At 62.5% G+C, this 56,734-nt stretch carries 52 protein-coding genes (2 of these 52 running past the window's edge); 16 read left to right on the top strand and 36 right to left on the bottom strand.

The annotated features are described in order from the left end of the window. The 4 genes in view from rmuC to B5F27_RS01805 are tightly spaced (at most 48 nt apart) and all read right to left on the bottom strand, a layout consistent with a single transcriptional unit that may run on beyond the window. Positions 1 to 588, bottom strand: the beginning of a protein-coding gene (gene rmuC, locus B5F27_RS01790) for a DNA recombination protein RmuC (RefSeq protein ID WP_087247230.1). The gene continues 783 nt to the left of window position 1, outside the view; the window shows 588 of its 1,371 coding nt (coding positions 1-588); the start codon lies at positions 586 to 588; its stop codon lies off the left edge, out of view. A 9-nt stretch (positions 589 to 597) separates the two neighbouring features. Continuing rightward, entirely contained in the window at positions 598 to 2,052 is a 1,455-nt protein-coding gene (locus B5F27_RS01795; RefSeq protein WP_087364255.1) for a transglutaminase-like domain-containing protein, read from the bottom strand. 19 nt (positions 2,053 to 2,071) lie between these two features. After that, positions 2,072 to 3,181: an alpha/beta hydrolase gene (locus B5F27_RS01800; protein WP_087364257.1), complete on the bottom strand. Its 1,110-nt coding sequence runs from the start codon at positions 3,179 to 3,181 to the stop codon at positions 2,072 to 2,074. Between the two features lie 48 nt (positions 3,182 to 3,229). Beyond that, entirely contained in the window at positions 3,230 to 4,336 is a 1,107-nt protein-coding gene (locus B5F27_RS01805; protein WP_144066468.1) for an alpha/beta hydrolase, read from the bottom strand. A 207-nt stretch (positions 4,337 to 4,543) separates the two neighbouring features. Between B5F27_RS01805 and B5F27_RS01810 the strand changes: the two genes are divergently transcribed. Next, the gene (locus tag B5F27_RS01810) at positions 4,544 to 5,308 is read left to right on the top strand and encodes a DUF975 family protein (protein WP_087364261.1); all 765 of its coding nucleotides are present in this window, start codon (positions 4,544 to 4,546) and stop codon (positions 5,306 to 5,308) included. Between the two features lie 26 nt (positions 5,309 to 5,334). Further along, a complete protein-coding gene (locus B5F27_RS01815) occupies positions 5,335 to 5,859 on the top strand; it encodes a GNAT family N-acetyltransferase (RefSeq protein ID WP_087364263.1) in 525 nt (174 codons plus the stop codon). Between the two features lie 71 nt (positions 5,860 to 5,930). Here B5F27_RS01815 and B5F27_RS01820 read toward each other — a convergent pair whose 3' ends face one another. The 3 genes from B5F27_RS01820 to B5F27_RS01830 form a co-directional block, all read right to left on the bottom strand. Beyond that, positions 5,931 to 6,437: an HD domain-containing protein gene (locus B5F27_RS01820; RefSeq protein ID WP_087364265.1), complete on the bottom strand. Its 507-nt coding sequence runs from the start codon at positions 6,435 to 6,437 to the stop codon at positions 5,931 to 5,933. 45 nt (positions 6,438 to 6,482) lie between these two features. Beyond that, complete coding sequence (locus B5F27_RS01825; RefSeq protein ID WP_087364267.1) at positions 6,483 to 6,923, bottom strand: hypothetical protein; 441 nt, start codon at positions 6,921 to 6,923, stop codon at positions 6,483 to 6,485. Positions 6,924 to 7,039: 116 nt separating this feature from the next. Beyond that, the gene (locus B5F27_RS01830; protein WP_087364269.1) at positions 7,040 to 7,816 is read right to left on the bottom strand and encodes an alpha/beta hydrolase; all 777 of its coding nucleotides are present in this window, start codon (positions 7,814 to 7,816) and stop codon (positions 7,040 to 7,042) included. 222 nt (positions 7,817 to 8,038) lie between these two features. Here B5F27_RS01830 and htpG point away from each other — a divergent pair, with 222 nt between their 5' ends. The 4 genes from htpG (at position 8,039) to B5F27_RS01850 (ending at position 12,354) form a co-directional block, all read left to right on the top strand. Further along, positions 8,039 to 9,967 carry a molecular chaperone HtpG gene (gene htpG, locus B5F27_RS01835; RefSeq protein WP_087364271.1) on the top strand — a complete coding sequence of 643 codons (1,929 nt, stop codon included), beginning with the start codon at positions 8,039 to 8,041 and terminating at the stop codon, positions 9,965 to 9,967. A gap of 107 nt (positions 9,968 to 10,074) precedes the next feature. Next, on the top strand, positions 10,075 to 11,241 hold the full coding sequence (locus B5F27_RS01840) for a 5-bromo-4-chloroindolyl phosphate hydrolysis family protein (RefSeq protein WP_087364273.1): 1,167 nt from the start codon (positions 10,075 to 10,077) through the stop codon (positions 11,239 to 11,241). Between the two features lie 31 nt (positions 11,242 to 11,272). After that, positions 11,273 to 12,103 carry an RNA methyltransferase gene (locus B5F27_RS01845; RefSeq protein ID WP_087364276.1) on the top strand — a complete coding sequence of 277 codons (831 nt, stop codon included), beginning with the start codon at positions 11,273 to 11,275 and terminating at the stop codon, positions 12,101 to 12,103. Between the two features lie 17 nt (positions 12,104 to 12,120). Further along, a complete protein-coding gene (locus tag B5F27_RS01850; protein WP_087245528.1) occupies positions 12,121 to 12,354 on the top strand; it encodes a PF20097 family protein in 234 nt (77 codons plus the stop codon). A 69-nt stretch (positions 12,355 to 12,423) separates the two neighbouring features. On the opposite strand, the gene B5F27_RS01855 is transcribed toward B5F27_RS01850, so the two are convergent. The 11 genes from B5F27_RS01855 to B5F27_RS01905 form a co-directional block, all read right to left on the bottom strand. Next, entirely contained in the window at positions 12,424 to 13,269 is an 846-nt protein-coding gene (locus tag B5F27_RS01855) for a Cof-type HAD-IIB family hydrolase (protein ID WP_087364278.1), read from the bottom strand. Positions 13,270 to 13,290: 21 nt separating this feature from the next. Continuing rightward, positions 13,291 to 14,208 carry a hypothetical protein gene (locus B5F27_RS01860; protein WP_087364280.1) on the bottom strand — a complete coding sequence of 306 codons (918 nt, stop codon included), beginning with the start codon at positions 14,206 to 14,208 and terminating at the stop codon, positions 13,291 to 13,293. A gap of 64 nt (positions 14,209 to 14,272) precedes the next feature. After that, positions 14,273 to 15,358, bottom strand: coding sequence for a hypothetical protein (locus tag B5F27_RS01865; RefSeq protein ID WP_087364282.1), 1,086 nt, complete (start codon positions 15,356 to 15,358; stop codon positions 14,273 to 14,275). 36 nt (positions 15,359 to 15,394) lie between these two features. Continuing rightward, on the bottom strand, positions 15,395 to 17,509 hold the full coding sequence (gene ftsH, locus B5F27_RS01870) for an ATP-dependent zinc metalloprotease FtsH (protein WP_164488768.1): 2,115 nt from the start codon (positions 17,507 to 17,509) through the stop codon (positions 15,395 to 15,397). Between the two features lie 118 nt (positions 17,510 to 17,627). Continuing rightward, positions 17,628 to 18,179 (bottom strand): hypoxanthine phosphoribosyltransferase, encoded by a 552-nt coding sequence (hpt, locus tag B5F27_RS01875; protein ID WP_087245518.1) that lies wholly within the window; start codon positions 18,177 to 18,179, stop codon positions 17,628 to 17,630. 3 nt (positions 18,180 to 18,182) lie between these two features. After that, positions 18,183 to 19,655 carry a tRNA lysidine(34) synthetase TilS gene (gene tilS, locus B5F27_RS01880; RefSeq protein WP_087364286.1) on the bottom strand — a complete coding sequence of 491 codons (1,473 nt, stop codon included), beginning with the start codon at positions 19,653 to 19,655 and terminating at the stop codon, positions 18,183 to 18,185. Between the two features lies 1 nt (position 19,656). After that, the gene (gene dnaB, locus B5F27_RS01885) at positions 19,657 to 21,066 is read right to left on the bottom strand and encodes a replicative DNA helicase (protein WP_087245514.1); all 1,410 of its coding nucleotides are present in this window, start codon (positions 21,064 to 21,066) and stop codon (positions 19,657 to 19,659) included. Between the two features lie 127 nt (positions 21,067 to 21,193). Further along, positions 21,194 to 21,649, bottom strand: coding sequence for a 50S ribosomal protein L9 (gene rplI, locus B5F27_RS01890; RefSeq protein ID WP_087245512.1), 456 nt, complete (start codon positions 21,647 to 21,649; stop codon positions 21,194 to 21,196). Positions 21,650 to 21,794: 145 nt separating this feature from the next. Then, positions 21,795 to 22,898 carry a UDP-galactopyranose mutase gene (gene glf, locus B5F27_RS01895; protein ID WP_087364288.1) on the bottom strand — a complete coding sequence of 368 codons (1,104 nt, stop codon included), beginning with the start codon at positions 22,896 to 22,898 and terminating at the stop codon, positions 21,795 to 21,797. 113 nt (positions 22,899 to 23,011) lie between these two features. Then, positions 23,012 to 24,991, bottom strand: a complete 1,980-nt coding sequence (locus B5F27_RS01900) for a DHH family phosphoesterase (protein WP_242956738.1) — start codon at positions 24,989 to 24,991, stop codon at positions 23,012 to 23,014. Positions 24,992 to 25,049: 58 nt separating this feature from the next. Then, complete coding sequence (locus B5F27_RS01905) at positions 25,050 to 26,855, bottom strand: ribonuclease J (RefSeq protein WP_087364290.1); 1,806 nt, start codon at positions 26,853 to 26,855, stop codon at positions 25,050 to 25,052. Positions 26,856 to 27,401: 546 nt separating this feature from the next. On the opposite strand from B5F27_RS01905, the gene rnhA reads away from it, so the two are divergent. Together rnhA and mnmA are read left to right on the top strand one after the other, a co-directional pair. Then, positions 27,402 to 27,863, top strand: a complete 462-nt coding sequence (rnhA, locus tag B5F27_RS01910; RefSeq protein ID WP_087245506.1) for a ribonuclease HI — start codon at positions 27,402 to 27,404, stop codon at positions 27,861 to 27,863. A gap of 1 nt (position 27,864) precedes the next feature. After that, positions 27,865 to 28,932, top strand: a complete 1,068-nt coding sequence (gene mnmA, locus B5F27_RS01915) for a tRNA 2-thiouridine(34) synthase MnmA (protein WP_087245504.1) — start codon at positions 27,865 to 27,867, stop codon at positions 28,930 to 28,932. Between the two features lie 94 nt (positions 28,933 to 29,026). Here mnmA and mgsA read toward each other — a convergent pair whose 3' ends face one another. The 9 genes from mgsA to B5F27_RS01960 all read right to left on the bottom strand — a co-directional run bounded on the left by mgsA (position 29,027) and on the right by B5F27_RS01960 (position 38,165). Beyond that, positions 29,027 to 29,434, bottom strand: coding sequence for a methylglyoxal synthase (gene mgsA, locus B5F27_RS01920; protein ID WP_087245502.1), 408 nt, complete (start codon positions 29,432 to 29,434; stop codon positions 29,027 to 29,029). Positions 29,435 to 29,616: 182 nt separating this feature from the next. Beyond that, positions 29,617 to 31,677 carry a penicillin-binding transpeptidase domain-containing protein gene (locus tag B5F27_RS01925; protein WP_087364292.1) on the bottom strand — a complete coding sequence of 687 codons (2,061 nt, stop codon included), beginning with the start codon at positions 31,675 to 31,677 and terminating at the stop codon, positions 29,617 to 29,619. Between the two features lie 46 nt (positions 31,678 to 31,723). Beyond that, positions 31,724 to 32,257: a rod shape-determining protein MreD gene (gene mreD, locus B5F27_RS01930; RefSeq protein ID WP_087245497.1), complete on the bottom strand. Its 534-nt coding sequence runs from the start codon at positions 32,255 to 32,257 to the stop codon at positions 31,724 to 31,726. Between the two features lie 43 nt (positions 32,258 to 32,300). Beyond that, positions 32,301 to 33,131 carry a rod shape-determining protein MreC gene (gene mreC / locus B5F27_RS01935; protein ID WP_242956736.1) on the bottom strand — a complete coding sequence of 277 codons (831 nt, stop codon included), beginning with the start codon at positions 33,129 to 33,131 and terminating at the stop codon, positions 32,301 to 32,303. Between the two features lie 133 nt (positions 33,132 to 33,264). Continuing rightward, positions 33,265 to 34,287 (bottom strand): rod shape-determining protein, encoded by a 1,023-nt coding sequence (locus B5F27_RS01940; protein WP_087245495.1) that lies wholly within the window; start codon positions 34,285 to 34,287, stop codon positions 33,265 to 33,267. Positions 34,288 to 34,524: 237 nt separating this feature from the next. Beyond that, positions 34,525 to 35,106 (bottom strand): Maf family protein, encoded by a 582-nt coding sequence (locus tag B5F27_RS01945; protein ID WP_087364294.1) that lies wholly within the window; start codon positions 35,104 to 35,106, stop codon positions 34,525 to 34,527. A gap of 9 nt (positions 35,107 to 35,115) precedes the next feature. Continuing rightward, complete coding sequence (gene dut, locus B5F27_RS01950) at positions 35,116 to 35,562, bottom strand: dUTP diphosphatase (protein WP_087245491.1); 447 nt, start codon at positions 35,560 to 35,562, stop codon at positions 35,116 to 35,118. A gap of 84 nt (positions 35,563 to 35,646) precedes the next feature. Further along, positions 35,647 to 37,722, bottom strand: a complete 2,076-nt coding sequence (locus B5F27_RS01955) for a U32 family peptidase (protein WP_087364296.1) — start codon at positions 37,720 to 37,722, stop codon at positions 35,647 to 35,649. A 50-nt stretch (positions 37,723 to 37,772) separates the two neighbouring features. Next, positions 37,773 to 38,165 carry a cell division protein ZapA gene (locus tag B5F27_RS01960; RefSeq protein WP_087245486.1) on the bottom strand — a complete coding sequence of 131 codons (393 nt, stop codon included), beginning with the start codon at positions 38,163 to 38,165 and terminating at the stop codon, positions 37,773 to 37,775. Positions 38,166 to 38,855: 690 nt separating this feature from the next. On the opposite strand from B5F27_RS01960, the gene B5F27_RS01965 reads away from it, so the two are divergent. From B5F27_RS01965 to B5F27_RS01980, 4 genes are all read left to right on the top strand, one after another. Further along, positions 38,856 to 41,252, top strand: coding sequence for a glycogen/starch/alpha-glucan phosphorylase (locus B5F27_RS01965; protein WP_087245484.1), 2,397 nt, complete (start codon positions 38,856 to 38,858; stop codon positions 41,250 to 41,252). Between the two features lie 127 nt (positions 41,253 to 41,379). After that, positions 41,380 to 43,236: a glycoside hydrolase family 13 protein gene (locus B5F27_RS01970; protein WP_087364298.1), complete on the top strand. Its 1,857-nt coding sequence runs from the start codon at positions 41,380 to 41,382 to the stop codon at positions 43,234 to 43,236. A 257-nt stretch (positions 43,237 to 43,493) separates the two neighbouring features. Further along, positions 43,494 to 43,937 carry an NfeD family protein gene (locus B5F27_RS01975; protein WP_087364300.1) on the top strand — a complete coding sequence of 148 codons (444 nt, stop codon included), beginning with the start codon at positions 43,494 to 43,496 and terminating at the stop codon, positions 43,935 to 43,937. Between the two features lie 19 nt (positions 43,938 to 43,956). Continuing rightward, a complete protein-coding gene (locus B5F27_RS01980; protein ID WP_206422981.1) occupies positions 43,957 to 44,856 on the top strand; it encodes an SPFH domain-containing protein in 900 nt (299 codons plus the stop codon). A 138-nt stretch (positions 44,857 to 44,994) separates the two neighbouring features. On the opposite strand, the gene B5F27_RS01985 is transcribed toward B5F27_RS01980, so the two are convergent. The 4 genes from B5F27_RS01985 to dapF form a co-directional block, all read right to left on the bottom strand. Beyond that, complete coding sequence (locus B5F27_RS01985) at positions 44,995 to 45,516, bottom strand: GNAT family N-acetyltransferase (protein ID WP_087364302.1); 522 nt, start codon at positions 45,514 to 45,516, stop codon at positions 44,995 to 44,997. A 100-nt stretch (positions 45,517 to 45,616) separates the two neighbouring features. Beyond that, the gene (locus tag B5F27_RS01990; protein WP_087364304.1) at positions 45,617 to 46,087 is read right to left on the bottom strand and encodes a YhcH/YjgK/YiaL family protein; all 471 of its coding nucleotides are present in this window, start codon (positions 46,085 to 46,087) and stop codon (positions 45,617 to 45,619) included. 212 nt (positions 46,088 to 46,299) lie between these two features. Further along, a complete protein-coding gene (locus B5F27_RS01995; RefSeq protein WP_087245474.1) occupies positions 46,300 to 47,493 on the bottom strand; it encodes an LL-diaminopimelate aminotransferase in 1,194 nt (397 codons plus the stop codon). Positions 47,494 to 47,517: 24 nt separating this feature from the next. Next, on the bottom strand, positions 47,518 to 48,366 hold the full coding sequence (gene dapF, locus B5F27_RS02000; RefSeq protein ID WP_087245472.1) for a diaminopimelate epimerase: 849 nt from the start codon (positions 48,364 to 48,366) through the stop codon (positions 47,518 to 47,520). A 223-nt stretch (positions 48,367 to 48,589) separates the two neighbouring features. On the opposite strand from dapF, the gene acpP reads away from it, so the two are divergent. Then, positions 48,590 to 48,826, top strand: a complete 237-nt coding sequence (gene acpP, locus B5F27_RS02005; RefSeq protein ID WP_087245470.1) for an acyl carrier protein — start codon at positions 48,590 to 48,592, stop codon at positions 48,824 to 48,826. A 121-nt stretch (positions 48,827 to 48,947) separates the two neighbouring features. Continuing rightward, on the top strand, positions 48,948 to 50,387 hold the full coding sequence (gene proS, locus B5F27_RS02010; RefSeq protein ID WP_087245468.1) for a proline--tRNA ligase: 1,440 nt from the start codon (positions 48,948 to 48,950) through the stop codon (positions 50,385 to 50,387). A 79-nt stretch (positions 50,388 to 50,466) separates the two neighbouring features. On the opposite strand, the gene B5F27_RS02015 is transcribed toward proS, so the two are convergent. Continuing rightward, positions 50,467 to 51,603, bottom strand: coding sequence for a DUF3810 domain-containing protein (locus B5F27_RS02015; protein WP_144066469.1), 1,137 nt, complete (start codon positions 51,601 to 51,603; stop codon positions 50,467 to 50,469). Next, on the bottom strand, positions 51,567 to 52,454 hold the full coding sequence (locus B5F27_RS02020; RefSeq protein ID WP_087245464.1) for an aldose 1-epimerase family protein: 888 nt from the start codon (positions 52,452 to 52,454) through the stop codon (positions 51,567 to 51,569). Before B5F27_RS02020 ends, B5F27_RS02015 begins: the two co-directional genes overlap by 37 nt. Before the next feature lie 216 nt (positions 52,455 to 52,670). On the opposite strand from B5F27_RS02020, the gene B5F27_RS02025 reads away from it, so the two are divergent. After that, entirely contained in the window at positions 52,671 to 53,780 is a 1,110-nt protein-coding gene (locus tag B5F27_RS02025) for an aldo/keto reductase (protein ID WP_087364308.1), read from the top strand. Positions 53,781 to 53,916: 136 nt separating this feature from the next. Beyond that, positions 53,917 to 54,534, top strand: coding sequence for a hypothetical protein (locus B5F27_RS02030; RefSeq protein WP_206422982.1), 618 nt, complete (start codon positions 53,917 to 53,919; stop codon positions 54,532 to 54,534). Here the strand turns inward: B5F27_RS02030 and B5F27_RS02035 are convergent. The 3 genes from B5F27_RS02035 to B5F27_RS02040 all read right to left on the bottom strand — a co-directional run. After that, positions 54,512 to 56,080 (bottom strand): recombinase family protein, encoded by a 1,569-nt coding sequence (locus B5F27_RS02035; protein ID WP_087364310.1) that lies wholly within the window; start codon positions 56,078 to 56,080, stop codon positions 54,512 to 54,514. The genes B5F27_RS02030 and B5F27_RS02035 overlap by 23 nt on opposite strands. A 78-nt stretch (positions 56,081 to 56,158) precedes the next feature. After that, on the bottom strand, positions 56,159 to 56,299 hold the full coding sequence (locus B5F27_RS16745) for a hypothetical protein (protein ID WP_158098178.1): 141 nt from the start codon (positions 56,297 to 56,299) through the stop codon (positions 56,159 to 56,161). 208 nt (positions 56,300 to 56,507) lie between these two features. Then, a protein-coding gene (locus B5F27_RS02040) for a DUF6551 family protein (protein ID WP_087364313.1) crosses the window boundary here: on the bottom strand, positions 56,508 to 56,734 show its 3' portion. The gene runs 559 nt beyond the window's last position; 227 of the gene's 786 nt are visible here — the last part of the coding sequence; its start codon lies off the right edge, out of view; its stop codon occupies positions 56,508 to 56,510.

The raw sequence follows: 56,734 nt of genomic DNA on the forward strand, positions 1-56,734 counted from the left end.
CAGGCCGCCCACGTCGGCGGCCAGGGTCTGCATCTCGCCCAGGCCTTTGTACACCTGTTCCAGCTGGTCGCTCACCGTCTTGAAGCTCTCGCTCACCCGCTTCTGCAGGGTATCCTGAAGCTGTTCGTCCACCGTGTGGCGGATTTCATCCAGCTTTTTGGCGTTCTCGGCCCGGACGGCGTCCATTCCCTCGGTGAGGGTGCGGCGCATGTCCCCCAGCTTCTGCTCGTTGGACAGTTCCAGGGTCCGCAGGCGGCTCTCCAGAGTCCGCTCCATAGTCTGGAACCGGCCCTCCAGGTTTTTCTGCTGGACGGCCTGGCTGTTGGTCAGCTGGGCCCCCATCCCCTCCACGGCGTTCTGGACGCCCCGGATGGCGGCATAGTTCTGGTCAGCCAGGGCGGCCTGGCTGTCCCGCAGGCGCTTGTTGAAGGCATCCTCCTGAGCGGCCAGCCGCTGTTCCAGCCAGTCCTCCAGCTCCTGGATCTGGTCCTGGTCATCGGGGCGGCGGCTGCGCATCAGCAGCACCACCAGCAAAACATCCCCCGCCAGCAACAGCAGCAGGCAGAGTGCAGCAACAATTACTTCCATGGTTTCTCCTTATTTTTCCTCGTAGCGGAGGGTTTCTTTGGCGGTGACCACGTCGTCCCCATATAGTCCCACGCCGTCGGCCTCGATTTCGCCGCACTGGTTGTCGTAGGGGTCGGCCCGGAAGCCGGTCATGGGCGGATCAAAGGGCGCTTCAAAGGCCCGGTTGGCCACCATTCGGCCGGGGTCCAGATTGCCAAAGTAATGCCGGCGCAGTTCCTCTTCCCCGGCCCGGGCCATCGATCCGCCATAAGAGCAGTCGGCGTACATCCAGCCCTTGGGGGCAATGTAGAACATGGCCCAGTCGTGGCAGCCGCACTTGTCCGGCCCCACCGCCAGGCCGCTCTGCCACCGGGCAGGAATCCCGGCAATGCGGCAGAGGGTGATGAAGGTCAGGGCCATGATGCCGCAGTCTCCCCGCCGGTCGGCGGCGCAGCGGGTGGGGATATCCTCCAGCACAAAGTAGGCCGGCTGGTAGTGATAGCGGACGTTCAGGGTGATGTAATCGTAAAAGCGCCGGGCCTTTTCCGCCGGGCTGGTAACCCCCTCGGTCAGCTGGGCCGCCAGGGCCCGCAGATAGGGGGTAAAGACAATGTGGGGCGCCTCCTCGCCGGTATCAAAATCGGGCTGAACCGGGTCGGGTTCAAAGCTCAGCGGGTCGGCATAGCGGGCGGTCTGGGTGTAGCTGTACCGCAGGGTGAAGGAGCGGTTTTGGGTCAGGTCGGCCTCCCAGAATACGGTGCGCTGGGGCGCATCTGCAGGGGCCACATGGGCCGGCTGCTCCGAGGCGAAGTCGATGGAAAGATCGCTCTGGGCGTCACAGGCGGCTGCCACCGGCAGCCAGGCCCGGACATGGACGCTGTCCCGTCCCTGGGCTTTGGCCCGGGCCAGAGCGGCGTCAAAGGCTGCATCGCTCATGCCGATGCTGGATTCCACCGTAATCCGGGCCGAGGCACTGCCGGTGCGGACCATCTGTTCATGGACGGCGCGGCGGCGGGCACGGGCCTCGCTGCCGTCGGGGCCGGGGTCCAGCCGCCGGGCCCCATAGGCGGGGTCGGTGTCCAGCAGGGTCTCGGCAAAGCGCTTCTGATAGTGCTTTACCCCCTCCACAAACCGCCAGTCCACCCGGCCGGCCCGGTCCAGCGCCCGGAACTCCTCCAAAGTGAAGTCCCGCACCAGAGACTGCATCCGGGCCACGGCCTGGGCCTCGGTGTAGGGATATTCCCGGGGCAGACGGCACATCATCTCCCGCTGGGCCAGCAGGGCCATCCGCTGGGCGTCCACCCCCTGCGGGGTGGGGTTGGCGGCCCGGTTGGGGCCGTTCTGGGTGGAGGTCCAGTCCTCCGCCAGGCGGGCGTCAATCCGGGCGATGGCCTCGTCGTAATATCCCGCCGCCTTGAGCCGGGCCACATCGTCCGGCAGGCCGGTATTCAGGCTGCGAAAGGTTTCGTTGCAATCCAAAGGCATAGGTTTTCTCTCCCCTCTCTTATTCCGCTTGTGCGGCCACGGCTTCCTCCCAGAAGTCCGCCGCATCATACAGCCAGCCTTCGGCGTCGGTGCCGGTGCCCACTCCGACGCCATGGGGCGCATTGTCGTAGACCACCATCTGGTGCATCACGCCGTTGCGCTCCAGAGCCCGGTCCAGGGCCGGACTTTGCAGGGGCTGGAAGATCAGACCCAATGTTTTATCGTTCCGCCCGTACCAGTGATAAGTGGGCGGGAAATTGGCCGTCACCTCGGCGGCCAGCTCAATATTGTAATAGTAATCCCCCGGCGCCAGGTAGTTGCCCGGCTCGGCGCCGTCGTACGCATAGAAAAAGCAGGGTTTGCTGTACATATAATTGACGATGGGGTAAGCCAGCAGCAGGGCGCCCGGCTTGGGCAGGCCGTAATTGCTGTAGCCCATCCGGTCGGTGCCAAAGATGCCGCACAGCTGGCCGCCGGCGGAATGTCCCACCAGGGCGTAGTCCTCGGCCTGAACCCCCAGTTCGCCGGCGTGGTCGGTGATGAACTGAACCGCCCGGACCAGGTCCTCATAGTTGGCGTTGTCCTTCAGGTCATGGCCGGTGCGGTAGCGCAGGATAAAGGCTGCATACCCCATATCATGGAGCTGGCTCACCGCGCCGCAGCACTCCTTCACCCGGCCTGTCCGTTCCAGCATATTTCCCGACAGGACCAGGGCGTACTTGGTCCCCGGCTCCTCGGCGGGAAAATAATACAGCTGCGCTTCCGCCCGGGAGGGTTCCTGGGCGATCTCCTCCTCGCTGTAGAGCTGATAGGTCACCTGAACCCCCTGATTGTAGTTGTCCACCACCAGGTTCAGCCCGGCCACCGCATCCGCAGCGGTGTCGCCGGTATACTGCCGCAAGGTCCAGTTGGCGTATTCCCAGGGCTGCTCGGGCAGCAGCCCTCCGCGGTCCCATGTATCGAAGCCGGCCCCCACGATTCCCGGGTTGAAGTGCAGCTCGGCCACGGTGGAGTCCGGGGTAAGATAGGGCGCCAGGACGGCCTGGGCGGGGACGGCCATCCATTCGGACAGCAGCACCACCGCTGCGGTACTATAGACGATGGATCGGATTTTTTCGAGCATTCGCATCTGTTGTTCACCTGAGCTTTCCTGTTTTGTTGGGGGAAGCGGAGCCGGTCAGGCCGCAGGATGGGCCTCCACCGCCGCCTCCCAGAAGGATGCCGCATCGTATAACCAGCCGGCGGCGTCGGTACCGGCGCCGTTGCCGCTGCCATGGGGTGCATGGTCATAGATCACCAGCTGGTGCATAACACCCGATTCCTCCAAAGCTTCCTCCAGAGCCAAACTCTGCAGGGACGGGAACATCCCTTTCAGGCTGCTGTCATCCCGGCCGAACCAATGGAACGTGGGGGGATAATTGGCCGTCACCTCGGCGGGCACTTCGATATTATAGAAGTAGTCCCCCGGGGCCAGATGGTCCCCCGGCCGGCCGCCGTCGTACATATAGAACAGCAGCGGCTTGCCATAGACATAGTTCAGGATGGGATAGGCCAGCAGCAGCGCGCCCGGCTTGGGCAGGCCGTAATTGCTGTAGCCCATCCGGTCGGTGCCGAAGATACCGCACAGTTGTCCGCCCGACGAAAAGCCCACCAGGGCATAGTCCTCCGCCTGGACCCCCAGTTCCCCGGCGTGTTCCGTAATGAACTGAACCGCCCGGACCAGGTCGTTGTAGTTGGCGTTGTCGGTCAGGTTATGGCCCATCCGGTACTTCAGGATGAAGGCCGCATACCCCATCTCGTGAAGCTGACTCACCGCGCCGCAGCACTCATCCACCTGGGCGCTGCGCTCCATCATATTCCCCGACAGCAGCAGGGCATATTTCGCCCCCGGCTCCTCGGCGGGAAAATAGTAGATTTCCGCGTCGGCCCGGGAGGGTTCCTGGGCGATCTCCTCCTGGGTGTAGAGGGGGTAGGTCACCTGAATGCCCTTGTTGTAGTTGTCGATGATGAGGTTCAGCCCCGCCACCGCGTCCGCAGCGGTGTCGCCGGTATACTGCCGCAAGGTCCAGTTGGCGTATTCCCAGGGCTGTTCCGGCCAAAGGCTGCCCCGGTCCCAGCTGTCAAAGCCCGAGCCCACAATGCCTTCGTTGGCGTGGAGCTCGGCCACCGTGGATTCTGTGGTCAGGTAGGGTGCCTGGGCCCGGGCGGGCGCGGCCAGCAGCGCGCCCAGCATCAGCCCCGCCGCGCCGATGCACAGTTTTTTCTTGGCTGTGAACATATTCATGATTCCTTTCCGTCCTGCCGGCCCCGCCTTGTCTGCCGGTGCAGGGGGCGGGCGGCCGGCGTACCCAACCCTATTGTAACCGTCCGGGGCCGTCTTGTCAAAACCTTTGCGCAGGGCGCAGCATTGTGCTTTGGGTCAAAATCTGCTATACTGTGAATACCTCTTGCCAAAACGATTTGTTTTCTTTCGATAAGGAGGTCCTTATTTATGTGGACACGCGCCCTTTTAAAAGCCAATGCAAAAACGGTGCTGCGGCGCAGCTACTGGAATATCTTTTTGATGTGCCTGATCGCCTCGATCCTCACCGGCAGCGTGGATCTCAACATCAACTTCAGCGGAAACAGCGGGGGCAGCTCCTCCGGCGCTGTGGAACAGGCTTCCCGCCTGCTGGGCGGCAATCCCATCACCGCCATCCTCAGCACGGCCTTTCTGATGCTGGGCATCCTGGCCCTGGTTCTGGCTCTGGTGGTCGTCCTGTGCTGGGGCATCCTGTTCACCCCCATCATCCGGGTGGGACAGTGCCGCTACATGATGGAAAACCGCTCCCGGGAGACTAGCCTCAAGGTCCTGTTCTCGGGCTTCACCACCAACTACTGGGGCCTGGTCAGCGGGATGTTCTACGTCAATCTGCGGATTTTCCTCTACACCCTGCTGCTGGTGATCCCGGGCGTCATCAAGAGCTATCAGTACACCTTTGTGCCCTATCTGCTGGCCGAAAACCCCAATCTGGAGGCCGCCCGCGCCGCTGAGATCAGCACCATCATGACCGACGGGGAAAAGTGGAACATCTTTGTGCTGGACCTGTCCTTCTTTGGATGGAACATTCTGGGCTATCTGCTGTTCGGCCTGGGCATTCTGTTTGTCAACCCCTATTATGAGGCAACCAAGGCCGAGCTGTATGCGGCCATGCGGGCCAAGGTAGTGGCCTCCGGATATGTATCCGAGGCGGAGCTGTCTGGCCAGATATTCTGATACGAAAGAACGGACGAACAATTTACATGGATGAATCAATGTTGATCCGGCCCATGCGGCCCGACGACTGGCCTGCGGTCGCCGCAATCTACCAGGAGGGAATCGCCACCGAGCACGCCACCTTTCAAACCGCCTGCCCGCCTTACAGTGCCTGGGACGCCTCCCACATCAAGGAATGCAGGCTGGTGATTCTGGCGCCGGATGGCCAGATTGCGGGTTGGGCTGTGCTCTCCCGGGTAAATATGCGCTGGTGTTACCGGGGCGTCGCCGAGGTGAGCATCTATGTGGGGGAGCGGTACCGGGGCCGGGGCTACGGCTATCACCTGCTGATCGCCCTGTGCCGGGAGGCCGAGCAGGCCGGATACTGGACGTTGCAGTCCACCGTCCTGCAGGACAACGAGGCCAGCCACCGCCTCCACACCAAATGCGGTTTCCGGGAGGTGGGCCGCCGGGAGCGGATTGCCCGGGACTGCCATGGCCGCTGGCTGGACACCTGGCTGATGGAGCGCCGCTGCCCTGCCGACGAGCCCCCCGGCTACAAAAAACTGTAAACCAAACAAAAAATCCCGCTGTCATCGGACAGCGGGATTTTCTTGTGTTTTGGATGTATTCTCCGGGGAGATCAGACGCAGATGGCCTTCTGGCGGTTGCGGTACATGGCCTCAATCACAGCACAGTACTTGTCGGCAATGCAGACAATCACGGCCTCGCGGCAGGACGGCGCATGGAACAGCGTCAGGGGCCACATATGGCTGCGAATGATGTTCTTCTCCTTGGCGGTCAGGCCAAAGCAGCGGTCTGCATTGTCCCGGGCCAGCAGCGGATGGATGAAGCCGTGCATCTTAAAGATGGTGCGCAGGCCGCTGCAATTCTGGAAGCGGCCCTCCACGTGCCAGTCGTACAGGTAGAAGTCGTGGAGCAGGGCGCCCACGGCCAGCGCGGTTTCGTCCGCGCCCAGATGAAAACGTCGGTTGATCCAGAAGCTCACCCGGGCCACATTCCGGCAGTGTTCAAAGGTGGTCACGCAGCCGTGCTGGATGTACTGATCCATTTCCTGCACCCGCGGGTCCTCCTCATATTTCTGCAGGATGCCCTGGAGATGTACGCGTTCTGTTTCAGACAGACCCATAGAGTTCCTCCTTGTATCATCGCCTGCCCCGGCTGCCTCCTGCTCTCAGGAGCGCAGCTGCACCGGGGATGAATCCCCAAAATTTTCGGCATCCGAGGGATTGGCGCGCCGCAGGGTCAGGTCCACAATGTACTGGACCCCGTCCCCCAGAGCTTCCAGGTCGGCCAGCTTGGCCTTGGCTGCGGCCTCGTCCGGGTACCACTGGAGGAGGAAGAAGTTCTCCGCCTCCACGCCGTAGTAAAGCCAGACGCCGTCGGCCCGCAGCAGATCATCCAGATGATCCACTTCGTCGCCGTCCAGCAGGCCCAGGCCCTCCTCGGCATAAATGCTCTCGGGCTCCACCTGCATGGTCTCGATCACACGGATCGAGCTGTCGACGTATTCGTCCTGGGAAATGCTCTTGTCGGACCGCTCCCACCCGGTCAGAAATGCCTGCATCAGCAGGCCCTTCACCGAAATTCTGGGCTGGTTGTCATGGAATGGCATACAGATCGCTCTCCTTTTTCCGGAGCGGATGCCCTCCGCTCCATAGTATACAAAATCGGTTTGTCTATGTCAACCGTTTTCCACAATTTTTTCTTCGTATTTACGCAAAACACGCATCACACATGGTAGCCGAACTGTTCCCCCAGCCACTCGGCCGCCAGCTGGAACCACCGGCCGGGATGGGGCATCTCGTTGCCCACCTCGGCGGTGCAGACGCTCAGGCCATGTTTGCCGCGGGGGAACAGGTGGGCCTCACAGGGCACGCCGGCCCGGTGCAGGGCCGACACCAGCATCAGGGTGTTTTCCACCGGGACGGTGGCGTCCTCCATGGTGTGCCAGACAAAGACCGGCGGCACCGCCGGGGTGATTTTGTCCTCCAGGCCAAAGGCGCGGTGGGCCTCCAGATCCCCGGTGCCGGACAGGCGGACAAAGCTGCCCCGATGGGCATAGGGACCCGCCGTCACCACCGGATAGCTGAGGATCAAAGCGTCGGGCCGCTGCTGGTCCGCCGGACGGCCGGGCAGGTCCAGCACCGCCGAGGACAAGGCCAGATGCCCTCCCGCCGAGAATCCGCACACCGCAATCTGATGGGGCCGGATGCCCCATTCCTCTGCCCGGGCCCGCAGCAGGGCCAGGGATTCGCTCAGCTCCGAAAGAGGCCGGTAGTCCCGGGCCCCATCCTCCACGCTGTACCGCAGCACGGCGGCATGATATCCCGCCGCCAGAAACCGCAGGGCCACCGGGTCGCTCTCCCGCTGGCTGACGTGTTCATAGCCGCCCCCCGGCACCACCAGCACCAGAGGCCGGGTGGCGGTCAGGGGCATCACGGCCGCCGGTTCCCACAGGTACACCGTCAGCTCGGCGGCGCCTGCTTTCAGCTTTTCAACTCTCATTGCGTTCTCCTCCCGGGCGGCGGCTTTCCCTTTGCCGGGCGCGGCCGCCCGACTCCTATTGTACCGCAGAGGGCCCCGGCTGGAAAGAGGATTTTTAAACTTTTTATGAAGGAACCCCCGCAGGGCTTGATTTTCGGGCTGAAACGGTGTATATTAGCACTCAGAACATTTGAGTGCTAAGTTATACTGGCACTGGTTGAGAGAAGAAAAGAGGTTTTTGCTATGGCAATGCAGCCGTTCCAGGCCGAAAGCAAAAAGCTGATGGACCTGATGATCAATTCGATCTATACCAATAAAGAAATCTTCCTGCGGGAGCTGATCTCCAACGCCTCCGACGCCATCGACAAGCTCTATTTCAAGAGCCTGACCGACACCTCGGTGGGGATGAACCGGGAAGATTTCCGCATCCTGCTCACCCTGGACAAGGAAAACCGGATGCTGACCGTCTCGGACAACGGCATCGGCATGACCCGGGAGGAGCTGGAGCAGAACCTGGGCACCATCGCCCACTCGGGCAGCCAGGACTTCAAGACCGAAAACACCGATGAAAACATCGACATCATCGGCCAGTTCGGCGTGGGCTTCTACTCTGCCTTTATGGTGGCAGACCATGTCACCGTCATCACCCGGGCCCACGGCAGCGACCAGGCCTGGCAGTGGGAGTCCAGCGGCGTGGAGGGCTATGAAATCACCCCCGCCGAGAAGGAAACCGCCGGCACCGACATCATCCTGCACATCAAGGACAACACCGACACTGAAAACTACGACAACTACGTCTCGGAGTACGGCGTGTCGGCCATCGTGAAGAAGTACAGCGACTACATCCGCTACCCCATCCAGATGGAGCGGACCAAGAGCCGCCAGAAGCCCGAACCCGATCCCAAGCCCGAGAACTACACCCCTGAGTGGGAGGAGTACACCGAGCTGGAGACCCTGAACAGCATGGTGCCCATCTGGAAAAAGCAGAAGAGCGAGGTCACCGACGAGGAGTACAACACCTTCTACAAGAACCACTTCGGCGACTACGCTGATCCCGCCCGGGTGATTGTCAGCCGGACCGAGGGCACTGCCAACTACAACGCCCTGCTGTTCGTCCCCTCTCACCGCCCCTACGACTACTACACCAAGGAGTACGAGAAGGGCCTGGCCCTGTACGCCTCGGGCGTCCTCATCATGGACAAGTGCGCCGACCTGCTGCCCGATTACTTCAGCTTTGTGAAGGGCATCGTGGACAGCCAGGATCTGAGCCTGAACATCAGCCGTGAGACCCTCCAGAAGGACAGCCAGCTCAAGCTGATCCACAACGCCCTGGAGAAGAAGATCAAGAACGAGCTGAACGCCATGCTGGTCAACGACCGGGAGAAGTATGAGGCCTTCTGGAAGGAGTTCGGCCGTCAGATCAAGTTCGGCGCCTACTCTGACTACGGCATGCATGCCGAACTGCTGCGGGGCCTGCTGCTGTTCTACTCCGCCAAGGAGCAGAAGATGGTGACTCTGGAGGAGTACGTGGAGAAGATGCCCGCCGAGCAGAAGTACATCTACTTCGCCGCCGGCGACTCCGCCGACCGTCTGGCCAAGCTGCCCACCGCATCCCTGGTGCTGGACAAGGGCTATGACCTGCTGCTCCTGACCGAGGACGTGGATGAGTTCTGCTTCCAGATCATGCACAGCTTCCCCCGCAAGGACGCCGAGGGCAAGGACGGCACCGTTGAGTTCAAGAACATCAACAGCAACGACCTGGGCCTGGAGTCCGAGGAGGAGAAGAAGGCCGCCGAGGAGGCCACCGCTGAGAACAAGTCCCTGTTCGACGCCATGAAGACCGCCCTGGAAGGCAAGATCAAGGAAGTGCGGGTTTCCACCCGTCTGAAGGATCACCCCGTCTGCCTGTCGGCCGACGGCCCCCTGTCCATCGAGATGGAGAAAGTGCTGTCCCGCCAGCCCGGCAGCGAGGACGTCAAGAGCGACAAGGTGCTGGAAATCAACGCCTCTCACCCGGTCTTTGCGGTCCTGAAGGCTGCTCAGGAGGCCGGCGACACCGACAAGGTGGCCCAGTACAGCCAGATCCTCTACGCACAGGCCCAGCTGATTGAGGGCCTGCCGGTAGACGATCCCGTCGCCTACGCCGACGCCGTCTGCGCCCTGATGAAGTAAGGGCCGCTCCCCCTCTCAAAAATCAATCTTAACAAACGAGCCGTGTTCCATTATAATAGAAGGAGCACGGCTCGTTTTGTCGTCTTAGCTTGGGAGGTCATCATCTTATGCAACCGCAACGCAGACACTATTTCGCGCATATTCCCACCATTGCCCTGCTGATTCTGCTGGGCCTGGCGCCCTGGCTGTCGGTGATTCTGTTCATCGTCCGGGCCATCGACCGGGACAGCGAAAAGAAAGAGCTCCGGGCCGCCCGGGAGCGTCAGGAATACGCTGCCGACTTCCGTCCACAGGACACCCGCCAGGCCAACTCCCAAAACGAGCCCTACAACTACAGCGCCCACTACACAGCCAATCACGACCACCCCACCCTGGAACAGCAGCGCTCCAAGCGTCATCAGCAGAAAATCACCCAGCTGTGCACCATAGCGGGAGCCATCCTGCTGTTCATCGGCGCAGTCAGCCTGCCCGACGCTGTATCCCATCTCATTTTTACCCGGTCCATCTACGACCGGCTGTTCCTCAACGACTGGAAGGATTTCTTCATGGCGGTGGCCCAGATTGTGGGCGGCGGCGGAGCCCTGGCCTTCAGTCTGATGCTCAAGCGGGTCAGCAAACTGGAGCGCCAGCTGGACAAGGTGGTGGGCGACCAGGACAACATCCCCCTGCAGGAACTGTTTGCAGCCGCCGGCATCCCCGCCGACAAGGGCCGCAAAATCCTGGAAAGCGCCATTGACCACGGCTATTTCGGCCCCGATGCCTACATCGACAACCGCACCGACTTTCTGGTGGTGCGGGGCGCTGCCCCCATCCCTGCCTCGCCGGCCCCCGAACCGGACCCCACCGACGAGACCCAGTACGAGAAATTGCTGCGGCAGCTCCATCAGGCAAGCAGTGCCCTGTCCGACCCCGTCATGCAGGAAAAGGCCGCCCGGCTGGAACAGATTTCCGCCCGGATTTTCGCCCTGGCGGAGAAAGACCCCTCCAAACAGGAGCAGCTGCGGAAATTCATCAGCTATTACCTGCCCACCTCCCTCAAGCTGCTGAACACCTATGCCCAGCTGGACAGCCAGGGGGTGGCTGGCGAAAACATCACCCGCACCAAGCAGAGCATCCAGCGGTCTCTGGACCTGCTGGTCACCGCCTTTGAAAACCAGCTGGACAAGCTGTTCCAGTCCGACGCGCTGGACGTGTCGGCGGACATTGCCGCCCTGGAAGGGATGCTGAATCTGGACGGCCTGTCGGGGGACAGCGGATTCTCGGTCCAGCCGTGACACGCCATCATCCTGTCATCAAGGAGAAACCATGCCGAATATCATTGAAATCACCGATCTGAACAACCCTGCCCTGGACGTGTTCGCCCGGCTGACCGAAAATCAGCTGCGAAACCGTCTGGAGCCCGAGAAAGGGGTTTTCATTGCCGAGAGCCCCAAGGTCATCGCCCGGGCCCTGGACGCAGGGTATCAGCCCCTGTCCTTTTTGATGGAGCGCCGGAAAATCGACGGTCCCGCCCATGAGGTGCTGGCCCGGTGCGGCGACGTCCCCGTCTACACTGCCGACCGGGAAATCCTCACCGCCCTCACCGGCTACCAGCTGACCCGGGGTGTGCTGGCCGCCTTTCACCGGCCGGCCCTGCCCCCGGTGGAAGCCCTCTGCCAGGGAGCCCGCCGGGTAGCGGTACTGGAAAACATTGTGGACTCCACCAACGTGGGAGCTATTTTCCGCTCGGCGGCGGCCCTTCACATTGACGCCGTCCTGGTGACCCCCTCCTGCTGCGATCCCCTCTGCCGCCGGGCGGTGCGGGTCAGCATGGGAACGGTGTTCCAGGTGCTCTGGACCCAGATTGGCGCTTTGCCCGCCGACTGGCCGGGGGCAGGTCTGGCCCAGCTTCACGAGCTGGGGTTCAAGACCGCCGCCCTGGCCCTCAGCGACCGGTCGGTGTCCATCGACGACCCGGCCCTGATGGCCGAGGACCGTCTGGCCCTGATTCTGGGCACCGAGGGGGACGGACTCTCTGCCGAGACCATCGCCCAGTGCGACTACACCGTCAAGATCCCCATGTCCCACGGGGTGGACTCTCTCAACGTGGCCGCGGCCAGCGCGGTGGCCTTCTGGCAGCTGCGGGCCCGGGACTGATCCGGAGGTAAGGCAATATGGACTGTCCTTTCTGCCACACTCCCATGCACGAAGGTTATCTGACCATCGGCGGGCCGGCTCTGTGGACCGCCCAGAGCCATCCCCTCACCCTTTTACCCTATCCCGATGAAACCTACGCGCTGCAGCTGGGGCAATGCTGGTTCGGCCCCCACCGGATCGCGAGTTTCTGCTGCCCCCAGTGCAAGCGGATCATTCTGGATGCCAGCTCCTACCCCAACAAAAACCTGTAACAAAACACCGCGCGCCTCCGACCCACAAAGAGCCAAAGACACGCGGTGTTTTTATGTACGCGGTTTAGTTTAAATCAGGCCCAGCTCCGCGAAGGCGCGGGCGATGCCGTCCTCCTTCACCGAGGGGCAGACCCGGTCACAGCGGGCTTTCAGCGCCTCAGCACCGTTGGCCATGCAATAGCTGATGCCGGCCACATCGGTCATTTCCAGGTCGTTTTCGCTGTCGCCAAAGGCGATCACCGACGCAGTTGGGACGTCCAGGTATTCACAGATGCGGCGGATGCCCTCTCCCTTGTTGAACTTGCGGTTGATGAGCTCGCCATTGATGCAGCCGGGACCGTGGTTGAAGGTGGTCTGTTCGCAGAACACAAACTGATCCCCAAAGGCCGCCTTGGCCGGGGCCAGCGCCTCGGCCCGGTCGGCGATGTAGCAGATTTTATAGACGGGCTCCCCCTGATACTCGGTCAGGGGCCGGATCAGCATTCCATCGGCAAAGGCCTGCCGCCAACGCTCCAGCTCACTGTTCAGGGAACCGGGGCGGGACTTCTGGTAGGAGGACAGACGTTCCATCATCTGGGTCCCGCCAAAGGTGGCGTCCCGGGCCTCCAGGGTGCACTCCACCCCGTTGGCTTCCAGAATGGCCCGCAGGCCGTCGCTCTGGGCCTTGTCCATGGGGCAGTCAAAGAGGACCTTGTCCCCGCAGACCACATACCCGCCGGCGCTGGACACATAGCCGTCAAAGCCATAGTGGAGCACCGGAGAGGTCATTTTATAGTTGCGGCCGGTGCACAGGAATACCTTGTGGCCATTGGCCCGGGCCTTTTCCACCGCCTCTACGGCGCTGGCCGGCGGCTCCATCCGGCCCGGCTCGATCAGGGTGCCGTCGATATCCAGAAAAATCAGTCGCTTTTCCATCCTGTTCCTCCCCATCTTGTCTCAGAAAATCCACAATCCCATGCCGGCGGCCCGCATCAGCAGGCCGATGACCAGCGCCGCCACCGCCAAAAACAGGGCGGCCTGACTGCCGGTGTCCTTCTCCTTTTTGGCGCGGCCGGCGGTCCGTCCCCGGCCTTTGGAGCTGCTGCGGGTGCTGCTCTGCCCTGTCTTGCGGGACGTGCTCCCCGACCCGGTTTTGCCGGAGGAGCTGCCCCGGGAACCGGACGCGCCGGTTTTGGGGTCTTTCTCCCTGGTTCCGGAGCGGGTCCCCGCGCGGGCGGCAGAGGCGTTCTTTTCCCGGGCTGCGGCGGCCTTCTGGCGGGCCGCGCCGGTGGGATACACGTTGACCTCAGGAGCAGACTGCCCGGCCTCGGGGGCCTCCTGTTGGGGCGGAGGGGCGTTTTTGCCCCCGACGCCGCACCGGCGAAGGTATTCGCTGGAGAGCTCATAGTATTTGGCCAGCTCCCGCTCGCTGAAAGCCGTCCCGGCGTAGGCCTCCTCGATGCACTCCACCGCCTCGTCAAAGAGAATGGCCGCGCGGCCGCCGCTGGAGCGGTCTGCCGCATGGGCGGCCTCGTTGCGGGCCATCCGCACCGCGTTGCAGGCCCGGCGGGCGGACCCGGGGTGGGCGGTACTGCCCAGCAGGTCCAGCGGCTGGGAGGCATCGTTTTCGGGGTCCAGCAGGACCCGCATGCAGAGGGTGGTATCCAGCTGCTGCCAGCTGGTCTTCCGCCCGATGTCGGGCATATGTCCGTAATAGGCCGGGCTCTCCTCCTGGCGGCGTTCCAGATGTTCCAGCAGGGACTCAAAACTGTGGGCGCCGGGCTTGTTCTCCCAGTGCCAGCGCAGAATCCGCCGGCTGATCTCGTCACAGGAAGCCTTGATCTCAAAAGCGGCCTGCAGGTATTCCTCGGGCATCTTCTCCCCCCTTTCTCAACTCAAAACAGGGGGAGCGGCCAAAACGCGCTCCCCCCTGCGGGTGTTACATAAAGAACTGATAGTACACAAAGCCGTACAGCGCAATGCCCGCACAGATGAGGGCGGTCACCGGCGGCACCCAGCGGACGATATTCTCGGCCACCGGGTCGCGGTCATCTTCCTCATCCTCGTCGTCCTCCACTGGGGCGGCGCGATTGCAGCGGGTAGGCTGGTCCTTCCAGCGGTCCGCCGCACGGACGGTGCGGGTGGCGCCGGCCTCTTCCTCGTCCTCCAGGTCATCGTCCCGGCGGCGGGAGGTGAGGGGCGGCTGGCTGGGCTGGGTGAACAGCCGGGTTTCCTGGCTGACCCGGGGGGTGGACTCCCGCCGGGAGGGCTGCACCGGCTCAAAGGCACGGGTGCCGCCGGTCTCCACCGGCCCGCCCACAATACGGGTGGGCTCCACATCCTCCTGCTCGGCCGGGGCGGGCGCGGGGGCGGTCACCTCCGCCGTATCGCCGCCCTGGGGAGGCAGGTCCTCGGAATCGGTGTCCTGCTCGGGCTGCATCAGGGTATTCAGAGCGTTCTGAAGCAGGATGCGGTCAGAGCCGCACTCACTGCAGTAGACGGTGTCCTCTTCCTTGGGGTGGAAGGCACCGCAGGCGCAATACCAGCCGCAGTCCAGCACCTGGGGCGCATAGCGCATCCCCTTGCGGCCCATCCGCTCCTCCAGGGCAGCGGCCAGGTCGTCGGGCAGGGTGCGGGGCGCCGGCAGCCGGACCCGCTTGATGTTGTCCAGCTTGACCACCCGCTTGCCGTTGTAGACGTTGCAGAGAACCACGTCCACGCTGACAATGGGTTTCTGGGTGATAAAGACCGCATCGTCCATGCCGAACAGTTCCCCGGGCTTGACGTCCAGGTCCCGGTACTCGAATTCGTCCTCACAGAGGACCTCGCCGCCGGTGGTTTTGCACTTGAAGCGGATCTCCAGGGCGGTCAGATTCACCCGGGAAATATTTTTGAAGGTCAGGCAGACGGCGCGGTCTCCGCTGACGCTGCCTTTGAGCAGCTCCACGCGAACAAACTGGACCGGGCTGCCCGGGGTATAATAGTTGGCTCTGGTTTGAGCAATCGGGTCAAAACTTTCCTCCACTGCACTCACTCCTTTGCTGTCTGCTGAGGCGGCTGGTTACGGCTGTTCCGGCTTGTGGTCCGGATTGGTTTCGTCCTGGGCGGCGGGCTGGGCCGGGGTCTCTTCCACCGGCAGCTCCGCTGCATCGCCGGCAGGGGCCGCATCCTCTGCGGCCGGGGCGGCAGGGGCCTCAGGGGCCGGCACCGGAGTCTCCTGAACCGGAGCTGCGGGGGCAGCCGGCTGGACGACCGGGGCGTCCTCATCCTTCCGCGGCGGCAGCTTCTCGCCCCGCATGATGGCGTTGAACTCGGCCTCGTTCAGCTTCTCGCGCTCGATCAGGGCCTGGGCCAGGGCGTGCAGCTGATCGATGTGCTCGGTCAGGGTGCGGCGGCAGGTCTCATAGGCCTCGTCGATGATATCGCGGATTTCGCTGTCGATCTCGGCAGCGGTGGTCTCACTGTAGCCCTTGCCCTGGGCAAAGTCGCGGCCCAGGAAGGTTTCTTCCTGCGAAGTGCCATAGACCACGGGGCCCAGACGCTCCGAGAAGCCGTAGCGGGTGATCATCTGGCGGGCGATGTTGGTGGCCTGCTGCAGATCGTTGGAGGCACCGGTGGAGATGTCATCCAGGATCAGCTGCTCGGCCACACGGCCGCCCAGGCTGGACACGATGTCCTCGAACATCTCGCCGCGGGTCACATAGGAACGATCCTTTTCCGGCAGGTACATGGTATAGCCGCCCGCCTGGCCGCGGGGAATGATGGTGATTTCGTGGACGCGGGGGTGGTGCTTGCAGTAGAAGCCCGCCACAGCGTGGCCCGCCTCGTGATAGGCGGTGAGCTTCTTCTCCTCAGGGGTGACCACGCGGCTCTTCTTCTCGGGGCCGGCCATCACCTTCATGGAAGCTTCCTCGATGTCCTCCATGGTGATGGCTTTGCGGTTGCGGCGGGCCGCCAGCAGGGCGGCCTCGTTGACCAGGTTCTCCAGGTCGGCGCCGGCAAAGCCTGCGGTGCGCTGGGCAATCACCTTGAGGGAGACGTCGGGAGCCAGAGGCTTCTTGCGGGTGTGAACCTTGAGGATTTCCTCACGGCCCTTGACATCGGGCAGGCCCACATAGACCTGGCGGTCAAAACGGCCGGGGCGCAGCAGCGCCTTATCCAGAATGTCGGCGCGGTTGGTGGCAGCCATGACGATGATGCCGTCGTTGGCCTCAAAGCCGTCCATCTCCACCAGCAGCTGGTTCAGGGTCTGCTCGCGCTCGTCGTGGCCGCCGCCCAGGCCGGCGCCGCGCTGGCGGCCCACGGCGTCGATCTCATCGATGAAGATGATGCAGGGCATGGTCTTTTTGGCCTTGTCGAACAGGTCGCGGACACGGGATGCGCCGACACCGACGTACATTTCCACGAAGTCCGAACCGGAAATCGAATAGAAGGGCACCCCTGCCTCGCCGGCGCAGGCACGGGCCAGCAGGGTTTTACCGGTGCCCGGAGGGCCTACCAGCAGGACGCCGTGGGGAATCCGGGCGCCCAGAGAGTTGAACTTGTCAGGGCTCTTGAGGAACTCCACGACCTCCTTCAGCTCTTCCTTCTCCTCGTCCTCGCCGGCCACGTCGGCAAAGGTGGCGGTTTTCTGGTTGGTGGACTCATCCTTGACACGGGCGCGGCCCACGTTCATGACGTTGCCGCCGCCAGCGCCGCCCCGCAGCATCGAAAACAGAATGAATCCGGTGCAGCCCAGCATGGCCAGGTAGAAGAAAATCTCCATCCAGGGCACCGACTCCCGCAGGGCGGTGTAGTCGTACTCCATGGGGGCGTCGGGGTTGGCGGCGTCGTAGGCCTCAATATAGGTCTGAACCTCATTGATGAACAGGCCGGCGTAGGGCAGCTGGTAGCGGACGGTCACGGTGCCGTCCGGATTCTGCTGCACCGAGTCGCCGGAGGTGCTGCCCGAGCCGAACAGGCCCGAAACCAGGCCGCCGGAGGGCACCGAAGCGGTGTCATCGGTGGCGCCGGGCAGGGGCAGGTCGCCCTCCTTGATGGTCATGGTGATGACGCTGGTGTTCCGGTCCAGGGTGAAGGAGGTCACCTGCAAATGTTCAAAGTAATGCACCACCGTGGAATAGCTCATGGTGGAGCCGGTCGTGCTGTTGGAGGTGGTGAACACCGACCAGATCATCAGCACGGCGGCCAGCGCCAGCGCCAGGATCAGCGGGTTCAGGTGCGGTCTTTTCTGCTGCAAAAACAATCAACTCCCATTCTGAAATTATTGGGTGGTTTGTGCCGGCCGCCCGGGGTTATTCCCCCTCGTAGATCTCCGGCTTGAGTACGCCCACATAGGGCAGGTTGCGGTATTTTTCGTCGTAGTCCAGGCCATAGCCCACCACAAAGGCGTCCGGCACCTCAAAGCCGCGGTAATCGGCGGCGATGTCGGTCTTGCGGCGGGCGGGCTTGTCAAGGATGGCACAGATCCGGACCGAATTGGGGTTGCGCATCTTGAGCATCGGCACCAGGTGGGACAGGGTGACGCCGGTGTCCAGCACGTCCTCCACGATCAGAACGTCCCGGCCGGTGAGGTCGGCGTCCAGGTCCTTGACAATCTTGACAAGGCCGGTGGTCTGGGTGTTGGTGCCGCCGTAGCTGGACACCACCATGAAATCAATGCTGCAGTGGATGGTGACCGCCCGCATCAGGTCGGCCATAAAGACCACAGCACCCTTTAAAATCGAGACCAGCAGCAGGTCCTTGCCTGCGTAGTCCCGGCTGATCTGAGCACCCAGCTCAGCCACCTTGGCTTTCAGCTGTTCTTCGGTGACCAGAACCGTTTGAATGTCGTCGCGCATATCCATGACTCAACGTCCTCTCTCTTCTCCCTTTCGGGTTTGTATCTCCAGGTACAGGGTCAGGCCGTCGTCCCCCGGATGAGGGGCCAGGCCTTCCGCAAAGCCTGCACCGCAGACCCATACCACCTCGCTGCCGTCTGCCAGCACCGGCAGGCTGTCCCTCACCTGGGGAGGGATGGCCTGTTCGTTCATCCATTTGCGCAGGGGCTTGGTGACGCTGCGGCCGGCAGGCCGGTACAGGTCCCCCGGCAGGCGGCTGCGCAGGGTAAGGGCAGGATGCAACATGGTTATTCTAGCATAATCTGCTACATTTTTTAAGTCTTTTTTGTGAACGACCTGTGTTTTTTCTTGAAAACTATGGCGGGACAGCCGCACACAGAGCCATTGTCCCCCGCCGAGGGGATATTCGGCCTGTTTTTCGGGGCAGAAGGGCACGGCTTCCAGAGGGGCCGCTGGCGGGGCCGGGGCGTCCTCCTGCCAGAAAAAGCCCTGACCGGCCCGCAGCCGCACCCCGGGGCGCAGCTGGACCGCGCCGGTCCCCTTTTCCACCAGCTGGCACAAAAGGCGGATATACAGCTCCTCCGGGTCCCGATGGGGGGCCACCAGGGCGTGGGCCGCCGCCTCCAGAATCAGAGGGTCGGCCTGCTGGAGCACCTCCAACCGCCAGACCGGTCCCCCGCTTTCCAGAACCCGGCGGACCGCCGGGGGGCAGTCCTGGGGCTCGACCCGGGCAGCCTGGTCCAGCAAGCCGGCGGCGGCCCGGGCAAAATAGGCGTCGGCCTGGGCGGCCTTTTCGCAGAAGCGGGCCAGATTCCGCTCGGCGCCGGCGTTAGCCTGGCGCAGGGCGGGCAGGGCGTCGTGGCGGAGGCGGTTGCGGGCGTAGGCGTCCGAGAGGTTGGTCTCATCGGTGACCCAGCTCTGGCCCCAGGCGGCGCAGCAGGCCTCCACCTCTGCCCGCGTTAAGCAGAGCAGGGGCCGGACATAGAAGTCCCGCACCGGGCGGATGCCCCCCGCCCCATGCAGCCCGGTGCCCCGGGCCAGCCGGAACAGCAGGGTTTCTGCCTGATCTGTAACAGTATGGGCCGTGGCCACCCGGTCTATCCCTTCCCGGCGAAGCCGTTCAAAACAGGCATAGCGGAGATTGCGGGCTCCCGCCTCCCCGCCATCAGCCAGAGGCAGGCCCTCCTCCCCTGCCCGGAACACCCGCAGCTCCACCCCCAGCCGGGCGCACTGGGCCCGGACAAAGGCTTCGTCTGCGTCGGCCGCAGGGCCCCGCAGCCGGTGGTTCACATGGCAGGCGGTAACGGTGATCCCCAGCGGTTCCGCCAGGGCCAGAAGCATCCGCAGCAGGGCCATGCTGTCGGCCCCGCCCGACACAGCCGCCGCCACCCGCTGTCCATGCACAAAAAGCCCGGCCTGCCCACAATGGGCAAGCACCCGGGCTTGGGTTGTCTGGAGGATTTCGGCGTCGTTCTGGCTCATATCAGTGCTGGAAATCCACATCCATAAACCGGGTGTGGGCGCCGTCCCAGCCCAGCGGGACGGTACTGGTCTCGCCGTGGCGGTTTTTGGCCACAATACACTCGGCGGTGTCGGCGTCCACCTCTGCGCCGTCGGGCTGCTGGCTGGCGTAGTAGGAGTCGCGGTAGAGGAACAGAACGCAGTCGGCGTCCTGCTCGATGGAACCCGAATCACGCAGGTCGGACAGCTGGGGGCGGTGGCTGGAATTGCTGCCCTGTTTTTCCACCGCACGGGACAGCTGGCTCAGGGCGATGATGGGGACGTTCATCTCCTTGGCCATGATCTTGAGGTTTCGGGTGATGGTGCTGATCTCCTGGACCCGGTTTTCGGTCCGCAGGCCGGAGGTCATCAGCTGCAGATAGTCGATGACGATCAGGCCGATGTTGGGCCGGCTGGGGTCCTGGTTGATCCGGCGGATCTTGGCTTTCATCTCGGTGATGGTGATGGACGAGGTGTCGTCCATGTAAATGGGGGCATCGTGGAGCTTTTCGGTGGCCAGAGCCAGATACTCCCAGTCCGAGGCGGTCAGAGCGCCGGTGCGGAAGGCCTGGCTGTCGATGCCGGCCTCGGCCGAGAGGATGCGGTTGGTCAGCTGCTCCTTGGTCATTTCCAGGCTGAAAATGGCCACCGGGATGTGCTGTTTCATGGCCACGCGGGTGGCGATGTTCAGCGCAAAGCTGGATTTGCCCATGCCGGGACGGGCCGCCAGGATAATCAGGTCGCCCCGGCCCAGGCCGGTGAGGACGGTGTCCAGCAGCCGGAACCCGGTGGGGATGCCCTTGTACTTGTCGGCGTCGGGGCCGCTGATCTTCTGCAGGTTGGTCAGGGTCTCCACCATGCTGGAGGACAGGGGCGTCAACGCGCTGGAATCCCGGCCGGAGCGGATCTCATACAGCCGCTGCTCGGCGGTTTCCAGCAGCATGGAGGCGTCCGGCTCATCGCCGGCGTCCTGCAGAATGTCGGTGGCCACCCCCATCAGCTGGCGGACCAGATACTTCTCCTGGACGATCTCAGCGTAGGCCTTGACGTTGGAGATGCTGGGCACCGTCTCGGCCAGGCCGGTCAGGTAGACCTTGGCCTCGTCGGGGCTGGCAAAAATATTGTCCGAGACCACCGCATCCAGCAGGGTGACAAAGTCGATGGTCTGGTCGCCGGTGAACAGCCGGATCATCTCGGAATAAATCCGGCCGTTCTGGGTGGCATAGAACATCTCGGGGCGGACGATTTCCACCAGGTCGGTCAAAACGTCCGGCTTGAGCAGGACGGCGCCCAGCACGCTCTGCTCTGCCTGCATACTGTAGGGCGGCTGGATGCCCATGCTCTCCAGATTCAGCTCACTGCCATAGCGGGAACGGCGGCGTTCCTCCGGCATGGGTACTCCCCCTTTCTACCATAAATGGGCATAAATGGGCCAAACGGGCCAAACGGGCTTGCAGCCCTCTTTCAGCCAAAAAAGCGCCCCCTTTTTGCAGGGAGCGCAGCGGCAGCCGTCGCAGCTTTTACGCCTGCTCGACCTCCACGTTCACTTTAAAGCTGGCCACAACGCCCGGATACAGCCGGACCTTGCCGTTGAACACGCCGGCATCCCGGATGTCCTTGATCTCCAGCTCGATTTTCTTCTTGTCCACCGTCTCGCCGGTGGCCTCCGACAGGGCAGCGGCAATTTCCTTGCTGGTGACCTTGCCGAACAGGCGGCCCGATGCGCCGCCCTTGGCCTTGACAGTGACAATGCGGCTGTTGATCTTGGCAGCCAGAGCCTGGGCAGCGGCCACATTCTCCGCCTCATGGAAGTCGGCGGCGGCCTCCTTGCTGCGGGCGACGTTCAGGGCGCTGGCATCGGCCACAGCCGCCAGCTTGCGGGGGAACAGGTAGTTGCGGGCGTAGCCGTCCGAAACCTCATGGATTTCGTCCTTCTTGCCGATTCCCTTGATGTCCTGCTTCAAAATAACCTTCATGGCTGATCCCTCATTTCCGGCCCGGCGGCGTCTGCACACCAGGCCCATTTTCTTCCTTTAGTATACCGCATCCCGGCCGTTTCGGCAAGGGCGCGGCGACGTCTTTTGTGACCGGGTGACAGACCGAAACCCGGTCCGCAGCCCCTCAGCCCAGTTCCTTCCGGACGGCCTCCAGGGCGCTCTCGATGACCTTGTCCATATCGTAGTAGCGGTACTCGCCCAGGCGTCCGCCGAACAGGACGTTCTTCTCTCCGTCGGCCAGGGCCCGGTACTGGGCATACAGGGCGCCGTTCTTGTCGTCGTTGACGGGATAGTAGGGCTCATCCCCCACCTTCCACTCGGCGCTGTACTCCCGGCTGATGACCGTCTTGGGCTGGGTGCCGAACTCAAAGTGCTTGTGCTCGATGATCCGGGTGTAGGGGGTCTCGGCGTCGGTGTAGTTCACCACCGCGTTGCCCTGGTAGTTGTCGGTGTCCAGCACCTCGGTCTCAAAACGGACGCTGCGGTATTCCAGCGCGCCCAGACGATAGCCGAAATAGGCGTCGATGGGGCCGGTATAGACCACGCGGTCGGCCAGGGCGTCCAGAGACTCCTTTTCCTGGAGGTAATCCACCCCCAGGCGGACCTCGGTGCCCTCCAGCATCCCCTCCACCATGGCGGTATAGCCGCCGTTGGGGATGCCCTGATAGAGGGCGTTGAAATAGTTGTTGTCGTAGGTGAAGCGGACCGGCAGCCGCTTGATGATGAAGGCCGGCAGCTGGTCGCAGGGGCGGCCCCACTGTTTGCTGGTATAGCCCTTCACCAGTTTCTCGTAGATATCGGTGCCCACCAGGCTGATGGCCTGCTCCTCCAGGTTTTTGGGCTCGGTGATGCCGGCGGCAGCCCGCTGGCGCTCGATCTCGGCCTTGGCCTCGGCAGGAGTCACCACGCCCCACATCCGGTTGAAGGTGTTCATGTTGAAGGGCATGTTGTAGATTTCGCCGTGGTAGTTGGCGATGGGGCTGTTGGTGTAGCGGTTGAAGGTGGCAAAACGGCCCACATAATCCCACACTTCCTTGGAGTTGGTGTGGAAAATATGAGCGCCATAGCGGTGGACGTTGATGCCCTCCACCTGTTCGGTGTAGATGTTGCCTGCAATGTGGCTGCGCCGGTCGATGACCAGGCAGCGCTTGCCGGCCCGGCGGGCCTCCTGGGCGAAAACCGCGCCGAACAGGCCGGCGCCCACGATCAGATAATCATACTGCTTCATTCCGCTTCTCCTTTGTTCGGGGACGGGCTGGACAGGCCAGCCCGTTGTGCTGAAAAGGCGCGTCTGCTCTGCAGCCGCACCCGTTCAGCGGATGATGGAGGCGCGCCGGGACGTCAGTCCTTGGCGCTGCCCTTCTTCTGGGACGCACGGTAGCCGTCGATGGCGGCGTGGAGGCGCTCCCGGGCCTGGTCCAGGGAGGTGTGCTTGAGGACGGTGGCCGCCATGGTCTGATGGCCGCCGCCGCCCAGGCTCTCCATAATGACCTGGACATTGACCTGGCCCATGCTGCGGGCCGAAATCTTGACCATACTGCCGGTCTGAACCGCCACAAAGCTGGCCTGCACTCCCTCGATGCTCAGCAGGTCGTTGGCTGCCTGGGGAACGGCCACCTGGGCCTCCGCCGGCAGTTCGCCGCTGAGAACCACGGCGCAGCCCTTGTACATCTGCGCCTTGGAGACAAGGCCCGCCTTGGAGTTGTACTCGGTCAGGCTGACGTCAAACAGGGACCAGGCGCGCTCGGTTTCGGCGCCGTAGCGGCGCAGGGCCGCGGCCGCCTCAAAGGTGCGCACGCCGGTGTGAAGGCTGAAGTTCCGGGTGTCCAGCATGATGCCGGACAGCAGGCCCTCGGCCTCCACCCGGGTGGGCTTGTCGTCCCGGCCGCCCACATACTGGAGCAGCTCGGTGACCAGCTCACTGGCCGAGGAGGCGTAGGGCTCATGGCAGACCAGAACGGCGTTCTCGATATAGCCCACGCCCTTGCGGTGGTGGTCAATGACCGCGACTTTGCCGCACTTGTCCAGAATTTCCTTGCTCTCCACCTGGCCAACCTGGTATGTATCGACCACGATGCAGAGAGTCTCTTTGGTGATGATGGCCAGGGCGCTGCGGGGATCAATGAAGTCGCTCTCCTGGCCGGCGTCCTCAATGGCATGGATCAGGCTGGTGGCCAGGGTGGCCTCCCGCCGGACGGCAATGACCGCCGGCACATCGCAGATCTTGCAGATCCGCAGCACGCCCTCGGCCGAGCCGATGGCGTCCAGATCGCTCATCCGATGGCCCATGATGACCACATGGTCCGCCGCCTTGATGAGTTCCACCAGGGCCTCGGCCACGATACGGCTGCGGACCTTGCTGCGCTTTTCCACGCCGTGGCTGACGCCGCCGTAGAAGGTGAAACCGTCGGGGGTCATCTCGGCGGCCTGGTCGCCGCCGCGGCCCTGGGCCATGTCCAGAGCCTGCACCGCCATCTCCTGGGCCTCATGCAGCGTGGGGGCCCGCCGGCCGATGCCGATGGAAATGGACAGGTTGACGCTGGGCTCCAGGGCGCGGATTTTATCCAGCACGTCGTAGCCCTGCTGGGCAAACTGCTCCAGCTGGCGCTCCTCCACCACCGCGATATAGCGGCCATTGGCCACGCGGCGGAGGAAGCCGGTGCCCCGGGCGATCATCCCCTCGATGGTGCGGTTGATCCGCTCCAGCAGGCGGGCGCTCTCGCTGTCCAGCATATCGCTGAACACGTCGTCGTAGCCGTCCACCGAGAAAATCATATAGCCGGGGCGGCTGGCCTTGTATTCGTTCTCGATTTTGCGCAGGGCGGTCTCGTCGTTGAGGACCAGAATACTGGTTTTCTCCTTCCCCTCGCCGTCCACGGTGGAGGCGTGAATCCGCCACACACCGCTGGCGCAGGCCAGAACCTGGCCGTTGGGGGTGCCGCACTGGGCCAGTTCCAGGCCCGGCAGAAGCTTGTTGACCCGGCCGGCCAGCTGGTCGGCGCCGTTCAGCACATAATCCCGGAAGGGGATGTTATACCAGACCACCGTGTCCCCGCTGAGCAGGGCCGCCGGCTGGGACAGGGATGCCAGGCTGTACTGGGTCTTGGAGTTCTCAAAGCTGGTGCCGGTCACCCAGCGCGCCGCCCAGCGGCGCACACGGTACCGGGACACCACCACCAGCACCCCGCACAAAACGACGAGTACCAGCAGCACAGGCCAGACAGCCGGCTGCACCATCAGCAGCAGCAACATCAGCACAGCTGCCAGCAGCGCAAAGCCCGCCGTAAACATTTCCAGCGTCCATCTGGGTTTTTGCTTCATGGCGGATGCCTCTCTTCCCTTCCTCCCGGGGAGGAAAAACTATGCCCGCGGGTCTTGCTCAGACCTCCATCAGAACGGGCAGAATCATCGGGCTGCGCTTGGTACGCCGGTAGATATAGCTGCTGAGAGCCTCGCGCATCCGGGTCTTGACGCTGTTCCAGTCGCGGACGTGCTCCTCGACACAGCGGTTCAGAGCCATCTCGACGGTGCTCTGGGCGCCGTCCATCAGGCTTTCGTTTTCACGCACATAGACAAAGCCGCGGCTCACCAGGTCGGGCCCGGCCAGGACTTTGCCGGTCTTGCTGTCCACGGTGGCCACAATGATGACCAGGCCGTCCTCGGACAGGTGCTTGCGGTCCCGCAGGACCACATTGCCCACGTCGCCCACACCCAGGCCGTCCACCATCACGGCGCCGGCGGTCACCGGGTCGCCCAGTTTGATCTCGTCCTGGGTCAGGATGACGTTGGAGCCGTTCTCGGCGATGAGGATATTGCTGTGGGGGATGCCCAGGCTGGCCGCCGTCAGGGCATGCTTTTTCAGCTGCTTGTACTCGCCGTGGACCGGCAGGAAGTACTTGGGCTTGGTCAGGGTGAGCATCAGTTTCTGCTCTTCCTGGCAGGCGTGGCCCGAGACGTGCACGTCGTACATGCTCTCGTAAATGACCTCGGCCCCCAGCATCAGCAGGCCGTTGACAATCTTGGTGACGCTCTTTTCGTTGCCGGGGATGGGGTTGGCCGAGATGATGATGAAGTCGCCCGGGCCCACCCGCACCTGGCGGTGGCTGCAGGAAGCCATCCGGGACAAAGCGCTCAAAGGCTCGCCCTGGCTGCCGGTGGTGATCAGCACCACTTCCTCGGGGGCATAGCGGTTCAGCTCCTCAATGTTGATGAGGGTGCCGTCGGGGATGTGCATATAGCCCAGCTCCTGGGCCATGGCGGTATTGTTCACCATGCTGCGGCCGCTGAAAGCCACCTTGCGGCCCTCCTGGACCGCCAGGTCGATGATCTGCTGGATGCGGTAGATATTGGACGCAAAGGTGGCAATGATGATCCGCTTGTTCCGGGCCTGGGTGAACAGGTTGTGGACGCCGGCGGCCACCTTCTGTTCGGTGGCGGTGAAGCCGGGGCGCTCGGCGTTGGTGGAATCGCTCAGCAGGGCCAGCACGCCGCGGCGGCCGTACTCGGCCAGGGTGGTCAGATCGGTGGGGCCGCAGGCCAGCGGAGTGTAGTCGATCTTGAAGTCGCCGGTCTGGATGATGACGCCTGCCGGGCTGTCGATGGCAAAGCCCACCGAATCGGGGATGGAGTGGTTGACGTGGATGGGCTCCACCGTGAAGCAGCCCAGACGCAGCTTCTGCTTGGGGGTGATCTCCACAAAGTGGGTGCGGCCCGCCAGGTTGAACTCTTCCAGCTTGTTGCGGATGAGGCCCAGGGTCAGCTTGGTGCCGTACACCGGCAGGTCTATCTTCTGCAGCAGGTAAGGAATGCTGCCGATGTGGTCCTCATGGCCGTGGGTAATCAGCAGGCCCTTGATCTTGTCCTTATTCTGCAGCACAAAGGTGAAGTCGGGGATGACCATATCCACGCCGTACATCTCGCTGTCGGGGAAAACCAGGCCGCAGTCCACGATAATCATATCGCCGCAGCACTCGTAGACGGTCATATTCTTGCCCACTTCTCCCAGGCCGCCCAGAGGATAAATGTGGATGGGCACGCGGGCGCCGCCCTTCTGGACGTTCTGAGGACGCCGGGGGCGCCGGGTATACATGGGGCGGCGGGGGCGCTGGGTCCGGCCCTCACCGCTGGAATTGTTCCGTCTTGCGTTGCTGGACGGGCTGCCCGTATTCTCTTTTGCCTGTGCCATTTGTACCTCCAAAACAAATGCGGCAGGGTATCTTACCCATGCCGACGGGGAGGCCGCGGCATTCTGCCCGGTCTCCGGTAAACAATCGTATTATAAAAAGCCGGTCTCCGGCTCTATGATCTTTTTTGTGATCGATGAGATCTTTTTTGCCCCCGGGGCCTTGGGTCAGCCTGCACGGTCCATCTGCTCAATGCGACCGCGGCCAGCCCCCGGGATGGCAGGCGCATGCTGTACATGCACCCTTCCGCGCGTTCTATTTGGAACAATTATAGTATCTGCACCCGCTTTTGTCAATTCAAGCTTGGGCGACGCAGTCACCAAATATACCACCCCTGGGAGCATACAGGGCGGCCCGGGAGGCAAAATGCATCGTATGTGCGACAAAGCCCCGGGGCGGAGCGGATGTTTTTTCCAAAAATGCCCAGCGGCTCCCCTGCCCCCCGCTGCGGCCCCGGCCCGCGGCCTGTGCATTTGGGCTTGACAGAACGGGTCCGGTGCCTCTAATATAAGAGGTAGAATGCTCTTTACGTTTTGCAGGAGAACAGGATGAAAAAGGTTGAGATCTACACCGACGGCGCCTGCAGCGGCAACCCCGGCCCGGGCGGCTGGGGAGCGGTTCTGCGGTACCGCAGCGGCGAAAAAGTCTATGAAAAGGAACTGAGCGGCGGGGACGCCGCCACCACCAACAACCGGATGGAGCTGACAGCCTTCATCGAGGCGCTGGGCCTGCTGAAAGAGCCCTGCGAGGTGCGCTACTGTTCCGACAGCCAGTATGTCATCAACGGACTGGAAAAGGGCTGGGCCAAATCCTGGCGGGCCCGGGGCTGGAAAAAGGCCGACAAGTCCCCCGCGCTGAACGCCGACCTGTGGGCCAAGGCGCTGGAGCTGGCTGAAAAACACACCATCACCTACATCTGGGTGAAGGGCCATGCGGGGCACCCCGAAAACGAGCGGTGCGACCAGCTGGCCGTAGCCCAGAGCAAAGCACATGGCGGGAGGCAGAATTGACATGAACGACGCATTTTTGCCCGGCAACGGGTTCGACACCTACGAGGAGCAGGACAAGGTCCTGGTGGGGATGAGCGGAGGGGTGGACTCCAGCGTGACGGTGCGGGTGCTGCAGCAGCAGGGCTTCGCAGTGACCGGCGCGGTGATCCGCTTCTCCGACGCCCACGCCGGGGCGGTGGAGGCAGCCCAGCGGGCCGCCCAGCAGATGGGCATTGAGTGCCTGGTGCTGGACGCCCAGGAGCTGTTTGAGCGGGAAGTGGTGACCCCCTTCTGCGCCGACTACTGCGCCGGCCGCACCCCCAACCCCTGCGTCCGCTGCAATCCGGCGGTGAAGTTCACCGCCCTGCTGGCGGCCGCCGACCGTCTGGGCATCCAGTACATCGCCACCGGCCATTATGCCCGGGTGGAGGTGGACGCCGACGGCGTCAGCCGGATTCACCTGCCCGAAAGCATTGCCCGGGACCAGAGCTACATGCTCAGCCGGCTGGACCAGGCGGTCCTCAGCCGTCTGATTCTGCCTCTGGGCGAATTTGAAAAGGACGACGTCCGGGAAATGGCCCGGGACTTCGGCCTGGACTGCGCCGACGCCCCCGACAGCATGGAGATCTGCTTCATTCCCAGCGGGGACTACGCCGCCTACATTGAGGAGCGGGGCCTGTCCGGCAAGGCCGGACGGTTCATCTCCCCCGACGGGGAGGACCTGGGCCCCCACAAGGGCGTCCTCCACTACACGGTGGGCCAGCGCAAGGGCCTGGGCATCGCCCTGGGCGAGCCGGTGTTCATCCGCTCCATCCTGGACAACGGCGACATTCAGCTGGCCCGGGCCGGAGAGGAATATTTCACCACCGTGACGGTGGCCGACCTGGTCACCCCCGACGGCGCTCCCCTGCCCGCCGGAACCTACCAGGTCAAGGTCCGCAGCGCCGCCAAAGCCCAGCCCGCCCGTTTCGACGGGGAGGCCGTCCTGGTCTTTGAAGAGCCGGTGCGGGCCCCTGCGCCCGGCCAGACCGCCGCCTTCTATCAGGACGGCGCCGTGGTGGGCAGCGGCTTCATCCTGCGGGCCGAATAACCCGCCGGCATCCAAAACACATCAAAAAAGAACCCCGCCGCTTCCGGACCGAACCGGGCGGCGGGGTTCTTTTCACACTTTCTTATTCCTGCGATCAGGCCTGGGGCGGGTTCACAATACTCCGCCAGTCGAGGTCGCCGCGCTCCAGACCGTGGATCAGCACCTCGGCAGTAGCGATGTTGGTCGCCATCGGAATATTATGTACGTCGCACAGACGCAGCAGGGTCATTTCATTGGGTTCGCTGGGCTTGGCATTGATCGGGTCCCGGAAGAAGATGAGCAGGTCAATCTCATTGCATGCAATGCGGGCCGCGATCTGTTGGTCACCGCCCTGTTTGCCCGACAGAAACCGCTTGACCGGCAGACCGGTGGACTCGGCAATCAATTTGCCGGTTGTTCCGGTGGCCACAAGCTGGTTCTGGCTGAGGATACGGCAATACGCCGTACAGAACTGCACCATCAATTCCTTTTTAGAGTCATGTGCGATCAGCGCAATCGTCATCCGTATCCATCTCCTTTGCCTAGACTCAAAATCAATACCAATCAAATATGCTGCCATTCCAATCATAATGTTACCACATTTTTCTCAGAATAGCAACCGTTTTTATACAGAACCTTCAATTTTTTTAGAATGAGACGAGATTTTTCCTACAGATACGAAAAATTCTTTTATTTTTGTATCCATCATTCCAGCAGCTGACCCTCCTGAACATGGGTCATTCCGTTGGAACGCTCGAAGAAATAGGCGTTGAAAATATCCGCCACCAGCTCGCCGGTACGGGAACCGCCGCCGCCGTATTCCACCACGATGCCCACCGCAATCTGGGGGTCCTCCACCGGGCCATAGGCGATGATGGTGGAGTTGGTGTAGTAGCTGCCCGAAGGGGTCTTTTCGCTGCGCTGGGGGGTGCCGGTCTTGCAGGCGATGGTGTAGGGATAGTTGGCCAGGCCGGCGACGGTCTGGGCCGCGCCCACCATGCCCTCTTCCACGATATCAAAAGCGCCCACGTCGTCCTCGATGATCTCCACGATCTCGGGCTCCACCTCTTCCAGCACCTCACCGGTGTTGGTGTCCAGCAGGGCCTTCACAAAGTGGGTCCGGTAGCGGACGCCCTTGTTGGCGATGGTGGCGGCATAGGTTGCCAGCTGCACCGGGGTGACCACCGTGTTGCCCTGGCCGATGGCGGCCTGGATTTCCAGAGAGGCGGTGTAGTTAGAGTCCTCCTTGGTGGTCAGGCGTCCGGTGGACTCGCTGACCTCCACGCCGGTGGGGGTGCCCAGGCCCAGGCGATAGGCGTAGTCATCGTACACATCGCTGGTGAGCCGGCGGCCCACGTCGTAGAAGAAGATATTGCAGCTCCACTTGATGGCGGTCACCACGTCGATGTTGCCGCTGTGGCCGTGACGGGTACAGCGGGGGTGGTAATCGCTGAAGTAGTTGTAAACGCCGTTGCAGTAGACGGTGCTGTTGCGGTCAATGAGCCCGCTGATGAGGGCAGCCACCGCCACCGAGGGCTTATAGGTGGAACCGGGAGTATACAGTCCCTGCAGCGCCCGGTTGTACAGGGGCAGGCCGGGGTCGGCGCTGTATGCGCTGTACTGGGTGCTGTAGAGGTTCTGGTCGTAGCTGGGATAGTTGGAGCAGGCCAGGATTCCACCGGTCTTGACGTCGATGACCACCACTGCGCCGGCGCTGGCGTCCACGTTGTAGGTGGTGGCAATCTGCTGGACGTTGCGGGCCAGAGCGTCGTCCACCGCCTTCTGGAACTCGCTGTTGACGGTGAGCATCACCGTCTTGCCGGGCTCCGGCTCGGTGGTGATGCTGGTGTCGATGATGACGCCGTCGCTGTCCCGGGTGATGGTCTCAACGCCGTCCTGGCCCCGGAGCTGGTCCTCATAGGCCGACTCCAGGCCCGAGATGCCGATGACGTCGTTCATGGCGTAGCCCTTATCCCGCAGAGGATAGGTCACCTGGCCGTTTTCGTCGGTAACGCGCCACATTTCGGCGGTAATTTTGCCCACCCGGCCCAGCACATGGGGCAGAATGGTGCCGTCGGTGTAGCTGCGGACGCTGGTCTCGGCAATCTCCACGCCCGGCAGGGTCAGGCTGTGTTCCTTGACAGTGGCCACGGTTTTGTCCGAGACGTTCTCAGCCAGGGTGAAGTTGTTCACGTTGGAAAAAGCTTCCTGCTCCATCTGGTAATGGATTCCTCCCAGAATCCGCTGCCAGGTGGGGTCGTAGCTCTCCAGCTCATATTTTTCAATCAGGCGGTCCATCACGTCGTTGGCGGTGGCGTACTGCTGGAGGCCCAGGGCCTCCTTCACCGCGGCAATGGCGTTCTGGTCGCTCTGGCTGGCGGGATCTCCGGTAAAGTCGTAGTTCCCCGCCCCGTCGGCGTAGCCGATCAGGAGGCCGTCGTTCCAGCTTTCGCCGTTGGCCTGCAGGATTTCCACCGCCTTGCGGATGGTCTCGTTCAGGTCGTTGTCCCCGATCAGCAGCTTGCTCAGCTCCACATTGTAGCAGGTGGTGCTGGTGGCAATCCGGCGGCCGGCGCTGTCCACAATGTCGCCCCGAGCCGCTGTGACGTTGAAGCGGTATTCGGTGGTGCTGGTAGCGCGGGCGGCAAACTCATCCCCATGGACCAGCTGCAAAAAGATCAGCCGCAAAACATACAGCGCAAAGACCGCCAGGGCGACAGCTATCAGCATCGCCAGGCGCCGGGTCACGATTTTATGTTCATCCATGGTGAGGGTCCCCCCTTTCGGCGTTTGGCCGGCCGCGGGCCGGGCGCTAGATGACGCCGTTGTCGATTTTAAACGTCTCGCTGGTCCACCGGACGGCCCGGTAGAGCGGCACCGACAGCACAGCGCTCATCAGGACGGTCAGCGGCACATAGCCCACAAAGCGCTCCAGCATATTGCTGTAGCCCGGCATGGCGTAATAGAACAGAAAGTCACTGCACAGCACCAGCGCCAGCGCCCCGGCAGTCACCAGGGCAAAGTTGGTCTGGGTCAGTTTGAGGTAGAGCTGGCTGGCCACCGACACCCCGAAACTCAGCATCATCAGGGCCAGGGCCAGCAGGCCCACCGTCCGGCCGGCGGTGTAATCCCACATCAGGCCGCAGACTGCGCCGAACAGCGCCCCGGAGAACTCATCCTCCCAGACGGCCACGGCCAGGGCCAGCGGCAGCAGAAAGACCGGCTTGGCCTGCCCGAACTGCAAAAACCCCGGCACAGTCTGCAGCACAGTGCAGGCCAGGAGCAGCAGAACATACAGGCCCCACTTATAAAACTGGGAGCGCCTGCGCTTGCGGCGTGATTCCATCAAAGTCCCGCCTTTCTAACAGTGATCCAAAACGGTTGGAAGCTCAGTAGTCGGTGATGATGAAGGCCTGCTTGACCCCCAGCACGTCGGCGTCGGGCTGAATCACCGCGATGACCGATGTGCCGCTGGCCTCCGGCTCGATGCTGACGATTCGGCCCACCAGGATATCCGGCGGATAGACGCCGCCCAGGCCGGTGGTGATGATCTCATCCCCCACCGACGCCATGGATTCACGGGACAGGTCGGTGAAGACGCACTGGCCCTTGGCGGCGTAGGCCGCGTCGCCGGTGAGAATGCCGTTGTCCCGGGTGCGGGACACCACGCCCGCCGCGTTGAAGCTGGGGTGCAGAATGGTCAGCACCCGGCAGCTGGTCAGGTCGGCTTCAATGACGGTGCCCAGCAGCTGGCCCTCGTCGTCGATGACGGTGTCGCCCCGCTCCACCCCGTGGGCGGTACCCTTATCCAGGGTGAAGCCTCCAAAGGCGTCCAGAGCGTCCCGGCCGATGACAAAGGCCGAGACAAAGCTCATCTCGGGGTTATCCTCCTGGATGCCGGCCAGGTTTTTGAAGGCCTCGTTCTCGGCCTTGAGCTGGTCATAGTCCACCAGCTGGCGGCGCAGCTCGGCGTTTTCGGCCCGGAGAGCCTCGTTTTCTTCCATGGTCTCGTCGATGGAGGTGTATTTTTCCCACACCGACGACACCCCGCCGCCCACCAGAGAGGCCACCTTCTGGAAGGGCGCCACCGCCACGCTCAGCAGCTCCTGCGGAGCGGCCGTCAGCCGGCCATTGGCCGCGGCATACGCCATCAGCCCGGCCAGAAAGACCGCCACCGCGATCAGAATCCTGAATTTCCAGGTCTCAAAAAAATCTTTCACGGCCCGCCTCCCCTTCACTGGGTGAAAAAGCGCGGACAGCCGGTGCCATCCGCGCTCTTGTTTTCGCTTTTATGGTTATGCCGGTTTTGGGGCCGGAATATACATCCCGGGCGCTCCGTCCGGCCCAAATGTCTTACATATGATCCCCGTCGGTGTCCAGCACGTCGTGCAGCACATCCACATGGTCCAGCACTGCGCCGGCGCCGGTGGCCACACAATCCAGGGGGTCCTCGGCCACATGGACATCGATGCCGGTCTCGCTCTGGATCAGCTTATCCAGGCCGCGCAGCAGGGCGCCACCGCCGGTCAGGGTGATGCCGCGGTCGATGATATCGGCGCTCAGTTCGGGCGGGGTGCGCTCCAGGGTCTCCTTGATGGCGTCGGTGATCTTGACCAGGCACTCCAGCAGGGCTTCGCGGACGTCCTCGGAGTGAACCACAATGTTCTTGGGCAGGCCGTCCACCAGGTTGCGGCCCTTGATCTCCATGGTCATCTCCTCCTCCAGCTTGTAGGCGGAGCCGATGTCGATCTTGATCTGCTCGGCGGTGCGCTCGCCGATCAGCAGGTTATACTTGCGCTTGATGAAGGCGATGATGGCCTGGTCGAACATATCGCCGGCCATACGGACGCTGCGGGAAGCCACAATGCCGCCCAGAGAGATGACGGCGATCTCGGCGGTGCCGCCGCCGATGTCCACGATCATGCTGCCGGTGGGCTCGCTGATGGGCAGCCCTGCGCCGATGGCGGCGGCCATGGGCTCCTCGATCACCGACACCTGACGGGCACCGGCCTTGAGGGTTGCCTCACGGACAGCGCGGCGCTCCACCTCGGTGACGCCCGAGGGAATGCAGATGACCACCCGGGGCCGGGCAAACAGGCTGTTGCCGCAGGCCTTCTTGAGGAAGTTCTCCAGCATGTTGGCGGTGATATCAAAATCGGCGATGACGCCGTCCTTCAGGGGACGGACCGCCACGATGCTGCCGGGGGTACGGCCGATGACCGCCTTGGCCTCGGCGCCCACGCAGCGGACCTCATCGTTGCGGGTATCCACCGCCACCACCGACGGCTCCCGCATGATGATCCCCTTGCCCTTCATATACACCAGGGTATTGGCGGTGCCCAGGTCAATCCCGATATCCTTAGACAAAAAACTCATAGCGCAGCTAACTCCTTCTAAACTCCAGTTGCCTCAATCTCCCGGCCCCGCCCGGGCCCCGCCCGCGCCTGCCGTTATCTTGGAAGATCCCTCCCGCCACAGGCGGCCGGAGGGTCCAGATGCTTTCCCTTTCCGGCGGTCTACCCTGTTTTCAGCCCCAGGGCAGGCCAGTCCTCTCATTATTATAGTCACAAAGCCCCGTTTTCACAAGTGCTTTGACAATTTTTCCCCCTTTTTTCATCTTTGAACTGCAAGATTTTTCCCCGAAACCCGTTCCAGCAGCCGGGCCGTCCGGCTGACGGGCAGGCCCATGATGGTGTAATAGTCCCCTTCCAGCCGGTCCAGCCAGAGGGCTGCCTGACCCTGGATGGCGTAGGCCCCGGCCTTGTCAAAGGGTTCCCCGCTGGCAATGCAGCGTTCCATCTCCTCCTCGGGAATGGGAAAAAAAGTCACCTTGCAGGTATCCACAAAGCTCTCGGCGGTTGTGCCGTCCGAGACGCAGACCCCGGTATGGACCTGATGGGTCCGGCCCGACAGGGCCCGCAGCATCCGGCAGGCGTCGTCGGCGTCTTTGGGTTTGCCGAACACTTCCCCGTCCAGCTCCACCACCGTGTCGCTGCCCACCACCAGGCAGCCGGGGTTCTGGCCCGACACCGCCAGGCACTTGCCCCGGGCCAGAGCTTCGGCCAGGGCGGCGGGGGATTCGGCCTGAACCGCCCGCTCGTCAAAATCGCTGGCACAGACCTCAAAGTCGGTGGTATACAGGCTCAGCAGTTCCCTGCGGCGGGGACTGCCGGAGGCTAAAATCAGTTTCATGATCCCGCCTCCTCACTTGCCGGTGGAGCCAAAGCCGCCCTCGCCCCGGGCGGTATCCCCCAGGGTCTCGGCCGGAACAAAGGCCGCCGTATACACCGGCGCAATGCACAGCTGAGCCACCCGCTCCCCGGGCTGGATGGTATAGCTCTCCTGGCCCAGGTTTACCATGGGGACCTTCAGCTCGCCGCGGTAGTCGCTGTCGATGACCCCCACGCCATTGGCCATGCACAGGCCATGTTTGATGGACAGGCCGCTGCGGGCGTACACCAGGGCCACCGTCTCGGGGCCGGGCAGCTCGATGGCCAGGCCAGTGGGAACCAGAGCCCGCTCCATGGGGGCCAGGGTCATGGGTGCATCCAGCACCGCGCACAGATCGGCGGCGGCCGCTCCGGCGGTGGCATAGGCGGGCACATGGGCCCGGGCGTCCAGTACTTTATATTTTACAGTGACTTGCTGCATGGCAGAACATTCCTTTTCTTCTTTGATATTATATAATGTAAGGGCTGCGCCCGCCCGGTCTTTTTGCGGGCGGGGCCCAGCGTCTCAGTTGGTACCCTTGAAATACAGGCCCCGGGTGAATTCCCCGTCAAAGGGTGCGGCCTGGAGAATCTGGTCCAGAACCGCCCCGGCCTCTTCCCGGCTCTCGATGGTGAAATAGGCCACGCCGTAATCCACCGGCAGCAGGCCCGGCTTATCCCCCATATACAGGGGCACCGGGTTATAGACCGTCCGGACGCCGCCTCCGCACCGCACCGGGAACTTCTTGGCTTTCCGGTCGGTGAGAACGCCCTCCCGGCTGCAATGGGCGCAGTCGTGGATATTCTGGAGGGGGCAGGCCCGGGTGAGCATCAGGGGCATATGGCCATAGATCAGGGCCCCGGTGGGCACCGGTTTTCCCCCGTGGGTGGGGGCAATAAAGGCCATTTCGCTGTCCTTCACCTCGGGCAGCACCAGCATGGCCGACAGGCCCTGATCTGCATAGAACTGGGCCGCCAGCGGGTTGGTGAGGTTCAGGCCGATGCCGCCGGTGAGGGGCAGGCCCTGACAAATCCGCAGATGGGCAATGTTATTGGCCTCAAAGCCGGCAAATCCCATCTCTCTGACCTCGGCCACCCGGCGCAGGGTGTCGGTTTCCATCGCGCCGAACATGGCCCGGGGCAGTTCCAGGATGGTCTTGCCCCGCAGTTCCTCGGGAACCCGGCCCGCCTCGGCGATGGGAAGAATCAGCCGCACCGGCCCATCCGAATCCAGAGCTCGCTGGGGCACCTGCTCCCACTTTTCAAAACGGGCCCAGAGCTGGGGCCGGGCAGGAACGTTCCGCCGGGTCAGGGGCGGCAACGCCACCGCTTCCACCGGCCAGGGACGGAGGGCCTCCCGCTTCTGGAGCAGGCTGTCCAGGGCGGCACGGCGCAGCTCGTTGACAGCGCTGCCCGGCAGATACCAGGGGCCGCCGTCCATCTCGATCTGGATCTCCCCCGCCTCAAAAGGGGTGCCGCCGGTCTTGGACAGGCTGCGGCGCAGGGCGTCGGCGGGGTCGGTGCGGGCCGGCTGGGGCTCGGCCTCCCCGTAGGCAATGCCACGGTTTCCCTCCGGGTCGGTGACGGTCAGCTTTTCCCCGTCGGGGCTGACCTCCAGCTTCATCTGGACCGGCACCCGGGGCCGTTCCCGGCGGTAAAGTTCCCGCAGGGCCGGCAGGGTTCGGCGGGTCTGTTCGGCGTCCGCCTCACTGCGGGTACCGAACATGGTGCCGTCGATTTTTCCGTCCAGATAGCCCGAAGTAAAGCCCGAACGGCTGAAGGCATTCTGCAGGACCTCCCGGTCGTAGGCCAGGCCGTCCCGGCCCGCCAGGCAGGCGTTGACCGCCGCCGCCACATATTCCGGCGTCCGCAGGCGGCCCTCAATCTTGGCCGAAGCCACGCCTGCCGCCTCCAGCTTGTCCAACTGGTCGATGACCGAATTGTCCTTCAGAGACAGGTGATGCGCCCTGCCGGGGCGGCCCTCGGGCAGGGGGTTGGCGTCAAAAGGCAGACGGCAGGGGCCCGCACAGGAGCCCCGGTTGCCGCTGCGGCCGCCCAGAAAGGCGGACATATAGCACTGGCCGCTCATGCTCATGCAGAGAGCGCCATGGACAAAGCACTCGGTCTCGATGCCGCAGCCCCGGGTGATCTTTTCCATCTCAGGCAGGCTCAGTTCCCGGGCCAGAATCACCCGGCTGAACCCCAGCTCGGCCATCTTGAGGGCGCCCTCCAGGGTGTGGACGCTCATCTGGGTGGAGGCGTGGCGGGGCAGGTCCGGGGCAATCCGGCGGCACAGCTCGGCCACCGCCATGTCCTGGCAGATCACCGCGTCGGCGCCGCTGGCCGCCACCGCCCGCACCGCGCCGGCCAGGTTGTCCAGCTCGCCGGCATAGACGGTGGTATTCATCGCCACATGCACCCGCACCCCGCGGGCATGACAAAAACGGACCGCCTCGCACAGGCTGGCGGCGTCAAAATTCCCCGCGCCGCTCCGTGCGTTGAAGCCCGCAAATCCCAGATAAACCGCGTCGGCGCCGCTGTACACGGCGGCGCGGAGCATTTCTTCACTGCCCACAGGGGCCAGGATCTCAATTCGTGCCATAGTTCTCCTCTGCTTGTGTATGGTGTGCCGCCCGGCTGCCCATCCTCTGGTTACGGCTGGCGGTCCTTGTCTTTCTCTTTGTCTTTGTCGTGGCGGCGCAGGCGGTCCAGCTGTTCCCGCAGGGCCGCCGCCTCCCGGCGCAGGGCCTCGTTCTCGGCCCGGAGCTTGTCCTCCGCCGAGCGGGCCCGGGCCGCGTCGGCAATATAATCCTGAATCTGGCTGCGCATATTCTCCGCGCTGCCGGTGCTCTTCTGATATTCGTCCAGATAATCCATGGCGCAGAACACCGCCGCCTTGGTCACCGGCAGGCTGGGATTGGCCTCCATCAGCTTGCCGATGTCCCGGTCCAGCTTCTCGGCCAGGGAGGTAATGTATTTTTCGGAATCAGTGGTGGCGAAGGCGTACTGCGCCCCCGCAATGTTGACACGTACTTTGTTTACCATAGCAGCCTCGCTTTCCGTTCCTTGCAAACACCGGCCCGGTTCCCGGTTGTGCCGGTCATTTCCCGCTCAAAGCCGGGATCTTTCGGGCCAAAAAGGCAGGTTTTTGCCGCCTTATTCCCGTTTCTTGTTCAGACAAGATGCGTGCGCGGGAGTTTCTCCTGCTATTTCTCCCCGAGTTTCCCCTCTGAACGGGGCGCCCCGGCACTGCAGAAGCCCTTTTGTTTGACCCTATTATAATATAATTGGCCCGCAAGAGAAAGAGCCAATTTGAAATTCCTGCACTTTCAGCACAAACTTTTTCTTGAAAATATGGCGGATACGGAAAAAATACCGCTTTTCCTTGCATTCAACACAGGAAGTGATTATAATAACATTGTTGTGTTATGAACGCGGAATGAACACGGCAAGTTACCGCGGTATTTCCGTTGTTTTTTACTACAGTGCATCTGAAACGGCCATGACGCCGGAAGGCCATCTGTCGTTCCACCAGCTACAGGCTGCAGCGCCGACGCACCGCAAACTGCGGTGTGGCTGCCGCCCGGGGGAAGTCAGGCAGGCTGGAGGGCGCACAGGGCCTTTCAGCCGCACCGAAGGGCGTGCAGCTGGACATCCAGCGCCCGCAACAGGCTCTGAATGCCGCCTTTTTCATCGGCTGCGCCACCTATCTCATATGGACAGGAGATTACACGTATGACAACCAAGGAATTCTCTACCCTTCTGCAGAACAAGCTGACCAGTGAGTACGGCGTGGATCTGTCGGTTGCCTCCAACCAGCAGATTTATCGTGCTCTGGCCCTGATCTGCCGTCAGATGATGAGCGACAACTACAAGAAGTTCCAGTCGAAGGTGATCGGCACGGGCTCCAAGCAGGTGTACTATCTGTGCATGGAGTTCCTGATGGGCCGCAGCCTGAAGGTCAGCCTGCTCAATCTCGGCCTGGACAAGGTCTGCAAGGATGCACTGGCCGCCGCCGACATCAACGTCGACACCATCTATGAGGAAGAACCCGACGCAGGTCTGGGCAACGGCGGTCTGGGCCGTCTGGCTGCCTGCTATCTGGACGGCATGGCCACCACCGGCATCGGCGGCACCGGCTACTCCATCCTGTACGAGTACGGCATCTTCAAGCAGAAGATCGTGGACGGCTGGCAGCAGGAGCGCGCCGACAACTGGCTGCCCGGCGGCCAGGTCTGGCTCAAGAGCCATCCCGAGCAGGCCATCGAGGTCCGCTTTGACGGCGAAATCCGTGAGAACTGGGACCACGGCTTCCACTACGTCCAGCACATGAACTACAACAGCGTCATGGCTGTCCCCTCGGACATGTACGTCCAGGGCTACGACGGATCCGGCGTGGCCAAGCTGCGTCTGTGGCAGGCCAAGGCTCCCGATTTCGATATGTCCAGCTTCTCGCTGGGCAACTACAGCACCGCCATGAGCAAGAGCGCATCGGCTGAGCTGATTTCCAAGGTTCTGTACCCCAACGACAACCACGTGGAGGGCAAGATTCTCCGTCTGCGCCAGCAGTACTTCCTGTCGGCTGCCTCCATCGGCGACATCGTCCAGAATCATCTGTCCACCTACGGCACCCTGGAGAACCTGCCCGACATGGTGGCCATCCAGCTGAACGACACCCACCCCACCCTGGCCATCCCCGAGATGATGCGCATCCTGCTGGATGAGTGCGGCTTCGACTGGGACAAGAGCTTCGAGATCTGCCAGAAGGTCTTCTCCTACACCAACCACACCGTCATGGCCGAGGCTCTGGAGAAGTGGAATGTGGACATCTTCAAGATGACCCTGCCCCGCATCTACCAGATCGTCTGCGAGATGGACCGCCGCTGCCGCATCGACCTGAACAAGGCATTCCCCGGCGACAAGGGCAAGATCGACTATATGGCCCTGATCGGCGACAACCAGATCCGCATGGCCAACATCTGCGCCTACACCTCCAACAGCATCAACGGCGTGTCCAAGCTGCACAGCGAGATCATCAAGCAGAGCGTCTTCCACGACTACTACCTGTACAAGCCGGCCGCCTTCAAGAACGTCACCAACGGCATCGCTTACCGCCGCTGGCTGCTGGGCGCCAACCCCGGCCTGTGCAAGCTGCTGGATGAGACCATCGGCACCGAGTACAAGCACGATGCCTCGGCTCTGAGCAAGCTGAACGCCTATGCCGGCGACAAGACCGTCCTGACCGAGCTGAACAAGATCAAGCTGGCCAACAAGCAGGAGTTCGCCAACTACCTGGCCAAGAGCACCGGCCAGGTCATCGATCCCAACTCCATCTTTGACTGCCAGGTCAAGCGGATGCACGAGTACAAGCGCCAGCACCTGAATGCACTGAACATCGCTGCCCAGTACCTGTACCTGAAGGCCAACCCCAACGCCGACTTCATCCCCAAGACCTATATCTTCGGCGCCAAGGCAGCCCCCGGCTACTATATGGCCAAGCAGATGATCCGCATGATCTGCAAGCTGGGCGACCTGATCAACAACGATCCCGACGTCAACCAGAAGCTGCGCATTGTCTACCTGGAAGAGTACTGCGTCTCCCTGAGCGAGCACCTGATGCCCGCCTCTGAGGTTTCGGAGCAGATCTCCCTGGCCGGCACCGAGGCTTCCGGCACCGGCAACATGAAGTTCATGCTGAACGGCGCCATCACCCTGGGCACCCTGGACGGCGCCAACGTGGAGATCGCCAACGCCGCAGGCAGCGAGAACGAGATCATCTTCGGCATGCTGACCCAGGAGGTGGAGAACCTCAAGCGGGTAGGCTATCACCCCAGCTCCTTCATCACCGGCGACGACATCGCCAACGAAGTGCTGAACTTCCTGGAGCGCGGCTGGAACGGCGAGAACTTCCACGAGGTCACCTCCAACCTGTTCACCAATGACCCCTACATGGTCATGGCCGACTTCAAGGATTACCGCCGCGCCCAGAGCGACCTGCAGAAGCTCTACGCCAACCGCGAGGGCTGGGCCAAGATGAGCCTGAAGAACATCGCCAACAGCGGCATCTTCAGCGCCGACCGTTCCGTCCTGGATTACGCTCGGGACATCTGGCACGCACCCACCGTCAAGTAATCGCATTTTGAACCTTTTTGGGGGAAGTGGTCCCGCGCCCGCGCGCACATGGGGTCTGCTTCCCCCATTTCTGGTTTCTGGCGGCACGCCGGAGACCGGGACTTGATTTTGAAAGGAACGACCGACTTTGGATTGCCTGTTCAACAGCTGCGATACCTATTACAAGCGCCCCTTCGGCGCCCTGCCCGCCGGGCAGACTCTGCATCTGGCCCTCACCATCCCGGAGAATCTGGGCTATGTGGACCCCCATCTGGTCCTCCAGAAGGAGGGCCCCGGGGACCAGCCCGTCTACTACCGGATGCAGTTCGACGGCCAGACCCCCGGCCTGAACCACTTTTCGGTGGACGTCCGGGTGGAGGACGTGGGCCTGTACTTCTATTACTTTGACCTGTACACCGACTTCCGCCGGATTTTCCGGGGGAAGATGGGCGAGGGCGTCCTGTCCTGGCAGGACGGCGAGCGCTGGCAGCTCACCGTCTACGACCCGGACTTTGAGACCCCCGACTGCGTCAAGGGCGGAGTCTTTTACCAGATCTTCCCCGACCGGTTCTGCGAGGCGGTGGAAAACAAACATATGCCCTTCTCGGACCGGATTTACCGGGCCGACAAGCACGCCGAGCCCTTCTGGCAGCCCAACGAGACCGGCGGCCACCTGAACCACGACTATTTCGGCGGCGACCTGAAGGGCATCCAGCTCAAGCTGCCCTATCTGCATCAGCTGGGGGTCACCTATATCTATCTGAACCCCATTTTCGAGGCCCACTCCAACCACCGCTACAACACCGCCAACTATCTGAACGTAGACCCCCTGCTGGGCTCCAACAAGGATTTTGAGGAGCTGTGCCAGGCTGCCGCCCGGTTCGGCATCCGCATCATCCTGGACGGCGTGTTCAGCCACACCGGCTCCGACAGCCTCTATTTCAACAAAGAGGGCCGCTACGGCAGCGGCGGCGCCTATCGGGACCCCAACTCCCCCTATCGCCCCTGGTACGATTTCTCACCCCAGTACAACGGCGGCTACCGCAGCTGGTGGGGCTTTGACACCCTGCCCGAGGTGAACGAAGAGGAGCCCTCCTATGTGGAGTTCATCACCGGCGAGGGCGGCGTCATCGACACCTGGCTGCGCCGGGGTGCGGCAGGCTTCCGGCTGGACGTGGCCGACGAGCTGCCCGACGCCTTCATTGAGAAGATCCGGGCCGCCGTCAAGCGGGCCGGCCCCGACAAGCTGCTGATCGGCGAGGTGTGGGAGGACGCCACCACCAAATACGGTTTTGGCCACCGCCGCACCTACCTGCTGGGCAAGGGTCTGGACAGCGTCATGAACTATCCCTTCAAGAACGCTGTGCTGGACTTTGTCTGCGGCAAGCCCGCCGAGGACGCCGCCGACGAGATCCTCTCCATCTGCGAGCACTACCCAGCCCCGGCCCTCCACACCGCACTGAACTTCCTGTCCACCCACGACACCGAGCGGGCCCTCACCGTCATTGCCGACGAGCCCGCCAACGGCCGGGGCCGGGAATGGCAGAGCGGCCGCAGCGTCACCGGCGAAGCCTATGAGGAGGGTCTGGTGCTGCTGAAGATGGCCTACGCCATCATCTTCACCCTGCCGGGCGTCCCCTGTGTCTACTACGGGGACGAAATCGGGATGCAGGGCTACCGCGCCCCCTTCAACCGGGCCTTCTACCTCTGGGACAGCCACGAGGAACGGCTGCGCCCCGTCATTGCCCAGCTGGCTGAGCTGCGGAAAACCTGCGACGCCTTCCGGGAGGGCGACATCCGGGTGCTGCGGGCCGAGGGCGGCATCCTCCACTTCCAGCGGATCGGTGAATACGAGGTGGCGGAGATCATCGCCAACCGCACCGACCACATGATTGTGGAGCAGCTGTCCAGCGGCAAATTCACCGAGGTGAACCCCATGGGCTTCACCATCACGGTGGAGGAAATCGGCCACAACCCCAACCACAGCTACTACGATTACCAGTAAATGCCAGGCGCGGAGGAGTGTTTCTGCCAGGAAGTAGAAGAACATTCCCTCCAAAATCCAGCCTTTTTCAAAAAATTGCACGCAATTTCTGCCCGGTACGCCAAAAAGCGCCGGGCTTTTTTGTATCAAATTCCAAATTTCGGGGCCGGGACTGCCCTTCCATCCAAAAAACCTTGACCTGAATAGGTAAATCGCATATGATAAAGACATGGCACCCGATCTGTGGTGCCGGTCCACCCCATAGCAAAGGAGATACTATGCTTCAGCCAATCGGGTGGCTGATCGCCACCATCGTCCTCCTGTTCGTGGAGGCCTCCACCTTCAACCTGGTGTCGGTCTGGTTCGCTGTGGGCAGCGCTGTTGCCCTGGTCAGCTGCATCTTTACCGACAGCCTCCGGGTGCAGTCGGTGATCTTTGTGGCTGTCAGCTTTGTCTGCCTGCTGGCCCTCCGGCCCCTGGCGGCCAAGCTGCGCAAGTCCCCGGTGCCCACCAACGCCGATCTGAACATCGGCCGCACCGCCACCGTTCTCACCGCCGTCACCGACGACGTGCCCGGCCGGGTGCGTCTGGACGGTGTAGACTGGAACGCCCAGGCCAAACCCGGCGCCTCATTTGAACCCGGCGAACGCTGCCGTGTGGCCGAGATCCGCAGCACCCTGCTGATCGTCGAGCCCGTTCCCCTTGAGACACCCATCCACTGACAGAAAGGAGCGTACATCCATGCCCATCATGACTTTCCTGATTCTGGCCCTGATCCTTGTGGTCCTGGTCATCGTGGTCACCAACATCGTGATCGTCCCCCAGTCCACCGTATATGTGGTGGAGCGGCTGGGCGTCTATGCCGCCACCTGGGAAGCCGGCCTCCACATCAAGATCCCCTTTATTGAGCGCATCTCCAAAAAGGTCAGCCTGAAAGAGCAGGTGGGGGACTTCGCCCCCCAGCCCGTCATTACCCGCGACAACGTCACCATTCAGATTGACACGGTGGTGTTCTTCCAGGTGATGGATGCCAAGCTGTATACTTACGGCGTCAACCAGCCCATTGCCGCGCTGGAGAGCCTGTCCGCCACCACCCTGCGCAACATCATCGGCGAGATGGAGCTGGACCACACCCTGTCCAGCCGCGATATCATCAACTCCAAGATCACCGCTATCCTGGACGAGGCCACCGACAAGTGGGGCATCAAGGTCAACCGCGTGGAGGTCAAGAATATCACCCCGCCGGCTGAGATCCAGGACGCCATGGAGAAGCAGATGAAGGCCGAGCGTGAAAAGCGGGCCGTCATCCTGAAGGCCGAGGGCGAAAAGCAGGCTTCCATCACCGCCGCCGAGGGCGAGCGCGAGGCCGCCATCCTGCGGGCCGACGCCGTCAAGCAGCAGCGGATTCTGGAGGCCGAGGGCCAGGCTCAGGCCATTCTGGCCATCCAGCAGGCCGAGGCCGACGCCATCCGGCTGCTGAACGAGGCCAATCCCGAGGACAAGGTGCTGGCCCTGCGGAGCCTGGAAGCTCTGGCCAAGGTGGCCAACGGCAACGCCACCAAGATCATCATTCCCTCCGAGCTGCAGAACCTGGGCGCCGTGGTGCCCTCCATCAAGGAGCTGCTCACCGATCCCAAGTAAATCCCATCGCCTTCCCTGCCCCGGCAGCCCCGCTGCCGGGGCATTTTTGGCCCATTCGCCCGAAAAGAGCGCAAAAAATCCCCCGCATCCCGGTTGGGACGCAGGGGATTTTGCCGATTGCAGAGATTTTCGCCGGGGTTACAGCTTCACCTCATAGAGGTAGTTGGGAATCACCTCGCCGGTGCCTTCCTTGGTGAAGGACCCGGTGGCGATGATCTGGGCCCCCACCTTGCGGGCCAGGGCGTTGGACGCCTCATTCTCCCGGGCGATGCAAACGGTGACCGCGCCGGCCCGGCGGGCCCGGGCGTAGTCGATCAGGGCCTGGACCATCTCGGTGCCGTAGCCGTTGCGCTGGCGGACAGGGTCCACGGCATAAGCCAGGTCGTAGCTGCGGCCGTTGTTCTCGGGCTTAAAGCTGCAGGTGCCGATCCGCTCCCCGCTCTCCCGGTCCACTGCCACCAGATAGCAGCAGTCCATGGTGTCCCCCAGGGTCTCAATGGTCTTGAGGTAGGCGTCCTTGTCGGGGATATCCTCGATCCGCGGGTCGGACAGCCACCGGCCGGTGACGGCATCGTTCCACAGGCTGATGGCAAAGGGCGCATCCTCCGGCATAAAACCGCGCAGACACAGGCGCGGGGTCTCGATGGTTTCGATCTTCATACAACATCCCCTCCCGTTTCAAAGGCCTTTTGAACGTCAGTTCCCGGCAGGCACAGACCGCATCCGCCCTCCGGCCGTTTCGCCGGAGCGGCCGGGGCCCTTACGCCTCGCCGTCTTCCTCCTCGTCCAAACCGATCAGGAACACAGCCTGCTTGATCTTGCCGCAGCCCTGGGCCTTGATGCCCACCTTATAGGGCTCTCCGGCCAGGAACAGGGCGAACCGCCCCTCCGACAGCATGCCGGCAGCACTGGTGGGAGCGCTGCCATAGGCCGGCGCATCTCCATCGGCCGGCTTCTTGACCGAGAAGTCCCCCAGCGAGACCTCAAACATCTCGCTGCCCACCAGGTCGGTCACCAGGGTCAGGGTGTTTTCGCGGCAGGCGAAATCTACCTTTTCCCCCGGCTGCGGGGTCATGGTTCGCACCTCCACCGCCACGTCGTCCCCGCTGATGCGGGTACGGCCCTCGGCCAGGGTGGTGATATCGCGGGCCATGATGTACTCGATGGCGGCGTCCAGATTGCTGCTCATGCCCAGATAGTTGGGCAGGTTGTTCAGGGTATCAAAAATCATGGTATCCTCCGTTCCTTCCAGAGCGCGCCGCCCTGCGGGCGCTCTATGGGCCAGTATAGCATAAAAACCGACCCGTTTCAACGTTCATTCATCACAAAAAACCGGGCCTTTCCCTGTCGCTGTGCGCGGTGCGGCCGGGCAGACGGGCGGATTTTGGGGCAAAAAGACCGGCAGGGCCCGCACCGGATGCAGCGCCCTGCCGGGAAGATGTTTTACTTGCTCAGGGAGAGGATGGCCTCTTTGATCCGCTGGGCGGCCAGACGGGTCTTTTCGGCGTCGCCGAAGGCGGTCAGGCGGAAGTAGCCCTCGCCGCAGCTGCCGAAGCCCACGCCCGGGGTGCCCACCACGCCGGCATTCTCCAGCAGCCAGTCAAAGAACTGCCAGCTGTCCATGTTGCCGGGGCAGCGCATCCAGATATAGGGGCTGTTGTGGCCGCCGCAGTACCAGACGCCGCACTCGTTCAGGGCGTCGGCGATGACCTTGGCGTTCTGACGGTAGTAGTCCAGGTTGGCCTGGATTTCCGCCATGCCCTCCTCGGTGAAGATGGCTGCGGCGCCCCGCTGGACGATATAGGGCACGCCGTTGAACTTGGTGGTCTGGCGGCGGAGCCAGAGCTTGTTCAGGTTCATGCCCTCCCGCTCCAGCTGGTGAGGCACCACGGTATAGCCGCAGCGGGTGCCGGTGAAGCCGGCGATCTTGGAGAAGGAGCAGATCTCGATGGCGCACTCCCGGGCGCCCTCCACTTCGAAGATGCTGCGGGCCAGGCCCTCCTCCGACACAAAGCACTCATAGGCGGCGTCGTAGAGGATCACAGCGTCATTGGCCTTGGCGTAGTCCACCCACTGCTTGAGCTGATCCCGGTTGTAGGCGGCGCCGGTGGGGTTGTTGGGGCTGCAGATATAGATGATGTCGGCCTTGACCGAGGGATCGGGCATGGCCAGGAAGCCGTTGGCCTCGCTGGTGGGGGCGTAGACAATCCTGCGGCCGTCGGTGACGTTGTCGTCTACATAGGTGGGATAGACGGGATCGGGCACCAGGACGGTGTTGTCGGTGTCAAACAGGCCCAGCACATTGGCCAGGTCGCTCTTGGCGCCGTCGCTGATGAGGATTTCGTCGGCCTCCAGCTGGACGCCGCGCTGGGCGTAGTAGCTCTGGACGGCTTTCTGCAGGAAATCATAGCCCTGCTCGGGGCCATAGCCGTGGAAGCCCTCGGCGGTGCCCATCTCACGGACGGCCTCCTCCATGGCCTTGACCACGCTCTTGGCCAGGGGACGGGTCACGTCGCCGATGCCCAGGCGGATAATCTCCTTGTCGGGGTGAGCCTGCTGGAAGGCGGCGATCCGGTGGTTGATGTCCACAAACAGATAGCTGGCCTTCAGCTCGTTGTAGTGCTGATTCATCTTCATGGTCGTTTCTTCCTCTCTTTTGTTTCAGACTTCGGTTACACCCTCACAGACGGTGACGGCAGGGCCGGTCATCCGCAGCTGCTGGTCCTCCAGCACCCGGATGATGAGCTCGCCGCCCCGCAGCAGGACGTGGATATCCTCCCCCGCCGGGACCAGACCCAGCTCGGTCAGGGCCGCCACCGTGGCACAGGCCCCGGTGCCGCAGGCCCAGGTCTCGCCGCTGCCCCGCTCCCACACCCGCATTTTGACGCGGCAGGGGTCCAGCAGCTGGACAAACTCGGTGTTGATCTGCTGGGGGAAGTTGGGATGCTTCTCAAAGGACGGGCCGATGGCCTCCAGGTTCAGGGCGTCCACGTCCTCCACCACCGTCACACAGTGGGGGTTGCCCACACTGATGCAGGTGACCTGCCAGCTCTGGCCGGCGGCCTCCAGGGTGCAGCGGACCAGAGGTCCCTCCCCCATATTCACGGCGGGCAGGTCCGCCGCCATGGCGCTGTAACGGCCCATCTCCACCTGCCACAGCCCCGGGCCGCAGCGGCGCATCTGCTTTTGCCCGCTGAGGGTGTCGATGCGCAGGAGATCCTTGCCGGCGCAGGCCGGCTCATGGGTGTACAGCCACTGGGCCACGCAGCGGATGCCGTTGCCGCACATCATCCCTTCGCTGCCGTCGGCGTTGAAGATCCGCATGGTGGCGTCGGCGTCCGGAGACTGGGGTGCGCAGATACAGATCACGCCGTCCCCGCCAATGGAGAACCGGCGGGCCGACAGTTTCCGGGCCAGGCCGGCGATGTCCTCCGGCAGGCCGGCGGCGCGGCAGTCCAGGTAGATATAATCGTTGGCACAGCCCTGCATCTTGGTAAAGGCCAGCTTCATAGTATCCCTCCCATTGGGTTTGTATCTTTTATCATTATAATGAACCCGGGCCCGTCTGACAAGCACAAAGACGTGTTTTGACCAATTTTCCTGCCCTCTCCCATGGAATCTTAAAACAGGGCTTGACAACAGTGTGGCCTTACGCTATAAAGTAAGAGGAACTTTTGTGCACAGCGGCCCCGGCGGCCGCCGCAGAATTCATAAAAGGAGAGAATGTACGATTATGGAGAATACGTTTGAGAAGATTCGCGGCTTCCTGGCCGAGCAGCTGGGCGTCGAGCCCGAGAAGATCACCATGGACAGCGATCTGCTGAACGATTTCGAGGCCGACAGCCTGGACATCGTGGACATGGTCATGACGCTGGAGGATGAGTTTGGGATCGAGGTACCCGACGACGCCATCGAGAACCTGCACACCGTCGGGGACGTGGTCCGGTACGTTGACAGCCAGCTGGCGTAAACTGCGCTGTTCAGTTCCCGCTTTTGGGGGTTGACCCCGCCGGGCGGGAGCTTTTTATTTACGGGCTCGTGCGGAACGCCGCTGCGTTTGGCGCACGGCCTATGAGGAGGATAAAACAACCATGGCAAAAGAGACGAAAAAGCTCGTACAGGCAATCACCAGCCAGGAGGAGAACTTCGCACAGTGGTACACCGACATCTGCGTCAAGGCAGAGCTGGTGGAGTATTCCAGCGTGAAGGGCTTCATCATCCTGCGGCCCTATGGCCAGGCTATCTGGGAGAACATCCAGAAGAATCTGGACGCCCGCTTCAAGGCCACCGGCCACGAAAACGTGGCCATGCCGGTGCTGATCCCCGAGAGCCTGCTGAAGAAGGAAGGCGACCTGGTCAACGGTTTCGCCCCCGAGGTGGCATGGGTCACCATGGGCGGCAGCGACGAACTGGAGGAGCGGCTGGCCGTTCGGCCCACCAGCGAGACCATGTTCTGCGACCACTGGTCCCGGGTCCTGCACAGCTACCGCGAGCTGCCCATGAAGTACAACCAGTGGTGCAGCGTGGTCCGGTGGGAAAAGACCACCCGTCCCTTCCTGCGCAGCCGCGAGTTCTGGTGGCAGGAAGGCCACACCATCCATGAGACCGCCGCCGAGGCCGAGGCCGAGACTATGGCCCAGCTGAACTGCTACGCCAGCTTCTGCGAGGACGATCTGGCCATCCCCGTGGTGAAGGGCCGCAAGACCGACAAGGAGAAGTTTGCCGGCGCCGAGGCCACCTACACCATCGAGGCCATGATGAAGGACGGCAAGGCCCTGCAGAGCGGCACCAGCCACTACTTCGGCGACAAGTTCAGCCGCGCCTACGACGTCACCTTCACTGGCCGTGACAACCAGCTGCACTATCCGTTCCAGACCAGCTGGGGCGTGTCCACCCGTCTGGTGGGCGCCATCATCATGACCCACGGCGACGACGACGGCCTGATCCTGCCCCCGGCCATTGCTCCCTGGCAGGTGGTGGTGGTGCCCATCGCCCCCCACAAGCCCGGCGTCACCGAGAAGGCCGCCGAGGTGGCCGCCTCCATCGCCAAGTACGCCCGCGTCAAGCTGGATGACAGCGACAACGCCCCCGGCTGGAAGTTCAGCCAGTGGGAGATGAAGGGTGTGCCCCTGCGCCTGGAGCTGGGTCCCAAGGATCTGGAGAAGAACCAGTGCGTCCTGGTCCGCCGCGACACCCGCGAAAAGGTCTTTGTCAGCCTGGACGAGCTGGAGACCGCCATCCCTGCCCTGCTGGAGTCTCTGACCCATGACCTGTACCAGCGCGCCCTGGAGAACCGCGAAAAGCGCACCTGGGCTGCCACCACCATGGAGGAGGTCAAGCAGCTGGCCGCCGAGAACACCGGCTACATCAAGACCATGTGGTGCGGCGATCTGGCCTGCGAGCTCAAGATGAAGGAAGAGGCCGGCCTCTCCAGCCGGTGCATGCCCTTCGAGCAGGAAGAGCTGAGCGGCGTCTGCCCCTGCTGCGGCAAGCCCGCCAAGACCATGATCTACTGGGGCGTGGCCTACTGATCCCCCGGCCTGATCCTGTAAACAAATAAAAGAACTCCGCGCTCTGGAATGCACCAGGCGCGGAGTTTTTGTTTTGTCGTTATTCGGTCCAGCCGGTATAGGGCAGGAACTCCTCCACCAGCAAATCCACGCAGGCGCCGTAGCTCTGCATTCCCAGGGTCTGGCCGTAGCTCTCCAGAAAGGCGGTGTACACCGACTCCCCCACCTCCTGGACCGGGCCTTCCCAGCTGGCCCAATAAGCGTTGTTGGCGGTGAAATCCGCCCGGGCCCCCTCGGGCAGCTGGGCGGAACAGGCCGCCGCGGCCTCCGGGTCCACCCGGTAAAGGGCGTTGGACAGGTGCAGATAGCCGTACAGCCAGCCCGAGTAGACATAAGCCTCCCGGCCGCTGGTAATGGACGCCATGATGCCCACGAAATTGGCCTCCTGTTCGGCGGCCACACCCCGCTGATGGGCAAACTCATGGGCGATGGTCACCGGGAGAAAGACCTCGGGACAGTCCACGTTGAGGGTGCTCTCCCCGGTGAGGGGGCACAGATATCCGGTGAACCCCCAGGCGCTCATGAGCTTGGAGTAAAAGGCGGGCTTGGCCTTCCGCTCCGGCCCGTCCAGAAAGGACCAGCGCTCGGTGAGGGGGTCGTAGAGGCCGGCGGTCTGGCTGAAAATCTCCTCCCGGCTCACCGCGAAGCAGTTGTTCTCATCCCGGGGGACGGTGTCGGCACAGGCCGCCACCTGCTGGCCGAAATAGCGGGTCACGGCGGCCAGCTGTTCCACCTGAATGCCGGGCACTTCCATGCCGGCCTTCTGGGCGAAGCTGTCGGCGTAGTACTGGGTGCCCCACAAAGCGCACACCCCGAAATACCCCCACAGCACCAGCACCGCCAGGTGCAAAGCCCAGGCCCCCAGGGCGTCGGGTCGGCCATGGGCGGCCATCCAGACCGAGCGCCCCAGATAAACCAGAGCTCCCACAATCAACAGGGTGGCCCCCGCCTCGCAGACGCTGAAGGGCAGCGGATTGGTCACCGCTCCCAGCAGCCGCTTGACCGGCATGGACACCCGGTTCACCCAGGCGTTCATCAAAACCCGATTGGAGCGGGTCAGCCAGAACAGAGCCAGCGCCGCGGCCGCCCCGCCCAGGGCCACAAAGGCCGCCCGATGTGCGGCGGCAAATTCACGCACCGTCAACGGTCGAAGGTGGTGCAGAGGGTGGTCTCCCACTTCTCACCGGGGGCCAGGATGGCCGCCGATGCCCGCTTGGACCAGGAGGGGCCGTCCGCCTCGGCGGCGGGCAGGCTGTGCCAGGGCTCGATGCAGACAAACTTCATGGTGTCGCTCTTGGCGCTCCAGATCAGGGTATAGGGGTAGCCGGCAATGTTGCAGGTGACGTTCCGTCCGGTGTCCTTCTCATAGATGCCCAGGGTCTCGGACCGCAGGCCCGCCATGCAGAAGCTGTCGTTGTCAAACATGCCGTTCTCCAGCTGGATGTGGTCGGCGTTCTTCCACTGATAATAGCACTTGCCCGACAGCAGGCCGTTGGGACGGGCGTCCAGAATAACCGGGCTCTCGGGCCGGTCAAACCGGAACTCATAGTCGGCGGTGGTGTGGGCGTCGTCAAAGGGCACCACAAAAGCCGGGTGATAGCCGATGCCGAAGGGCAGCGGCTCCTGGGCATGGGCGGGGTTCTCCACCGTCAGGGTGTGGTGAACCGTCTTGCCCTCCAGGCGGAAGGTGCTGGTGAGGACAAAGTCGTAGGGGAAGCGGGTGGCCTTGATTTCATCGTCCGCCCGCAGCTCCAGCCGGATCACGTTCTCGTCGGCCTGCACCAGGGTGTGCTCCAGGTCACGGGCAAAGCCGTGCTGGCCGCCCTTGTAGCTCTTGCCATTGTGGGTCAGGATGCCCCCCGCCAGCTTGCCGGTCCAGGGGAACAGAATGGGGGCGTGGCGGCCCCAGACGGATTTGTCGGCCTGCCAGAGCATCTCCTGCCCGGCAGCATTCCGGACGCTGACCGCCTCGGCGCCGTGGGTGTCCACCGTCAAAGTCAGATATTCATTGCGGATGGTTGCCTGCATGGGATAAACCTCCTTTTGATTTGTGTAGGATTGTGTTTCCAGTATACACCATACAGCCAAAAAAGCAACGCTCAATCCCGCAGCGGGCCGCTTTTGCGGTTGGACACCGCCGCCGGGATGGTGTATAATGCACTCAGACAAACCACGACCCACGGGGCAGCCCCTGCCCCTTTCAGAACATCGGGCCCGCCGGGGCCCGAAAAAGGAGGAGATCCTATGTCTGAATCCACTGCACACGGGCCTCTGGGCTTTGGCCTGATGCGCCTGCCCCGCAAGGGCCTGGGCATCGACATCGCCCAGACCAGCGAGATGGTGGACCTGTTCCTGGAGGCAGGCTTCACCTATTTTGACACCGCCCGGATTTATTACGGCTCGGAGGAGGCCGCCCGGAAAGCCCTGGTGGAGCGCCATCCCCGGGACAGCTTCACCCTGACCTCCAAGCTTCACGCCGGCCTGGCCCGCAGCGAAAAATCCGCCAAGCGCCAGCTGGAAACCAGTCTGGCCCGCTCGGGGGCAGGATATTTTGACTACTACCTGCTCCACGCCATCATGGAAAACAACACCGAGCGGTACAATCGCTTCGGCATCTGGGATTTTGTCAAGGAGCAGCAGGCCAAAGGGCTGATCCGGCAGTACGGCTTCTCCTTCCACGGCGGGCCCCAGCTGCTGGACGAGCTGCTGACCCAGCACCCCGAAGTGGCGTTTGTTCAGCTCCAGATCAACTACGCCGACTGGGAGAATCCCACCGTCCAGGCCCGGGCCAACTATGAGGTGGCCCGCCGCCACGGCAAACAGATTGTCATTATGGAGCCGGTGAAGGGCGGCGCCCTGGCCGACCCGCCGCCGGAGGTCCGCAAGCTCTTTGACGAGGCCGCCCCCGGGGCTTCCTATGCCTCCTGGGCGCTGCGGTTTGCGGCATCTCTGGACGGGGTGCTGGCGGTGCTGTCGGGCATGTCCACCCCCGGCCAGTTACAGGACAATCTGGCCACCATGACCCATTTCCGCCCCCTGGACAGCCAGGAACAGGCGGTCATCCAGCAGGCCCAGAAGATTCTGGGCCACTCTGCGGCCATCCCCTGCACCGCCTGCGGCTACTGCGCCAAGGGCTGCCCCAAGGAAATCCCCATCCCCCAGATTTTCGCTGCCGCCAACAAGCAGCTGGCCAACGGCCAGCAGGAAGAAGCCCGGACCGCCTATGCTGCCGCCACCGCCCCGGGCCGCCTCGCCTCCGACTGCATCGGGTGCAAGCAGTGCGAAAGCGCCTGCCCCCAGCATCTGCCGGTGACCCAGCTGCTGGACCAGTGTGCCGGCATGCTGGAACGCTGAGCCTTTTTCGGGTTTTTCTGCCTCCGCCTTCGGGCGGGGGCTTTTGTTTTCTATAAGGATGCCTCTGCCCTCACCCTCCGGGGGCCGTCCGCATATGCTGGGGCAACCCATATCCTATGTAAAGGAGCATCAGCCTATGGCAACAGGAATTTTGCGCATCCAAACCTTTGCAGCCCGGGAATCGGCGCCGATGCCCGGCGTTACCGTCCAGGTCACCGGCGACGGCTTCACCACCAGCCGGGTCACCGACAACGGCGGCAGCGTGGCCGACATCCAGATCGAGGCCCCGGCCTGCAGCTATTCTCTGGACCCCAACAACACCACCGTCCGCCCCTACGCCGTCTGCGATCTGGTGGCCGAAAAAGCCGGCTACCGGACGGTGAAGATCGAGGGCATCCAGATCTTCTCGGGCCAGGTCACTCTGGCTCCGCTGGAGATGATCCCCGCTGACGCCCGGGTGGCCGAGCCGGATGAGCCGGTGGTCATTCCGCCCCATCCCCTCTTTGCGGGCGGCGGCGGCAGCGGCCCCGCACCCGCCGCAGACCCCCGGGTCCTGCCGGCGGTGGTCATCCCCAAGCGCATCACGGTCCATCTGGGCACCCCCTCCTCCTCGGCCAAAAACGTGACGGTATCCTTCCGGGATTATATCGCCAACGTGGCCTCCAGCGAGGTCTACCCCACCTGGGTAACACAAAATAACCCAAACACGCTTTTGGCGCTGTTTCGTTCTTTTAGAAGTTCCACTCGATGGTGACGGCTTGTTTTCCAGTTTCAGGATCTTTGGGTGAAACCACCACCCGATGCAACAAAAGTACAACCAGTTCCCTGGTCAAAACCGGCACCGCAGCAAACTGCCGCACCCGCTGCATTTGGGCCTCTGTCTCCTCTCTTTCCGTCTTTTGCTGCCCCAGTTCGGTTTCCAGAATCAGGATTCTGGCCTCCGCCTGTTTCACCTCTTCCAGAAAGGATTGATTCATCTGGGAAAACATCCCGGCGTCGATCAGTCCGGACGCCTTATCCAGATAAAGCTCCTGGATGGCTTTCCGCCTCCGTTCCACTTCACCTTTGAGACGCCGGAGTTCTGCCCGTTTGGCCTGTTCCCGCTTTTGGGCTGGATCATCCCGCTGGGGTAAATCCACCTTTTGCGGATCAAAGTAATCTTCTACATAGGTGCGGATGCGCTGGAGGACAGTTTCTTCCAGCGCATTCAGATCGGTGCAGGTTTTGTTGGAGCATCGTTCCGGGGCACGCTGGTGCATCCGGCAGCGAAGGTATCTCCGCCGGGTTCCATTGGCTCTGTTCTCTCCGCTGCCGCTCTGCTCCATGATGCTCCCGCAGCAGCCGCAGACCACCTTCCGGGCCAGCGGATGAACCATCCCATTGGAACCGCTCCGGGCGCGGTTTTTCAGCGTCTCCTGGACTCTCTCAAAGGTTTCCAGGTCGATGATGGCCTCATGGGTATCAGGCACTACAATCCATTCCGATTTGGGCAGCCAGACCGTCTTTTTGGACTTATAGCTGACCTTTTTGTGCCGTCCCTGAACCAGGTTCCCTGCATAGGTTTGGTTGTGGAGCATTTGATAAATGGTGGGACAACTCCAAAGGGAAGCATTGGGATTCTTTGCTGAAATCTTATAATGGATTCCATTCCTCTGCTTATATGCGGTTGGGCTTGGAATACCCTCGCTATTGAGGATTTGAGCAATCTTATGAGCGCCAATACCGCTGAGGGTCATCTCAAAAATACGTTCCACAACAGCTGCAGCCTCCGGGTCAATCTGCAGTTTGCCTTTCGCCGAGGGGTCCTTCCGGTACCCATAGAGAGCAAAAGAAGCGATGTACTGTCCCTCCCGGCGCTTATGGTCCAGCACCGAGCGCACGTTATTGGAAAGGTCCTCCAGATACCATTCGTTGACAAGGCCGTTGATCTGGCGGGACTTTTTGTTGGCACGGTCATCGGTGTCCACATGGTCCACCACCGCAATAAACCGAATCCCCCACTCAATGAATTTTCCATGCAGATACTTTTCCACAAGTTCCATGTCCCGCGTGAAACGAGACTGGGTCTTGGCCAGAACAAGGTCAAACCGGTGCTCGCTGGCCGCCTGGATCATGGCGTTAAAAGCAGGACGATCCCGGTCAATGCCAGAGTAATCCTCATCCGAATAAATCTGGTAGATGTCAAACCCCCTTTCAATAGCATACTGGACAAGCATGGATTTCTGGTTCTGGATGCTCTCCGATTCGCCAACTTTATACTCGTCCTCCTTGCTCAACCGGCAATAAATAGCAGCTTTCATGATTTACACCTTTTCCTTTCGGTGTAATCGCCTGTATATAGTATATCGTGTTTTCCTTTTGACCGCAAGGATACAGCGTCATTCCAATGGATTTTCAAGCGATACTCCGTCCATCAAGCCGATAATATATCGTTCAAATTCTTTTTGAAATCGTTCTCTGCGCTGTTCGTCACTTTGGGACTGAAATGTTTCGCGTAAGATAAAACCACATTTTTCCATTGCAATCTCCCCTTTCGCAGAACATTTTGTAAAAGCTACAATACAATCTATGGAATCCTGTCACGGGTGAGAACCTTTCAACCTGGTAGTTTTCACCCCCGGCTGTATTGCCAGCTTTCGGGAATCATAGGCTATGCACCCCTTTATGTAGAAGCCGCCTGTTGGTTTGCAGGCGGCTTCTGTGCGAAAGGGGATGAATCAGGGGATGTCAGAACTTCATAGGCAGCACGTTCTTCTTACTGGACCCGTTATAGATGGCATATACCTGATAGAGGTATTTCTTGTAACCTGCCAGATTGACGCCCATTGCCCGACCCTCCCGATAGATGGTCAGAGGGTCTACCCGGTGCAGGCGGCTAATCAGACGCCGGGGGTCGTATTCGCCGTGGTACAGTTCCACAAAGCGGGAAACGCCCTGGATCGTCTCGGCCCGCA

Origin of the sequence: Faecalibacterium sp. An192, from assembly GCF_002160175.1 — a bacterium.
In the GTDB taxonomy this organism is placed as follows: Bacteria; Bacillota; Clostridia; order Oscillospirales; family Ruminococcaceae; genus Faecalibacterium.

What these genes read in the sequence shown, in the direction of transcription:
- B5F27_RS01860 (WP_087364280.1), bottom strand. Translation starts at nt 14,208, where the DNA reads ATGCCCGAGGAATACCTGCAGGCCGCTTTTGAGATCAAGGCTTCCTGT.
- B5F27_RS02035 (WP_087364310.1), bottom strand. Translation starts at nt 56,080, where the DNA reads ATGAAAGCTGCTATTTATTGCCGGTTGAGCAAGGAGGACGAGTATAAA.
- htpG (WP_087364271.1), top strand. Translation starts at nt 8,039, where the DNA reads ATGGCAATGCAGCCGTTCCAGGCCGAAAGCAAAAAGCTGATGGACCTG.
- B5F27_RS02030 (WP_206422982.1), top strand. Translation starts at nt 53,917, where the DNA reads ATGGCAACAGGAATTTTGCGCATCCAAACCTTTGCAGCCCGGGAATCG.
- B5F27_RS01795 (WP_087364255.1), bottom strand. Translation starts at nt 2,052, where the DNA reads ATGCCTTTGGATTGCAACGAAACCTTTCGCAGCCTGAATACCGGCCTG.
- B5F27_RS02020 (WP_087245464.1), bottom strand. Translation starts at nt 52,454, where the DNA reads ATGCAGGCAACCATCCGCAATGAATATCTGACTTTGACGGTGGACACC.
- mnmA (WP_087245504.1), top strand. Translation starts at nt 27,865, where the DNA reads ATGAACGACGCATTTTTGCCCGGCAACGGGTTCGACACCTACGAGGAG.
- glf (WP_087364288.1), bottom strand. Translation starts at nt 22,898, where the DNA reads ATGAAGCAGTATGATTATCTGATCGTGGGCGCCGGCCTGTTCGGCGCG.
- rplI (WP_087245512.1), bottom strand. Translation starts at nt 21,649, where the DNA reads ATGAAGGTTATTTTGAAGCAGGACATCAAGGGAATCGGCAAGAAGGAC.
- hpt (WP_087245518.1), bottom strand. Translation starts at nt 18,179, where the DNA reads ATGGATATGCGCGACGACATTCAAACGGTTCTGGTCACCGAAGAACAG.
- B5F27_RS01900 (WP_242956738.1), bottom strand. Translation starts at nt 24,991, where the DNA reads ATGAAGCAAAAACCCAGATGGACGCTGGAAATGTTTACGGCGGGCTTT.
- B5F27_RS02025 (WP_087364308.1), top strand. Translation starts at nt 52,671, where the DNA reads ATGTCTGAATCCACTGCACACGGGCCTCTGGGCTTTGGCCTGATGCGC.
- B5F27_RS01975 (WP_087364300.1), top strand. Translation starts at nt 43,494, where the DNA reads ATGCTTCAGCCAATCGGGTGGCTGATCGCCACCATCGTCCTCCTGTTC.
- B5F27_RS01960 (WP_087245486.1), bottom strand. Translation starts at nt 38,165, where the DNA reads ATGGTAAACAAAGTACGTGTCAACATTGCGGGGGCGCAGTACGCCTTC.
- mgsA (WP_087245502.1), bottom strand. Translation starts at nt 29,434, where the DNA reads ATGACGATTGCGCTGATCGCACATGACTCTAAAAAGGAATTGATGGTG.
- B5F27_RS01820 (WP_087364265.1), bottom strand. Translation starts at nt 6,437, where the DNA reads ATGGGTCTGTCTGAAACAGAACGCGTACATCTCCAGGGCATCCTGCAG.
- dapF (WP_087245472.1), bottom strand. Translation starts at nt 48,366, where the DNA reads ATGAAGCTGGCCTTTACCAAGATGCAGGGCTGTGCCAACGATTATATC.
- B5F27_RS01855 (WP_087364278.1), bottom strand. Translation starts at nt 13,269, where the DNA reads ATGGAAAAGCGACTGATTTTTCTGGATATCGACGGCACCCTGATCGAG.
- B5F27_RS01810 (WP_087364261.1), top strand. Translation starts at nt 4,544, where the DNA reads ATGTGGACACGCGCCCTTTTAAAAGCCAATGCAAAAACGGTGCTGCGG.
- B5F27_RS01940 (WP_087245495.1), bottom strand. Translation starts at nt 34,287, where the DNA reads ATGAGTTTTTTGTCTAAGGATATCGGGATTGACCTGGGCACCGCCAAT.
- acpP (WP_087245470.1), top strand. Translation starts at nt 48,590, where the DNA reads ATGGAGAATACGTTTGAGAAGATTCGCGGCTTCCTGGCCGAGCAGCTG.
- B5F27_RS16745 (WP_158098178.1), bottom strand. Translation starts at nt 56,299, where the DNA reads ATGGAAAAATGTGGTTTTATCTTACGCGAAACATTTCAGTCCCAAAGT.
- tilS (WP_087364286.1), bottom strand. Translation starts at nt 19,655, where the DNA reads ATGAGCCAGAACGACGCCGAAATCCTCCAGACAACCCAAGCCCGGGTG.
- B5F27_RS01990 (WP_087364304.1), bottom strand. Translation starts at nt 46,087, where the DNA reads ATGATTTTTGATACCCTGAACAACCTGCCCAACTATCTGGGCATGAGC.
- B5F27_RS01955 (WP_087364296.1), bottom strand. Translation starts at nt 37,722, where the DNA reads ATGGCACGAATTGAGATCCTGGCCCCTGTGGGCAGTGAAGAAATGCTC.
- B5F27_RS01850 (WP_087245528.1), top strand. Translation starts at nt 12,121, where the DNA reads ATGGACTGTCCTTTCTGCCACACTCCCATGCACGAAGGTTATCTGACC.
- B5F27_RS01995 (WP_087245474.1), bottom strand. Translation starts at nt 47,493, where the DNA reads ATGAAGATGAATCAGCACTACAACGAGCTGAAGGCCAGCTATCTGTTT.
- dnaB (WP_087245514.1), bottom strand. Translation starts at nt 21,066, where the DNA reads ATGCCGGAGGAACGCCGCCGTTCCCGCTATGGCAGTGAGCTGAATCTG.
- B5F27_RS01845 (WP_087364276.1), top strand. Translation starts at nt 11,273, where the DNA reads ATGCCGAATATCATTGAAATCACCGATCTGAACAACCCTGCCCTGGAC.
- B5F27_RS01825 (WP_087364267.1), bottom strand. Translation starts at nt 6,923, where the DNA reads ATGCCATTCCATGACAACCAGCCCAGAATTTCGGTGAAGGGCCTGCTG.
- B5F27_RS01830 (WP_087364269.1), bottom strand. Translation starts at nt 7,816, where the DNA reads ATGAGAGTTGAAAAGCTGAAAGCAGGCGCCGCCGAGCTGACGGTGTAC.
- mreD (WP_087245497.1), bottom strand. Translation starts at nt 32,257, where the DNA reads ATGGAATCACGCCGCAAGCGCAGGCGCTCCCAGTTTTATAAGTGGGGC.
- rnhA (WP_087245506.1), top strand. Translation starts at nt 27,402, where the DNA reads ATGAAAAAGGTTGAGATCTACACCGACGGCGCCTGCAGCGGCAACCCC.
- B5F27_RS01905 (WP_087364290.1), bottom strand. Translation starts at nt 26,855, where the DNA reads ATGGCACAGGCAAAAGAGAATACGGGCAGCCCGTCCAGCAACGCAAGA.
- B5F27_RS01985 (WP_087364302.1), bottom strand. Translation starts at nt 45,516, where the DNA reads ATGAAGATCGAAACCATCGAGACCCCGCGCCTGTGTCTGCGCGGTTTT.
- B5F27_RS01815 (WP_087364263.1), top strand. Translation starts at nt 5,335, where the DNA reads ATGGATGAATCAATGTTGATCCGGCCCATGCGGCCCGACGACTGGCCT.
- B5F27_RS01965 (WP_087245484.1), top strand. Translation starts at nt 38,856, where the DNA reads ATGACAACCAAGGAATTCTCTACCCTTCTGCAGAACAAGCTGACCAGT.
- dut (WP_087245491.1), bottom strand. Translation starts at nt 35,562, where the DNA reads ATGCAGCAAGTCACTGTAAAATATAAAGTACTGGACGCCCGGGCCCAT.
- B5F27_RS01805 (WP_144066468.1), bottom strand. Translation starts at nt 4,336, where the DNA reads ATGAATATGTTCACAGCCAAGAAAAAACTGTGCATCGGCGCGGCGGGG.
- B5F27_RS01925 (WP_087364292.1), bottom strand. Translation starts at nt 31,677, where the DNA reads ATGGATGAACATAAAATCGTGACCCGGCGCCTGGCGATGCTGATAGCT.
- B5F27_RS01800 (WP_087364257.1), bottom strand. Translation starts at nt 3,181, where the DNA reads ATGCGAATGCTCGAAAAAATCCGATCCATCGTCTATAGTACCGCAGCG.
- B5F27_RS01840 (WP_087364273.1), top strand. Translation starts at nt 10,075, where the DNA reads ATGCAACCGCAACGCAGACACTATTTCGCGCATATTCCCACCATTGCC.
- B5F27_RS01980 (WP_206422981.1), top strand. Translation starts at nt 43,957, where the DNA reads ATGCCCATCATGACTTTCCTGATTCTGGCCCTGATCCTTGTGGTCCTG.
- ftsH (WP_164488768.1), bottom strand. Translation starts at nt 17,509, where the DNA reads ATGATCTGGTCGGTGTTCACCACCTCCAACAGCACGACCGGCTCCACC.
- proS (WP_087245468.1), top strand. Translation starts at nt 48,948, where the DNA reads ATGGCAAAAGAGACGAAAAAGCTCGTACAGGCAATCACCAGCCAGGAG.